This is a genomic window from Aliarcobacter lanthieri, assembly GCF_013201625.1.
Taxonomy (GTDB): domain Bacteria; phylum Campylobacterota; class Campylobacteria; order Campylobacterales; family Arcobacteraceae; genus Aliarcobacter; species Aliarcobacter lanthieri.
The window spans coordinates 1-57,671 of the sequence record NZ_CP053839.1 but is presented as its reverse complement, the minus strand read 5'-3'; the positions used below and the strand labels follow the sequence as shown (position 1 = coordinate 57,671).

Below are 57,671 nucleotides of genomic sequence, written 5' to 3'. Positions count from 1 at the left end.
TACATCTAGTCCACGTGCCGCAACATCAGTAGCAATTAAAATCTCTAACTTTGAAGATTTAAAAGCTTTTATTGCTTCTTCTCTTTGCTTTTGTTCCATATCACCATGAAGAGCTTTTGCCATAAATCCTTGAGAAACTAAAAAAGTCGATAGTCTATCAACATCTTTTTTTGTTCTACAAAAAATAATAGCTTTTTTTGGATTTTTATAGTCAAAAAGTCTAATAAGAGCATCATCTCTTTCTCTTTCATCTACAACATAAAAAGTTTGTGTAATATTTGAATTTGTAACATCAGCTTTTGTGATAGTTACAAATTCTGGTTCATTCAAAATTGTTTTTGCTAAATTTTTAATAGCAGTTGGCATAGTTGCCGAGAATAAAAGTGTTTGTCTTTGTTTTGGAAGATAAGTAAATATTTCTTTAATATCATCTAAAAATCCCATATCAAGCATTTCATCTGCTTCATCTAAAATAACAAACTTTGGTTTTATTTTTATTTGTTCATTTCTTAGTAAGTCAAGAAATCTTCCTGGAGTTGCAACAATAACACTTGCACTTTCTATAAGTTTTAGTTGTCTAGTGTATGATTGTCCACCATAAACTGTTGCAGTATTTAGATTTAAAAACTTTCCAAATCTATAAATTTCATCAGAAACTTGCATTGCAAGTTCTCTTGTAGGAACAATGATTAATGCTTCTGCATTTTTACCAGATAATTGATTTAGAGTTGGTAGTCCAAAAGCTGCTGTTTTACCTGTTCCTGTATGAGCTTGTCCAACAATATCTTTTCCATTTAATATATGTGGAATTGCTTCCATTTGTATTGGGCTTGGTTCTTTAAATCCAGCTTCTTCAATCGATTTTTGAAGTTGCTCTTTAAAATTAAAATCTTTAAAAGTCATATTTTACCTTGAATATTATTTTAAATATACACTATTATATAGCTCATAAATGTATAATTAAAAATCATGCAAGTAAGATAGTCTAAAATTTGATATACCAATCAAAGTAGATATATAAATGTGTATAAATCGGGGCGGATTATATCTAAGTTTGTATTAAGTTTCGCTTTAAGAAAAAGGGTTTTCAACCCAAATTCTTAAATACTATCTAAACCTCTATAGTTCTCTAGATATTTTGTGTCGTAGTTATTTGAAATAAAGTCTTTATTTATCATCATTCTTTTATGAAAAGGAATATTTGTTTTTATTCCTTCAACTTCAAATTCACTTAAGGCTCTTTTCATAATATTTATAGCTTTGTCTCTATCTCTACCCCAAACAATTAGTTTTCCAATCATTGAGTCATAATGAGGTGGTACAACGTAATTAGTATAAATATGAGAATCTACTCTTACATTTCTTCCACCAGGAACCATCCATTGAGTTATTTTACCAGGGCATGGGAAAAATGTATTTGGATCTTCTGCTGTAATTCTACACTCAATAGCATGTCCTCTAAATTTAATACTTTCTTGTGGTGGTAACTTTTCACCTTCTGCTACTTTTATCATCCATTCTATAATATCAAGGCCTGAAACCATTTCAGAAACTGGATGTTCTACTTGAAGTCTTGTATTCATTTCCATAAAATAGATATTTTGTTTATCATCTGCTAAGAATTCAAAAGTTCCAGCACCTTCATATTTTAAATATTTTGTAGCTTTTACTGCAACTTCATGAAGTTTTGCTCTTGTTTCATCATTTAATAATATAGCTGGTGATTCTTCTATAACTTTTTGATGTCTTCTTTGTAAAGAGCAATCTCTTTCTCCAACATGAATAGCATTTCCATGACTATCACCAATAACTTGAACTTCAATATGTCTTGGATTATTGATAAATCTTTCTAAATACATAGTACCATCACCAAAAGCAGCAAGTGCTTCACTTGAAGCAGCCATAAAGTTTTGATCAAACTCACTTTCAGTTTTTATAAGTCTCATTCCTCTTCCACCACCACCAGAAGCGGCTTTTGCCATAATAGGATAACCAATTTCTAGTGCTATTCTTCTTCCTTCTTCCAAAGTTTTAATAGCACCTTTACTTCCAGGCACAACTGGAACACCAGCTTTTACCATTTCTTCTTTTGCTTTTGATTTATCAGACATTTTTTCCATAACTTCAACAGAAGGTCCAATAAATTTAATATTATGAAGTTTACAAATTTCTACAAAATCTTGATTTTCAGATAAAAATCCATATCCAGGGAAAATTGCATCACAACCAGTCATCTCAGCAGCAGTAATAAGTGCAGGAATATTTAAGTATGATTCACTTGATTTTGCTCCACCTATACATATTGCTTCATCTGCATGTTTTAAATAAGAAGCATTTTTATCTCCTGCACTATAAACTACAACAGATTTTTTGCCCATCTCTTTAATAGTTCTTATTGCTCTTTGAACTATTTCTCCTCTATTGGCTATTAATATTTTTTTTATTTCTGCCATATCAAACTCTTATATTTTTTCAACAACAAAAATTGGCATATCAAATTCAACAGGTGAACCATTTTGAACTAAAATTTCAATAATTTTACAATCATATTCTGCTTCAACTTCATTCATAATTTTCATAGCTTCTAAAATACAAAGTGTTTGACCTTTTTTTACTATATCTCCAACACTTACAAAATCAGGAGATTCAGGAGATGGTGCACCATAATATGTTCCAACCATTGGAGCATTAATAGTCAATCCATCTTTAGCACTTGATTTATTTTCTTCAGATGAAACTACATTAGAGTTTTGTTGAACTGGTGTTGTAGTAGGAGCTGCAACTGTTGCTTGTACATAAGGAGTTGTAGATACAGTTGTAACACCACTTTCAAATCCTCTTTGCATTGAAATTTCAAAATCAGCTTCTTTGATTCTAAGTTTATTTAATTCACTTTTATCAAAAACTCTAATTAGCTCTTTTATATCTTTAAAATCCATTTCTTCCCTTTATTTTTATAAAATTTCTCTCATAATATCAAAATTTTTCTAATATTTATATTTTTATTATTAAAAATAAGCTCTATTTAAGATTGTAATAAAAAATCTGTTATAATAAAAAAAAATTATTTTAGGATTATTCTGATGTTAAATGATAAAAGTTTTATAAATATTGCTAAAGAGATAGCAAAAGCTTCAAAATGTGTATCAAAACAAGTAGGAGCAGTTATCGTAAAAGATGGGAGAATCCTATCAACTGGATATAATGGAACTCCAGCAGGATATATAAACTGTAGTGAACATTGGAATAATGAATATACAAAAGATCATCATGAATGGTCAAAAACTTATGAAATCCATGCTGAGATGAATGCAATTATTTGGGCAGCAAGAAAAGGGATAGCAATAGAAGGTGGAACTATTTATGTAACACTTGAACCTTGCAGTGAATGTTCAAAAAACTTAATTGCTAGTGGAATAAAAAGAATTGTTTATGAAAAATCTTATGAACATACAAACTCTAAAATTATCTCAAAATTTCTAAAAGACAATGGTGTTGAAATAGAGCAAATAGAAAATATTTGTGAATAAAAATTAAAAAAAGCAAAATATCATAAATTTTTCATATTTTAATTATAAAATTAGTTAAAAAAAAGGAGAAAATATGAGAATTGGTCTATTTATTCCCTGTTTTATGAATGAACTATATCCGAATGTTTGTAAAGCAACATATAAATTACTAAAAAATCAAGGTTTAGATATAGATTATCCATTAGAACAAACTTGCTGTGGACAAGCTATGGCAAATTCTGGCTGTTCTAAAGATATAAAAACCTTAGCATTAAATTTTGTAAACACCTTTAAAGACTATGATTATATTGTTGCACCAAGTGCTTCATGTGTAACTATGGTTAAAGAACATTATGCAGAATTCTTTGATAATGACAAAGATTACAATAAAATTAAAGCATCAATATATGAGATTTGTGAATTTTTACATGATGTAATAAAACTAGAAAATTTAAATTTTGAACATACATTCTCATATAAAATTGGGCTACACAATTCATGTCATGGTCATAGAGTTCTAAAACTAGCAACAGCAAGTGAGTTAAATATCCCATATAATTCAAAATTAAAAAATCTTTTAAATAAAGTAAATGGTATTGAACTAATAACTTTAAGAAGAGAAGATGAATGTTGTGGTTTTGGCGGAACATTTAGTGTTCAAGAAGAAGCTATTTCAGTTGCTATGGGAAAAGATAGAGTAAAAGATCATCTTGATTCAAATGCTCAGATTATAACTGGAGCTGATATGTCATGTTTAATGCATATGGATGGGATAATTAATAGAGATAAAACTCCAATTAAAGTTATGCATATAACTGAAATTCTTGTAGGAGATAGACCATGAGTAGCCATAGTATAAATGCTGCAAAATTTGTTGCAAATGATGAAAGAATGCATTGGCATGATGGTGCTTTATGGTTTGTAAGAGAGAAAAGAGATAAAGCTAGTAAATCTATACCTGAATGGGAAAATTTACGAGAATATGCAGACCAAATAAAAACTCATACAATGGCTAATTTAGATAAATATCTTTTAGAGTTTGAAAAAAATGCAACAAAAAAAGGGATTACTGTACATTTTGCTTTTGATGCACAAGAGCATAATGAAATTGTTTATAAAATTTTAAAAGAACATGATGTAAAAAAACTTGTAAAATCAAAATCTATGCTTACAGAAGAGTGCCACCTAAATCCATTTTTAGAAAACCATGGAATTGAAGTAATAGATACAGATTTGGGAGAGAGAATTGTTCAATTAAGAAAAGAACCTCCATCACATATTGTTCTTCCTGCAATCCATCTAAAGAAATCTGATGTATCAGATACTTTTCATGAAAAGTTAGGAACTGAACAAGGAAATTATGACCCAACTTATCTTACACGTGCTGCACGTGCTGCTTTAAGAGAAGATTTTTTAACAGCAGATGCTGGATTAACTGGAGTTAATTTTGCTATTGCACAAACTGGTGGAGTTGTTGTTTGTACAAATGAAGGAAATGCAGATATGGGAGCAAGTGTTCCAAAACTTCATATTGCTTCAATGGGTATTGAAAAAATAATTCCAAGACTTGAAGATTTAAGTGTATTCACAAGACTACTTGCTAGAAGTGCTACAGGACAACCTGTTACTTCATATACTTCACATTTTCATGCTCCTGTTGAAAATGGGCAAATGCATATAATTATTGTTGATAATAAAAGAAGTCAATTTCTAAGTTCAATAAAAAATAAAAAAGCATTAAACTGTATTAGATGTGGGGCTTGTATGAATACTTGTCCTGTTTACAGAAGAAGTGGAGGGCATTCTTATGAATATGTAATTCCTGGTCCTATTGGTTCAATTTTAGGAAGTGTAAAAGAGCCAAAAACTCATAATAGTTTACCTTTTGCATGTACATTATGTGGTTCTTGTTCAAATGTTTGTCCAGTAAAGATAGATTTAGATTCCCAACTTTATAGCCTAAGACAAGATTTAGGGAATATGAACTTAATTGATAGTAAAAAACAAAAAATAATGAAAGTAACAGCATGGGTTATGAGTAAGCCAGTATTATTTAATTTTGTAGGAAAAATGGCAAGATTTATAGTTCCAAAATTACCAAAATCTTTACTTTATAATAAATTAAATGTTTGGGGAAGACAAAGGGATTTACCAAAATTTCCTAAAAAAAGTTTTAAAGAAATGTTTAAAGATGGAGATTTAAATGACTAGTAAAGAAAAAATTTTAAATTCTATTAAAGAGAATAATTTAGTAAAAGATGTGAAACTTCCATCTTATGATAATTTTGGTATTAAATTTGAGGATAAATTTGAAACATTTTCTAATATGCTTGAAAGTGTAGGGGGAAAAGCATTACGAGTTTCAAAAGAAGAACTTGATGCAACAATAAAAGAGTTATATCCAGAAGAAAAAATAATTGTATCAAATATAGATTTTTGTAAATTAGGAAACTTTGACTCAAATAATTTTGAAAATGCAAAAGATTTAAAAGATGTTGATTTAGCAATTGTAAAAGGTAATTTTGCTGTTGCAGAAAATGGTGCTATATGGATGAAGAATGAAGAGAATAGACATAGAGCATTATATTTTATTGCACAAAATATAGTAATTGTAATAAATGAAGATGAAATAGTAAACAATATGCATGAAGCTTATGAGAAAATTAATTTTGAAAAATCTGGATTTGGTGTATTTATATCAGGACCTTCAAAAACAGCAGATATAGAACAATCTTTAGTAATTGGAGCACATGGACCAAAATCTGGTTATGTAATTTTTATAAAATCTTAATATAATTGCTAAATAGGAATAACAATGAGATACTTTTTACTATTTAGCATATTATTTTTTAGCTTCTTAAATGCAAGTCAAAATAAAGAGGTGTTATTAATACATTCATATCATAAAGGATATGCTTGGACTGATGATATCTCAAAAGCTATTGAAGAAACATTTTCTGAATATACAGATATTGAGCTTACAACAGTTTATATGGACACTAAAAGGATAGATGAAGCTCCTTATTTAGAAACTCTTGCAAAATTATATAAACAACAATTTGATAATAGAACATTTGATTTAATAATAATTAGTGACAATAATGCTTTTGATTTTATATCAAAATATTATGATTATTTATTTAAAGATATACCTGTATTATTCTGTGGTATAAATGACTATAGCAAAGATAGTTTAGAAAAATTAACTTTCAAAGATGTTTCAGGAGTTGCTGAAGCAGTAGATATTGAAAAGAATTTTGAACTAATTTCAAAAATACATCCAAACTTAAAAAATCTTCTAATTATAAATGATAAATCAATTACAGCTTTAGCTGTAAAAAAAGATTTAACAAAGTTTTTTGAAAAATATGAAAAAAAATTTAATATTGAATATACAGATAATCTTGATATAAATGACCTAAAAACAAAAGCTTCACATCTTGAAAAAGATAATAGTGCTATTTTATTTGTTCTATTATTTAAAGATACCACAGGAAAAATATTTACATATAAACAAAGTTTTGAGGCAATTAGAAAAGTCAGTCAAGCTCCTATTTACGGTTTATGGGATTTTTATTTAAATAGTGGAATGGTTGGAGGATTATTAACTTCAGCAGTAGCTCAAGGGAAAACTGTATCTAAAATGGCATTAGAAGTATTAAATGGAAAAGATATAAAAGATATACCTGTTGTTGAAAAATCACCAAATCTTTATATATTTAACTATAACGAATTAAAAAGATTTAATATTACTATTCCAAAATATATTGATAATCCTATAATTATAAATGAACCTAAATCAATATATAAAGAGCATAAGAATTTCTTTCTAATTACAATTTTAACAATTTCTTTACTAAGTATTATTGTTATTATACTACGAATTAATATTCAAAGAAGAGCTAAACTTGAAAGAGAACTTTCAAATAGAATAGAGTTTGATAAAGTTCTTCTTGATACGATTCCTAATGCAATTTATTATAAAAATATAGATGGAAACTTTTTAGGTTGCAATACTTCTTTTGCAACATTAGTAAGTTCTACTCGAGAAGAGATAATAGGTAAAACTGCTTTTGATTTCTTTCCAGAAAAAATTGCTATTCAAAATACAAATATAGATCAAGAGATATTAAGAACACTTAGTACAAATAGTTCTGAATTTACTTTTTATACTCCATCAAATGAGATGAAACATATTGTTCTAAATAAAGCTGTATATAAAAATATGGATGGAAATATTGGAGGAATCGTTTGTATTATGGATGATATGACAGAAAGAATACAACAAAAACAATTCTTAATTCAACAAAGTAAATTAGCAGAAATGGGAGATATGATAGCAGCAATTGCTCATCAATGGAATGAACCTCTAGTTGAATTATCAGCACTTGTACAAGATATTCAGACATCATATATTTTAGATGAATTAAAAAAAAGTGATGTTGAAGATTTTGTTAATGACTCTATGATACAAATAAAATATATGTCTCAAACATTAAGTGACTTTAGGAATTTTTTAAAACCATCAACAAAGAAAGTACTTTTTTCACTTTCAAAAGCATTGAATGAGATAAATGAGATAATAGGAAAACAAATATTTTATTCAAATATAAATATGTCTTTTAACTATAAAAATAAGAATGAAGAAATATTAATATATGGATATGAAAATGAATTTAAACAAGTTTTATTAAATATTATAAATAATGCAAAGAATAAAATTATTGAAAAAAATCTTCCTCTAAATAAAAAAGGAGAGATAAATATAAATATTGAGAGATGTGAAAAATATAATAAAATAGAAATTATTGATGATGCTGGCAATATTGATGATAAAATTATAAGTTATATTTTTGAACCATTTTTTACAACAAAAGAAGAGGGAATGGGACTTGGTCTTTATATGGCAAAGATAATCATAGAAGATAAAATGAAAGGTACAATCAGTGTTAAAAATGATAAAAATTGTGCTATTTTTACAATAAAACTTCCATTTAAAAAGGTTTAAAATGAAAATATTACTTTTAGAAGATAATAAAAAACTAAATGAAACAATAACTAAAAGATTAAAAATAAAGAATTATAATGTAGTATCTTTTAGTGATGGAGCAGAAGCTTATGAAAAGATAACTGAAGGTTTTTCCTGTTTTATTTTGGATATTAATGTTCCTAATATTGATGGCATAAATATCTTAAAAAAGATTAGAGAACTTTATGAAATGATCCCAGTTATTATCATAAGTGCAAGTGTTGAATTAGATATTATAAAACAATCTTATGATTTTGGCTGTAATGATTATTTAAAAAAACCTTTTTTTATAGATGAACTAGAAATAAAAATAGAAAAACTTTGTAAAATAAAAGATGAAAAAATTTATTTTGATGATAATTCATATTTTGATTTTAGATCTGCAACAATAAACATAAATAAGCAAGAAATTAGATTAACTAAAAAAGAAAAACTGCTACTAAATCTATTTCTTCATAAACAAAATCAAGTTATTACATATGAAGCTATAGAAAACTATGTTTGGGAAGGAAATTTTGTATCTTTAGATTCTATTAGAAGCCTAATTAGGAGATTAAGAAAAATTCTAGATAAAGAATTTATTCAAACTGTTATTGATACAGGTTACATTTTTAAGAGTATTTAATTATTAATTTCTTTTTATAATATTAAAATCATATAAATCTCATACCATTTGATTAATATTTTTAAATATTTTAATTGAGGAGGTTTATATGCAAACTTGGCAACAAGTATATGCACCAATTGGAGATAGCATAGTTTTATCAGCTCTAGTAGCTTTAATTCCTATTGTATTTTTCTTTTTGGCACTTGCAGTATTTAGAATGAAAGGACATTATGCAGCAATCATTACATTAGCATTATCTATGATTGTAGCAGTTGTTGGATTTGAAATGCCAGTAAATATGGTATTTTCATCAGCTAGTTATGGATTCTTATTTGGTTTATGGCCTATTGCTTGGATTATCGTAGCATCAGTTTTTTTATACAAATTAACAGTAAAAAGTGGTCAATTTGAAATTATTAGGAATTCTATTATTAAAATAACAGAAGACCAAAGAATTCAAGTTATTCTAATTGGTTTCTCATTTGGAGCTTTCTTAGAAGGTGCTGCTGGTTTTGGTGCACCTGTTGCTATTACAGCTGCAATCTTAGTTGGTCTTGGATTTAAACCATTATATGCAGCTGGATTATGTCTTATTGCAAATACAGCACCTGTTGCCTTTGGAGCACTTGGAGTTCCAATAATTGTTGCAGGACAAGTTACAGGAATAGATGCATTTACAATTGGAGCAATGGCAGGAAGACAGTTACCTTTACTATCTTTAATAATTCCTCTATGGTTAGTTGCAATGATGGATGGATGGAGAGGTATAAAAGAAGTATGGCCAGCAGCTTTAGTTGCAGGAGCAAGTTTTGCTATTTCTCAATATCTTACTTCTAACTTTATTGGTCCTGAATTACCAGATGTTACTTCAGCAATCGCTTCTATTGTTATTACAACAATTTTCTTAAAATATTGGAAACCAAAAAATATTTTAAAAACAGTAGATACAAGTGAAGTTGTTGAATCATCTTATTCAACTTATCAAGTAGTTAAAGCTTGGTCACCATTTATTATTCTTTCTATAATAGTAACAATATGGACTACAACATGGTTTAAAGGTTTCTTTGCAAAAGGACAACTGTTAGCAGATACTATTTTCAAATTTGAGTTTTCAACTATTCATAATATGATTTTTAAAATGCCACCAATAGTTAGTGAACCTAAAGCTTTTGATGTTATATATACATTCAATCCTATTTCTGCAACGGGTACTGCTATTTTCTTAACAGCTGTTATAACTTTATTTATTTTTAGATTAAATATATCAATAGCTATAAAAACAATGATAGAAACTCTGTTTGAGCTAAAATGGGCAATTGTATCAATTGGTATGGTTCTTGCTTTTGCTTTTGTTATGAACTATTCAGGTATGTCTTCAACTATGGCACTTGTTCTTGCAAATACTGGTTTCTTATTCCCATTTTTCTCACCATTTTTAGGATGGCTTGGAGTATTCTTAACTGGTTCAGATACTTCATCAAATGCTCTTTTCTGTGGCTTACAACAACAAACAGCACAACAATTAGGACTTAATGAAACACTAATGGTTGCAGCAAATACAACTGGAGGAGTAACAGGAAAAATGATTTCACCACAATCAATCTCTATTGCTTGTGCATCTACAGGTATTGTTGGAAAAGAGTCAGATTTATTTAGATTTACAGTTAAACATAGTTTAATACTTGTTGTTATTATGGGACTTATTACAATGACTCAGGCTTATGTTCTTACATGGATGATTCCATAATAATATTAATTTTATTTAGGCATTTCGCCTAAATAAAACCTTTCTTTTATAAATATCATATTATTATCATTTAGTGAAGTTAAAATTTATATCTTATAAATATTAGGAGAACTAAAATGTTAGAAGGTAAATATAAACAATTCTTTGATGAAATATCAACAAAAATCTCAGTAGAAAAAATCTTTACAGATAAATTACATACTTTAGCCTATGGAACTGATGCATCTTTTTATAGATTAATTCCAAAAATAGTAATAAAAACTGATAATGCAAAAGAAGTTGAAGAGATAATAAAATTAGCAAATACAATGAATTTAAGTATAACTTTTAGGGCAGGGGGTACTTCACTTTCAGGGCAAGCAATTAGTGATTCTATCTTGATTATTACTTCAAGAAATTTTTCAAATTTTAAAATATCTCCTGATGCTAGTTTTATATCACTTGAACCTGCTTTAACTGGTGCTCAAGCAAATGGATTACTTGCACGTTACGCAAAAAAAATAGGTCCAGACCCAGCAAGTATTAATGCAGCTATGATTGGTGGAATTGCTGCTAATAATGCTTCAGGAATGTGCTGTGGAATATCTCAAAACTCTTACAAAACTTTAAAATCTATGAAACTAATTTTTGCAGATGGAACAAAACTTGATACAGCTTGTGAAAATAGTAAAAATGAATTTAGAAAAACTCATAAAGATTTTTTAGAAAATTTAAAAAGTTTTTCAAATGAGACAAAATCAAATGAAGAATTAAGAGAAAAAATTGAGAAAAAATTTAAAATAAAGAATACATGTGGTTACTCACTAAATTCTTTAATAGATTTTGAAGATGAGTTTGAAATACTTCAACACTTAATTATTGGAAGTGAAGGAACTTTAGCTTTTATTGAAGAAGTAACTTATTATACAGTTGAAGATTTAAAAGACAAAGCAAGTGCATTAATATATTTTAAAGATATGGAAGAAGCCTGTAATGCTGTAACTAAGCTAAAATTAGCAAAAGATTCAAAACAAATTATTATTGATGCAGTTGAACTTATGGATAGAGCAGCTTTAAGAAGTATTGAAAATGATTCATCAATGCCAAAATATATAAAAGATTTTGGTGATGAGGTAACAGCACTTTTAATAGAAACAAGAGCAATAAACAATAATAATCTAGATATTCAAATAGAGCAAATTGAAAAAATCTTAGAGGATTTTAATGTTGTAAGAGATATATATTTTACTAAAGATGCTAAAGAATATAACCTTTATTGGAAGATTAGAAAAGATTTATTCCCAGCAGTTGGAGCAGTAAGAGTTATAGGAACAACAGTAATTATAGAAGATGTAGCTTACCCAATAGAATCTTTAGCTGTTGCTACACTTGAACTTCAAGGGTTATTTCAAAAATATGGATATACAGAAGCAATTATTTTTGGTCATGCTTTAGAAGGAAACTTTCACTTTGTATTTACTCAAGATTTTTCTGATAAAAAAGAGATAGAAAGATATGATAATTTAATGAATGAAGTTGTTAATTCAGTTGCAGTTAAATATCAAGGTAGTTTAAAAGCTGAACATGGAACAGGAAGAAATATGGCTGCATTTGTTGAAGTTGAATGGGGAAATGTTGCTTATAATATAATGAAAAGAATCAAAAATTTATTTGATCCAAAAGGTTTATTAAACCCTGGAGTTATAATAAATGACGATAAAGAAGCACACTTAAAAAATCTAAAAACTCTTCCAGCAACCAATGAAATTGTTGATAAGTGCATCGAGTGTGGGTTTTGTGAACCTACTTGTCCATCAAATGAAATTACATTAACTCCAAGACAAAGAATCGTAATAAATAGAGAAATTTCAAGACTTGAAAATCTAGGACAAAAAGAAGAAGCCCAAGAGTATAAAGAATTATATCAATATGATGGTATAGAAACATGTGCAACATGTAGTTTATGTTCAACAGCCTGTCCAGTAAAAATTGATACAGGAAATTTAACTAAGCATTTAAGAGCAGAACAATTATCTTCAAAAGATAAAAGTATTGCAAATTTTGTAGCAAATAACTTTAGTATGACTTTATCAGGAGTTCGATTTGGACTTAAAAGTTCAAATATTATGCATAAAGTTTTAGGAACTTCTAATATGCAAAAATTTACTCAAACATTAAGAAGTTTTACTAAAAATAAAACTCCAAAGTGGTCAGTAACTATGCCAAAGGCTATAAACATAAATATTAATTTTGAACAAAAACAAAAAGATAAAAAAGTTGTATATTTCCCATCATGTTTAAATAGGGCAATGGGGCTAAATTCTGTTTCAAAAGAGGAAAAAGAACTTTTTGATATTACAGTTGAATTATTACAAAAAGCTGGTTACCAAATAATTTTTCCAAATAATTTAGCAAATCTTTGCTGTGGTATGCCATTTAGTTCAAAAGGATTTAATGATGCTTCACATACAAAATCAAGTGAATTAGAAGAAGCACTTTTAAATGCAAGTGAATTTGGAGAGTATCCAATTTTATGTGATACAAGTCCATGTACTAAAAAGATGATAGAGAATTTTTCACATAAATTATCAATTTATGAACCAATTGATTTTACTTTAACTTTTTTAACTAAATATTTGGAATTTACACCAATTAATGAACCAATTACAATTCATACAACATGTAGTTCAAGAAAAATGAATTTAGAAGAAAAATTTAAAGAAGTTGCTTATTTATGTTCAAAAAATGTAATTATTCCAAGTGATGTAAAATGTTGTGGTTTTGCAGGGGATAGAGGATTTAATTTTCCAGAATTAAATGATTCAGCTTTAAGATATTTAAAAGAGCAAACAAATGGAGCTAAAATGGCATTTTCAACTTCTAAAACTTGTGAAATAGGTTTAAGTAGCCATTCTGGACTTGATTATAACTCAATTTTTTATTTAGTAAATCAGGTTACAAAATCTAAAAGTTTATAAGCTTTATTTATTTAAAACTTGATATTTACATTTTTTTTGGTAAAATATCTGCTTTATAAAAAAAAGGAATAAAAAAGATGAAAAAACTTTTATTATCATTACTTTTAGGGTCAACTATTAGTTTCTCTTCAATGATAAATGGTGTAGCTATATTAGTAAATGAAGAACCTATTACAATTTATGACATAGAAAGAACTATGGTTGTAAATAAAATTCCAAAAAATGAAGCAGTTGCTTATCTAGTTGACAAAATATTATATGATCAATTAGTTAAAGAAAATGCAATAACAGCAGATATTTTTGAAATCAATGAATATATTGAAAAACTTGCAAATGCAAATGGTATGGATGTTTTTGCTTTTAAAGGAATTGTTAAACAAGAGTATCCAGATTATGAAGTTTTTGAAAATGAAGCAAAAAATGCAGTTATTAGACAAAAGTTAATTTCTAAAATTGTAAAAGGACAATTGGCAATAGCAAATGATGAAGATATGCAGTTATATTATGAAAAAAATATAAATAAATATCTTACAGCAAAATCTTTTGATGTAGTACAATATACTTCAACAAATAGAACTGCTTTAGAAGAAACAGTAAAAAATCCTATGAAAGTATCAAATGAGATTAGTAAAACACCTTTAAAACTTGAAAGTCAAAACCTTCAAGCACAATTACAATATGTTTTACACAATACAAAACCAAACTCATTTACACCAATATTTACTTTTAATAAACAGTATGTAACTTTATTTTTAAAACACACTGAAGGAACAATGGCTTTACCATTTGAAAGTGTAAAACCTAGAGTGTTCAATGACATTATGTCTCAAAGAGAACAATCATTTTTAAAAGAGCATTTTGAAAAACAAAAATTAACAGCAGATATAAAAGTTATAAGATAAGGATTTAAGATATGTCAAGTATGTTTGAAGTAATTATAGGATTAGAAGTTCATGCCCAACTAAATACAAAAAGTAAACTATTTTGCTCTTGTGCAACAAGTTTTGGAGAAGAGCCAAATACAAATGTTTGCCCAACTTGTTTAGGATTACCTGGAGCATTACCAGTTTTAAATAAAGAAGCAGTACATAAAGCTATTATGTTAGGAACTGCTTTAAAATCAGAAATAAATAAAAAGTCTATTTTCAATAGAAAAAATTACTTCTATCCAGATTTACCAAGTGGTTACCAAATATCACAATTTGAAGTTCCAGTTGTTGGGCTTGGAGAATTGACTATTGATTTTCCAGATGGAAGCCAAAAAACTATAGGAGTTACAAGAGCTCACTTAGAAAATGATGCAGGGAAAAATATACATAGTGGAAATGTTTCACAAGTTGATTTAAATAGAGCAGGAACTCCTCTTTTAGAAATAGTTTCAGAACCAGATATGAGAAGTGCTGAAGAAGCTATACTTTATCTTAAAAAACTTCATTCAATTGTTAGATACTTAGGTATTAGTGATGCAAATATGCAAGAAGGAAGCTTTAGATGTGATGTGAATGTATCTATTCGTCCAAAAGGTGATACAAAGTTTTACACAAGATGTGAAATAAAAAACATGAACTCTTTTAGATTTATTGAAAAAGCTATACATTATGAAGTAAATAGACATATAGAAGCATGGGAAGATGGTATTCACTCTACAGAAATTGTACAAGAAACTAGACTTTTTGATACAACTACAGGAGAGACAAGAAGTATGAGGGGTAAAGAAGATGCTGCTGATTATAGATATTTCCCAGATCCAGATTTATTACCTTTAGTTATTTCTGATGAAATGATTGAAAAATACTCAAAGATTCCAGAACTTCCAGATGAGAAAAAAGAGAGATTTGTAAAAGAGTATGGAATTAAAGAATACGATGCTTCTGTTATTACATCTAGTTTAGAAATGGCAAACTATTTTGATGAGATGATGAAAGAAGGTATTAGTGCAAAAAATGCTACAACTTGGCTAACAGTTGAGCTTCAAGGAAGACTAAAAGAGGGGGTTACAATTGAGCAATCTCCAATTTGTGCAAAAACATTAGCAATATTAGTAAAACGAATTGAAGATAGTACAATTTCTGGAAAAGCAGCAAAAGAAGTTTTAGACTATTTAATTGAAAACTCTTCTAGTGAAGTTGATACTGCAATAGAAAAACTTGGACTTAAACAAGTAAGTGATGATGGAGCATTATTAGCTATCATTGATGAGATTTTAAATACAAATGCTGATAAAGTAGCTGAATATAAAGCTGGAAAAGAGAAAATGTTTGCATTCTTTGTAGGTCAAACTATGAAGGCATCTAAAGGAAGTGCAAATCCACAAAAAGTAAATGAACTAATAAAAGAGAGATTATCTTAAAGATAATTTTCTCTATCTTACTTTAAAAATAAATACTTACAATTATTAGATTTCTTACTTTCTTTAATTAAAGACTTATTAAATATAGTTTTTGATAACATCTTAAAATAAAATATAAAAAGAGGTTTCTTATGGGTAAAATTGCAGTTATAGGTGCTGGAAAATGGGGACAAGCTCTTCACTTTGCATTGAGTCAAAAACAAGAATGTTTTATAACTTCAAGAACAAAAAAAGATATAAGAAACTTTGTTGATTTAGAATTTGCTCTAAACTGTGAATATTTAGTAATTGCAATACCAACTCAAGAGATAAAAAACTGGTTAAAAGAAAATTTTATATTTAAAGAACAGAAAATCTTAGTAGCTTCAAAAGGTATAGAAGCTACAACTGGTGAGTTTTTAAATGAGATATACTCATCTTTTGTACCAAATGAAAACATAGGCTTTATATCAGGTCCTTCTTTTGCAGCAGAAGTTATAAAAGGTCTTCCTTGTGCTCTAGTAATAAATTCTACATCAAAAAAGATATATGAAGAATTTAGTAAATTCTTCCCAACTTTTATAAAACCTTATTATAGTTCAGATGTAATTGGAGCTGAAATAGCTGGAGCTTATAAAAATGTTTTAGCAATTGCAAGTGGAATTTGTGAAGGATTAAATCTTGGAAAAAATGCTCAAGCATCACTAATTGCAAGGGGCTTAGTAGAAATGCAAAGATTTGGTAAAAATTTTGGAGCAAAGAAATCCTCTTTTTTAGGTCTTAGTGGAGCTGGAGATCTTTTTTTAACTGCAAACTCTACAATGAGCCGAAATTTCAGAGTAGGGCTTGGACTAGCAACAAATAAAAAACTAAATACTATTTTAGATGAGTTAGGAGAAGTTGCTGAGGGAGTAAAAACAGCAGATGCTATTTTTAAACTGTCAAAAGAGTATAAAATATATACTCCAATAGCAAACGAGGTAAAACTTATTTTAGATGGTAAAAATCCACAAGATAGCTTAAAAGACTTATTAAAAAACTAAACTATCTTTTTTTATGATTATCTCCCCATAAATAAAGTTGCTTAATAATAGGTTTTAAACTTTTTCCATATTCAGTCAATGAATACTCAACTTTTGGTGGAACAATAGGATAAACTTCTCTATGAACTATACCATCACTTTCCAACTCTCTTAATTTCTGGATTAACATCTTTTGCGTAGCTTTTGGTAATAATTTTTGTAATTCATTAAATCTCTTTTTTTCATCTTTTAAATACCAAATTATTAGAATTTTCCATTTCCCTGTTAATACATCTATTGCTGTTTCAACAGGACATTTAAATTGTTCATTTATATTAATTTCATCATTATTTTTAATCATAATTAACTCCTAGTATCTTTTTAGCAAGTACCTTTCTTAAAAGATAGTTCTTGCCCTTTTAAAAGATTTTAGCTAAAGTTTTAAATAAATAAGATAAAGGAGAGAAGATGAAAGCTTTTGTTGTAGAAAGAAATCATAATGATGAAATAATATCTAGTGTAAAAGATGTACCAAAACCAATTTGTAATGAAAATGAGATATTGATTCAAGTTGAATATTCATCTTTAAACTATAAAGATGCACTTAGTTCAATAGGCCACTCTGGAGTAACAAGAAATTTACCACATATTACAGGAGTTGATGTAGCTGGAGTTATAGTTGAATCAAAATCTCCTATTTTTAAATTAGGACAAAATGTTGTAGTAACTGGTTATGATTTAGGTATGAATACAGATGGAGGACATGCTGAATTTGTTAAAGTTCCTTCATCATGGGCAATAAGAACACCTGATGCTATCTCTAATAAAGATATAATGATTTATGGTACAGCAGGTCTTACAGCGGCTTTAAGCATAAATGAATTACTAAATAATGGTTTAGAAGAGCACTCAAATATTTTAGTTACTGGCTCAACAGGAGGTGTAGGTTCTATTACAGTTGCAATTTTAAGTAAACTAGGCTTTAAAGTATCTACACTTACTACAAAAAAAGATAAAGAAACTTTTTTAAAAAGTATTGGTAGTAGAGAAGTGATATTTTTAGAAGACTTTATGCAAAATTCTCAAAAACCAATGCTAAAAGAAAGATTTGATGCTGTTATAGATACTGTTGGTGGTGATATTTTAGTACAAGCAATAAAGCAAGTAAAATATGACGGTGTGGTTACTTGTTGTGGACTTACTTCTTCATACGAATTAAATACAAATGTTTATCCTTTTATATTAAGAGGTGTTAGACTTATTGGAATAGATAGTGTTGAGTGTAAAATTGAGAAAAAACAAAAAGCTTGGGAAAAATTGGCTGGTAAATGGAAGATAGATTGCTTAGATACCATTACAAAAGAGATAAATCTAAATGAAATAAAAGAAGCTTATGAAAAACTTTTAAATGGAAAAGCTACAGGTAGATATCTTGTAAAACTATAATACCAATTTTGTGATGAGTTCTAAAATAATTCTAAAATTAGGGCTCTAGCAAAAATACAATAACTAAATTATTTAATTTCTTCTTCTAAACTATTTTCTGCATCTAATAATTGCTGACTGTAATTAGTTTCTTTACCTGTTCTTAAAATTTTTGCCTGTTCAATCCACTGATTATTTCTTACATAATTTGGAAGGTTTAAAAAGTTTTCTATCCATTCAGAATTTTTATTTGTCCAATTAGCAATTTGATTAAAGTGATAAATACCTAGTTTATATAATTCTGCTTCTAATTCTTCATCTATACCTTTAATCTTTTTTAGATTATCTTTGTGGCTTGATGAACTTAAAACCATAGGTTTATAATCTAATGAAGCACTCTTATTAAAAATTGGATTTATCTTAAATCTTTTATCTGATGAAGTACAACAAACAGGATTTACCTTATTTATTGTTTTAAACCTATCCCTTTTCCCTTTTCCAATTAAATATCCTACAAGTATCCCTAAAACAAATGCTAATGCTAAATTTCCTACAATATATTGAGCAATTTCCCCTAACATCTTATTCCCCTATTATGAATTCTACTCTTCTGTTAATTTCTGATAAACCATCTTTGTCATCTTTTGCGATTGGTTTTTCATTTCCATATCCAACTGCTGTAATCCTACTAGATTCAACGCCAAAACTCTCTAATAATGATTTTACACTATTAGCTCTATCTTGAGATATTTGTTTATTTAACTCTTTATTTCCACGAGAATCTGTATGCCCACCAATTTCTATTTTATAACTATCATATCTATTTAAAATATCTGCTATTTTTTTAACAGAATCTTTTGAATCTGGAGTTAATTCAACACTCCTTCTTTCAAAAATAATTTTATTTTCAATTATAGTATTATTTATAAGTAATTGTATCTCATCTTTTGTTAAAATATCAATTTTATTATCTAAATTTGTATTATCAATAACTTCATTTTCTATTAAAATTGGTTCATTAATATCAACAATAGTAGGGAAAGATGTAATATTAGATATTTTTGTAAGTATAAGTTCTTTATAGGTTATATCTTTCAGTGTACCATAAATTTTAAGAGTATTATTTTCAAAAATAATTTTTGCTCCATCATCAAAAAAATCTTTTAAATAATCTATTAATTCATATATATTTTCTAAGAGTTTTTTATCCAATTTACTATTTTGAACAAATTTTATATCAGATACTTTATTTATTTTTAATAAATCAATAACTTGTTCTACAATATTCTGATTTGAAAAAACACCACTTAAAACTAATAATCCATCTATTTTAGTTATAGTAAAGTCTGAGTTTGAATATTCAACTTTATTAAAAAAATCAAATAATCCTTTAGAATCGTCAAGAGGGAACTCTTTTTTACTATCATTAAAATACTCTTCATAACTAAAAGTATATATAGATACTATATTCAATACTATGAACAGTATTAATAAAATAAAAAGTTTTGTAAAAATAGACATAATGTTCCCTTATTAATTTTTATTAAAAATCGTCAAAATCTATGCTACCTTTTGAGTAGTTTACTACATTCCCTTCAAAAAAGTTTGTTCTTTGATCATTAAATGAAGCATAACCATCAACCCATGGAATTGGATGTTTAACATTATATTCTGGTTTGTACCCTACTGCTTCAAGTCTTTTATCTGCTAAATACTCTATATATTGTCTAATTATACCATCTGTAAACCCTAGAATTTGTCCCTGAGTTATATATCCTCCCCAAGATGATTCAAGTGCTACAGCTTTTCTAAACATATCCCTTACAGTAGTCTCTAGTTCATCAGTAAAAAGTTCAGGTCTTTCTTTTCTAACACTATTTATCATATTTTGGAAAAGAAGTAAATGAGTTACTTCATCTCTTTGAATAAATCTAATCATTTGAGAACTCCCAAGCATTTTTCCACTTTTACCAAGAGCATAAATAGCTGCAAAACCAGCATAAAAATATAAACCTTCTAAAATTTGATTTGCAAAAAGAGCTAAAACTATTTTTGTATCATCAATCTCTCCTGAAAGATTGTCATAAACTTCTGCAATATATGTGTTTTTCTCTCTTAGTTTAGAATCTGTTTTCCACATATCATAAATCAAATCAGTGTTATCAGATATACTCTCAACCATAACTGCATATGATTTACTATGATTTGCTTCCTCATAAGCTTGTCTAGATAAACATGCATTAATTTCAGGAGCAGTTATATATGGATTTATATTATCCATAAGATTATTTGTTTGTAAACTATCCATAAAAATCAATTGAGAAAGAACCAAATCATACATTCTTTTTTCAGCTGGAGTTAAAAACTTATAATCTTTTGCATCACCTGTCATTTGTACTTCTCGTGGGAACCAAGTATTAGCTTCCATTGTATCCCAAAGATTTAAAGCCCATTGGTATTTCATTCTGGTAAAGTTAATCATTCCATCACTATTTCCACCAAAAACTCTTCTATCATTTAAGCTTTCTTTTGAATCAGGATTATAAATAGTTTTTCTTTCCATTAAAACTCCTTTTTAAAATCTAAAATTATTGACAACCTGCACACTCCATACTTCTATCTTCTACATCGTTTTTAGCCTCTGGAGATTGACTTCTTAGATAATAAGTTGATTTTAGTCCTAATTTCCAAGCTAAAGTATAAATTTCATGTAAATATTTACCACTTGCTTTATCTAAGCTCATAAAAATATTTGTACTTTGTCCTTGATCAATCCATTTTTGTCTAATCGCTGCTGCTTTTATAACTTGTAGTTGGTCTATTTCAAAAGCTGGTGTATAGTAACTCCAAGTTTCTGGATTCAACTTTGGTACAACAACAGGAATTAAACCAGATAAATTCTCTTCAAACCATTTTCTTTTATAAACAGGTTCTATTGCTTGAGTTGTTCCTACTAAAATTGAAATTGATGAAGTTGGAGCAATGGCCATTAAGTAACCATTTCTCATTCCATCTTTTTTTACTTTTTCTCTTAAAATATTCCAATCATAAGATGTATCAAATAAATCTCTATCTATAAGAGCATTTACACTTTGAGGAGTATGGTCATGAGGCATTATACCTTTACTCCAATTTGAACCATTAAATGTAGGGTAACTCCCTTTTTCTATTGCTAAATCAGAACTAGAAAGAATAGCATTATATGAAATTGCTTCCATTATTTTATCAATTCTTTTAAAGTGTTCATTTGAACCCCAAGATAATTTTTGTTGAGCTAACATTTCAGCCTCACCCATAACTCCAAGACCAATACTTCTTGATTTCAAGTTTGTAGCTTTTACTTTTCTTAATGGATAGAAATTTAAATCAATAACATTATCAAGCATTCTAATAGCTATTGGTACAACTCTTTTTATATCTTCATCTGTATTTATTCTTGATAAATTAATAGAAGCCAAATTACAAACTGCTGTATCTCCATCAATTTTATCTTTTTCAACAATAAATATTTTTTTACCATTTATACTATCAAGAGCTGTTACTTTATTCGCTTTTTTAGTGATATTACCATCAACAACTACTAAGTCCTCTTCCTCATAAGTTTTAATAGTTCCATCTTCAAATTCTATTCTTATTTTATAATGATTTGGATTTGTATTTTGGAAAATTTCTGTACAAAGATTTGAACTTCTAATATGTCCTGCATGTGGATTTGGATTTGCTCTATTTGCAGTATCTTTAAAGCATAAGAATGGACTTCCAACTTCAAAATAAGAAGTTAAAATTTTTTTCCATAAATCTTTTGCTTTCATTCTATCTTTTGTTATAGAATCATTATTTTCATAAGCGATATACTTAGTTTTAAACTCTTCTCCATAACATTCACTTAAATCTTTTACTTCAACTGGATCAAATAAAGTCCAATAAGAATCTTCTAAAACTCTTTCCATAAATAAATCTGTTATCCATAGAGCAGGAAATAAATCATGAGCTCTTCTTCTTTCTTCTCCAGAGTTTTTCTTTAAATCTACAAAATCTATAATATCCATATGCCATGGTTCCATATAAACAGCAATAGCACCTTTTCTAGTACCTAGTTGATCAACAGCAATAGCAATATCATTTGTAATCTTTAAAAATGGAACTGTTCCTCCTGCTGCACTTTTATGCCCATCTATAGCTCCACCAAGACTTCTTATTTGATTCCAATCCCAACCAATACCACCACCATATTTAGATAGTAGTGCCATTTCTTTGTAACCATCAAAAATACCTTCAATATTGTCTGGACTACTTCCAATATAACAAGAGCTCAATTGGTGTCTATTTGTTCTAGCATTACTTAAAGTTGGTGTTGCAAGCATAACTTCAAACTTAGATATAACATCATAAAATTCTTTTGCTTTTTCTTGTTTATTTGTCTCATTTTGAGCTAAGAACATAGCAATAGCCATAAACATTTGCTGTGGTAACTCTATTGGTTCACCTTTACTGTTTTTCAATAAATATCTATCATATAAAGTTTTTATACCTAAATAGTTAAATAAAAAATCTCTTTTAGGATCTAAATAAGAGTTTAAATCATCTAAATCATATCCATTTGATAAATTTGGAATTATTCTTCCAGCTTCTATTCCATATTGTATATAATCTTTTAAATGTCTGTACGCCTCACCTTTTATACCATGTGTTGCTATTCCTACTCTATGATATAAATCATACAAGAATAGTCTTGCAGCAACAAATGTCCAGTTTGGAACATCAATATCTATCTTTTCAACAGCTGTTTTTATTAGAGCATCTTGAATATCACTTGAATTCATACCATCAATAAATTTAATTCGAGCATCTAATTCTAATTCACTCTGACTAACACCCTCTAGCCCTTCTGTTGCATCAATAGACATTTTCTGAATTTTTGTAATATCTAAAATCTCTCTTCTACCATTTCTTTTTTGAATCATTATTGCCATAAAAATTAACCTCTAAATTATTTAAAAACTCTATTATATATTGCATCCACATTTTTCGTGTAATAATCAAAATTAAAACACTCTCTTATTTGTTCTTCACTTAAACTATTTCTTAATTCTTCATCTGCAAGTAAATATTGGAGATATAAAGATTCTCCTTTATCATTTGTAGTAGATTTTCCTTTTTGTATCTCTTCCCAAACTTTCATCGCATTTCTTTGAACTATTCTATATGCATCTTCTCTACTTACACCTTTTAATGGTAATTCTAATAAAACTCTTTGTGAGAAAACTAATCCACCAGTTAAATTTAAATTTTTCATCATATTTTCAGGCATTACAGTTAAATTTGCTATTACACTATTCATTCTATGAAGCATAAAATCTGTTGTTATAAATGCATCAGGTAACCAAAATCTTTCTGTTGAAGAATGGCTTATATCTCTTTCATGCCAAAGAGCAACATTTTCCATAGCTGGAATACAATATGCTCTTATCATTCTTGCAAGTCCAGTTATATTTTCAGTTAAGATTGGATTTCTTTTATGAGGCATTGCCGAACTTCCTTTTTGTCCAGCTGCAAAATACTCTTCTGCTTCATAAACTTCTGTTCTTTGTAAATGTCTTACTTGAACTGCGAATTTTTCAATACTAGAAGCAAGTAAAGCTAAAGAAGTAGCAAGTCTTGCATATCTATCTCTATGAATAACTTGATTTGAACAAGGCTCTGGCTTAAGACCTAATTCAACCATTGCATACTCTTCAAGTTCTAATGGTGCATGAGCAAAATTCCCCATAGCACCAGAGATTTGTCCAACTGCAATAACTTCCATAGTATCTTCAAGATTTTTAAGATGTCTATTTACTTCATCATACCAAACAGCTAAAGTTAAACCAAAAGTTATAGGTTCACCATGTATTCCATGACTTCTACCAACCATTAAAGTGTATTTATGCTCCATAGCTCTTTTTTTAATAGATTCCATAAGCATTTTTACATCTTTAATAATAATTTCTAAAGAATCTTTCATTTGTAAAGCAACTCCAGTATCAACCGCATCTGAACTTGTCATTCCATAGTGAAACCATCTTGATTCTTCACCTAAAGATTCTGAAACACTTGTATTAAAAGCTATTAAATCATGTTTTGTAATAGCTTCAATTTCTTCAATTCTCTCTACACTGAATTTTGCATTTTCTACAATTTTTTTGCAATCATCATCAGGAATAAGCCCTAGTTTATTCCAAGCTTTAACAGCTGCTTTTTCAACTTCTAACCAAGCTGCATATCTTGCTTCTTGTGTCCATTTTGAACTCATCTCTTCTCTTGCATATCTTTCAACCATGCTAATTCCCTTATAATCATATTTGTATTAAATTTATAATAAAATTCTTCATATTTTAAACCTGAACTATATCTAATCGGAACAAAATATAAGATAAAATTTAAAGAAAAAATAGGAAAAAAACTTGGCATTTACTCTAAGAAAACATAGTGCAATAAAAGGCAAGAAAATACAGCTCTTTCTCATACAAGACCTAAAGATAGAGCCCAAAGTAGGACAAAGGTTAACATCAAAAGGAAGAATCTTTGATGAGAATATGAATCAAATAAATGCAGGAGAAGAAATACCAACAGAACATATTTTTATAGCTGTTTTTGAAGGTCAAACAAGAGGCTTAAATCCTCTTATAGAATTTACTGATTTTGCAATATTTGATAAGCCAACACACCTAATGGTTCATCCAATTTCAAAAAATACTCCATACTCTTTACTTGATGAGATAAGATATCATTTTGGAGAAGATGCAAACTTAATTCATAGAATAGATGCTGAAACATCAGGTCTTGTAATTGTAGGAAAAAATAAAAAAAGTGAAATAGAATTAAAAGATATGTTTCAAGAAAAAAAGTATCATAAATCTTATCTTGCTATTGTATGTGGAAAAATAGATAAAGAAATAATGATAGATAAGAATATAGATAAAGAAGGACTCTTAATAGGAGTAAAAATGAAAACATGTGAGAAAAATGAAGGAGGAAAAGAATCCTTTACTATTATAAAGCCCTTAAAATATAATCAAGAAAAAGATTTAACACTTATTGAAGCAATACCACTTACAGGAAGACAACATCAAATAAGAATTCATCTTCATTCTATTGGTCATACAATATTAGGTGATCCAATTTATGGGATTGATGATATAAATGCAGAAAATTATTTAAATAAAACTTTAAGTAAAGAAGATAGATTTATAATTACAAAATCTCATAGACTATGGCTTCACGCAAACTATTTAGAGTTTACATACAAAAACAATATCTACAAAATCTTTTCAAAAAATCAAGATTTATATAAAGAGTTTTTCTAAAATAAAAAAAGGTAAGGGGGGGAAAAACCTTACCTTTAAAATCTTTTCAAAAAGGAATTAATTTGTAATTCCATCTGAAATTGGTTGCTCAACTTTTACTCTTAAACTTTCATCTCCACTATTTGTATAAATATCATATCCTTCATCAGCTCCTATTCCAGCTGTTTTAGTCCATTTGTTTTCTTTACCATCTTCACCAATACTATCTTTGAATGAAACTTTATCACCTTCTCCACCTTTGATAATAATCTCTTTTTCTTTACCAAGGATATCTTCAAGTTTAATATTTGAAAGCTTATTAGCTCCATTATCTTTTCCTAAATCTATCTCTTTGATATTATCAGATATTTTATCAATATTATCAAAGTTAATATTCACATCTTTTCCTAAAGTAAGGATACCATCTTTAACTGCATTTTGTTTATAACTTAAATCAAATTCTCCTGATACTTTACTAGATATATCTTCACCATCTTTTGTCCAAGCTTCTACTTTTACACCGCTTACAGATTTATCATGAGTGATTTGAATATTATTTATATCTTTATATTCAACTCCTTCTATAGTCCATTTTCCATTTTCAAATTTAGCTTGTGAACTTAAATCAGTAATATTACCATCTTTATCTACAACTCTAAATTGTGCTGAACTATTTAAACCTTCAAGAGTAAAATACATTGTTTCACTTCCATCAATATCTTTCATATTTGCATTTAAATTTAAACTTGTCCATTCTAAACCATTTGCATTAATTCCCGTTTTCGTTGGATCTATAGTAACACCATCTGCAACTTCTTTAATATATACAGAGTTATCTCTAATCTCTATTGTTCCTTTAGAATCTCCATCTCTTACATTAATTGTAGCATCAAATTTAACTTCTCCACCAAGATGTTCATTTCCTTTAAAGAATATTTCTGGAAGTGTCCCATCTTTATTTACAGGAACCAACCAAGAACCATCTCCTAAATTCATAGCCATAGACTTTCCACCATTATAATAAACAGCTACTCCTGGAGCAACTTTTATCAGTATACTTTCAAACTTTTCTGAAGGATCATGGTCTTTTACTACTAATTTAGCACTTGCCATTTCTTTATCTTCAATACCATCTTTTGCTCTTTCAACTTCTATTTTAGAAGAAGCAACAGGTTTAACAACAATAGTAATTTCTTTTTCTGCTGTTAAAGAATTTGTAGCTCCTGTTTCTTTATTTTCAACAACTACTTTTATATCTACTGTTCCATGTCTATTCTCACCAGATTTATATGTAAAGTTTAGTTTATCTTTAGGGTCTATACCATCTGGTAATTTATACCCTTTACCTTCAACATAATCTAATTCTATACCATCTAATAACAATTTACCTTTTGCAGTTTCTCCTGCTTCAAAATGTTCATTTACAACAATATAGTATTCATTTATATTTGTAAATTCTCTATCAGCATTATTTGATATTTCAACATTAAATGAGAATTCTCCATTTTCATTAATATTTGTATCTGTTTCTGGAGTTATATTAACTGTCATTTCATCTGTTACTGGAATTACTGGAATTTTTGTGCTAATTTCTTGTCCATTTATTTCTACTTTTATAGAAATTCCATCTACATCTTGATTACTATTAAAATCTTCATTTGGAACTACTTTTAAGTTTGCTAAAACCGATTCAATATCAGCTCTATTACCTTTGATTGTGTAGCTTCCATCTGCATTTTTATAACTATCTAAACCTTTGATTGTAGCATTTGGACCAACATCAATCTTAAAGTTTATTTCAGTTCTTCCATCACGTCCATCTTCTGCAACTATTTTAAATACATCTAAGAAATTAAATTCTGTATCTTCTGTTGCTTTGAAATCTCTAGATTCATCAAGAACAATATTTAATTTTGGACCTTCTCCAATTACACCACCAGTTCCATGAGTTTTATCGAGTGTTATTATAGTACTTGTTGATTCTTCTTTTGAACCTTCTGCATCTTTTGTATATGCAGTAATTGTTATATCTCTATGTTCAAAATTTGCACCACTAGTTACGTTAAATGTAATATTTTTAAAATCACTATCATTTAATTTATAATTACCATCTTTTGGAATAATAGTATAAATACCATTATGCTCACTTACAGTAATTTCTGCATCTGTTTCAGCATCTCCAAAACTTATTGTAACACCTTTTGGAATACCACTTATTACGATTTTTGTGATATTTTCACTTCCATCTTTATCAGCTGAAGTTACTTTTACAGGAATTTCTATCGTTTTTTCCTGTCCACTTGGTACTTTTATAGTAGTTTCAGTATTTTCTTTAACTTCAATAGTTGGTTTATCTGTAACTGGTTTAACAGTCAATGTATGAGTAAAGTCTTTTGTTTCTTCAGTCTTATAATTTATATTTTTTCCTTCATATTGACTATCTTTTGCAACAAAACTCCCAGTTATTTTAAAATCTCCATGTTTATTTTCAGGAGCTTGTACATATACTTTTCCTAAATCATCTAAAGGAATATTTGCTTTACCATTTGTAAATGTAATAGCTTCGAAAGTATCACCATTTTTAATAAATAATTTATATTCACCTGAAGTTGGCTCATTTATAGTTACACTTACTAAAGTTTCATCTATATCACCATTTTGGTGTTCTATTCCTAAATCAAGTTTATAATAACTATTTCCATCTATTACTTGCTCACTATCTTCATTTGTTATAGTATTTGATTTAAATCCTGCATCAACAGTTGGTTTTACAAATATGTTGATACTATCTGTTTCTTTTTTACTATCATGAGTTTTACTTGGATTTCCTGCTTCACCTTTTTCTGTTGTAATATATGTGATATCAAAATTTAATTCTCCACTATAGTTTGGTGGAGTTATAATTTTAATATTTGGGATATCACTAGCTTTAAATATATACTGTCCATTTATATCTGTAGCACCTTCTAAAATAACACCATCTGGAAGATTTTTAATAACTATTGTTAAATCTTCACTCTCTTTATCATAAGATTCAAGTTTTGTAGAATCTTTAAAAATAGAATCCAATTTAATCTCTTCATCTTCATTTGCAACAGCATTATACTCTTTTGGTGTTCCATCTGCTAAATCTACAACAACCTCATTATAATCATTCCCTACAACACTATCTGCTACATCTTTTACAACAACTGTAATCACTTTATCTTTTGCTGTTGTATTTTCTGATATTACAGGTTTCCCATCAATAATTGCCGTATCAACTGTTTTTGCATCAACTTTTAAATCAAAATCTCCATGTGCATTGTGTGGTGGAATAAATTTTGGTGGAGTTGAATTATCATATCTCTCAATAGTTATACTTCCTTTATCTGCTACTATAGATGTTCCAGTATAATCTTCTAATGTACCATTATTCCATACATTTATTGTAGGAGTTCCATCTTTTGCATATGTTACAAGAATATCTTTACCTGTAATTGTATCTTTTACAAAAATTGCTCCACCATTTGGAATATCTTTTATAGTTACAGTAAATGTTTCACTTCCATCTTTATCAGTTGAAGTAACTATTATAGGTAATACAATACCTTTTTCTGGGTTTGTAATAGTTCCATCTTTAGCTTTTGTATTTCCACCAGCTCTCCCTGCATCTTCGAGTCCTATAGGTTGCCCAACTTTTATTGTTGCTTCATTTGCAACAGGATATACATTTACTTTAAAATCAACTTCAGCAGTTTTTTCTTCTCCCCAATTAGCTTTGTCTTCATTAGTTTTTCCATCTGATTTAAAACCTTTATCTATTACACTTAGTGTAATCTTTCCTTCTACTGTTCCAGAATAACTTCCAGGAAATTCCATAGAGAAACTAGGATCATCAGATTTATTATTTGCATCATTAAATATTATTATAGCAATACCTTTACTATTTGCTATTGCTTCTTGTCCACCTAAAGTCACAATTGTTCCTTCAGGAATACCAGAAATTGTATATACTCTATGTTCTGAACCATCTAAATCTGGTTTAGGATCTCCTTCTGTTCCACTTGTTTTTGTAAGAAGTGATTTTAAATCTATAGTAGGATCTCCTTCTTTTATATCATTAAATGTATAAGTTTTACCATTATTTGATATTTTTCCTAGACTATCATTATCCCAACTTAAATTAATATCATCAGTTACTGGTTTAATAATAACTGTCATATCTTTACTATCTGTTTTACCTTGACCATTTGCTTGAGAGTTTGATAAAGGTTTACCATCATCATCAACTTCATAAGTTTTTGTTGAGATAGTTATATTAATGTCTATATCATTATCTTCAGCATGATTTATTTTGATTGACTCATATTGTTCTTTTGTCATATAAATAGTTTTTGGTTCATCTAATTTAACATCAGAATGATGGAAATCTTCATTTAATGTTCCATCTTCATTTACAATAACTATTTTAACAACTTGATCTTTAGTATTGATAACAACTTCTGTACCATCTTCATATGTTAATGGGTTTCCATCTTTATCTAAAAGTTTTGCACCTTCTACAAGTTTTCCATTTGTAAATTTAAGTGTTAAGTCTCCAACTCTTTCACCATGATCACCTTTTGCACCACCATTTTTATCTTCATTGTCTTTTATATTTGGTAATTTTAATCCTAAAGACACACTGTCTTTACCTTCTGCAGTATTTTTATTATCTTCAAAAGTTTCTACATTTTTTGCATTAATATCTGTACCATCTACTACTGGTTTAACTTGAATATTGATTTTACCTTCAGCATAATCTCCATCTGTATCTGAAACCTTATAAGTAAAATTTGGTAAAGATTTATCATCATTAGATTCATATTTACTATAATCTTTTACTGGTTCAAATTTTAAAGTTCCATTTCCATTATTTGTAAGTGTTCCAATTTTTTGACCATTTTCTAAAATATCAATAGAATCGTCTTTTGATAATGTTTGATATGTTACTCCTCCATCATTACTAATTTCAATTTGTCCTTTTGTAGATGGATCTTTTGGATCCTTTTGGAAACCTTCATCACTTAAAACAATAGTTAAAATTCCATCTTCATTTACTATTTCAGTTCTTTCTCCTGAATCTGGAGAAGAATCATTTACTGTAACTTTAAAGCCTTGATCAGGGCTTGTTACTATTTGCCCATTTTTACTTGTTGTAGTTATATTAAATTGGAAATTTAAATCTATATTATCCTTATCATTAAACTCTGTTTTACCTTCAGGAGTAGAAACATTTCCAGATTTTGGATGATCAATATTCTCATATTGTTTATATGTATATTTGCCATCTTTACTCAAAATAATCTCAAAGACTTTAGTATTTCCTGCTTTTCCAATGATTGTATTACCATTTACTTCATATTTTATATCTACACCATTTGATTTAAGTTCATAAGGAGCTCCATCAACAGTAACTGTTGGTTCTCCTACAAAATTAACTTCAAATGTACCAACTTCTTTTTCATAATTAGGAGGAACTATAAAGCCTAAGCTTTGTGTATCACTTATATCAGATTTTTTGTTTGTTGAGTTTGTTCCATCATTTTTATTTGTATAGAAATTGTCTTCATCAACATAAGCATTTTTAGGGTCTGTTAATGTAATTCCATCAAGAATAGTATCAGTAACTTTATTATCTGTAGAGTGAATATCTACTTTTTCAAATACTTGTTGAGAACCTGTTTCTTTTACCTCTACAATTTTTACTTCATAAACTTCTGTTCCTTCAGTATCAAAATCAACTTTTGATTTATTTATAACTTCTGATAATGTTTTACCTGCTGGAATAACTACTGTTATTTGTTGTGTTTCATAATCACCACTTTCAGATTTACCTTCTCTAAAAGTGTATTCTAATGTTACAGTAATTTCTCCATTTTCTGGAATTCGTACTTCTTTTCCATTATTATCTACAAGTTTTACTGTATGTTTTAAATCTCCACCTTCAATAGTTTTAGCATTTCCTATAATTTTTACATATACAGTATCTTCCGGTCCATATCCTCCATCTTCTAGTCCTGGATTAATTGGATCTGAATTATCTTTGATAGTTGTTGTTACTGAATCTTTATCTGTTACTACATTCTCATATATAGCCCCTGTACTTGGATGTTCATATGTCTTATCTGTAATCTTTATTCCATATTGCTCATCATTATCTGCCATATAATCATCTATTGTCTCTACTTTTATAGCTTTCCCTAATTCTACAACCTCTTTTTTAGACACATAATCTTGTGTTCCATCATTTGTTGTTGCTTGTGTTGCTCCTGTTGCTGTTTTATCAAATGTTTCAACTTCTACTGTTCCACCTTGTTCTTTTAATACTGTACTATCATTAAACTCTTTAGTCTCTGGTTCAAATGCTAATACTACATAATATGCATCATCTCCTTCTGCTACTTCATTTACTGTTAAATACTCTCCATTCGCACCTTTTAATGGATTCCCATCTTTATCTGCTGCAAATATCTTTAATATTACTTTCTCCATATCAACTTCAACAGTACTATCTTCATTTGGTTTATCTGTTGTATTATCTTTGATAGTTGTTGTTACTGAATCTTTATCTGTTACTACATTCTCATATATAGCCCCTGTACTTGGATGTTCATATGTCTTATCTGTAATCTTTATTCCATATTGCTCATCATTATCTGCCATATAATCATCTATTGTCTCTACTTTTATAGCTTTCCCTAATTCTACAACCTCTTTTTTAGACACATAATCTTGTGTTCCATCATTTGTTGTTGCTTGTGTTGCTCCTGTTGCTGTTTTATCAAATGTTTCAACTTCTACTGTTCCACCTTGTTCTTTTAATACTGTACTATCATTAAACTCTTTAGTCTCTGGTTCAAATGCTAATACTACATAATATGCATCATCTCCTTCTGCTACTTCATTTACTGTTAAATACTCTCCATTCGCACCTTTTAATGGATTCCCATCTTTATCTGCTGCAAATATCTTTAATATTACTTTCTCCATATCAACTTCAACAGTACTATCTTCATTTGGTTTATCTGTTGTATTATCTTTGATAGTTGTTGTTACTGAATCTTTATCTGTTACTACATTCTCATATATAGCCCCTGTACTTGGATGTTCATATGTCTTATCTGTAATCTTTATTCCATATTGCTCATCATTATCTGCCATATAATCATCTATTGTCTCTACTTTTATAGCTTTCCCTAATTCTACAACCTCTTTTTTAGACACATAATCTTGTGTTCCATCATTTGTTGTTGCTTGTGTTGCTCCTGTTGCTGTTTTATCAAATGTTTCAACTTCTACTGTTCCACCTTGTTCTTTTAATACTGTACTATCATTAAACTCTTTAGTCTCTGGTTCAAATGCTAATACTACATAATATGCATCATCTCCTTCTGCTACTTCATTTACTGTTAAATACTCTCCATTCGCACCTTTTAATGGATTCCCATCTTTATCTGCTGCAAATATCTTTAATATTACTTTCTCCATATCAACTTCAACAGTACTATCTTCATTTGGTTTATCTGTTGTATTATCTTTGATAGTTGTTGTTACTGAATCTTTATCTGTTACTACATTCTCATATATAGCCCCTGTACTTGGATGTTCATATGTCTTATCTGTAATCTTTATTCCATATTGCTCATCATTATCTGCCATATAATCATCTATTGTCTCTACTTTTATAGCTTTCCCTAATTCTACAACCTCTTTTTTAGACACATAATCTTGTGTTCCATCATTTGTTGTTGCTTGTGTTGCTCCTGTTGCTGTTTTATCAAATGTTTCAACTTCTACTGTTCCACCTTGTTCTTTTAATACTGTACTATCATTAAACTCTTTAGTCTCTGGTTCAAATGCTAATACTACATAATATGCATCATCTCCTTCTGCTACTTCATTTACTGTTAAATACTCTCCATTCGCACCTTTTAATGGATTCCCATCTTTATCTGCTGCAAATATCTTTAATATTACTTTCTCCATATCAACTTCAACAGTACTATCTTCATTTGGTTTATCTGTTGTATTATCTTTGATAGTTGTTGTTACTGAATCTTTATCTGTTACTACATTCTCATATATAGCCCCTGTACTTGGATGTTCATATGTCTTATCTGTAATCTTTATTCCATATTGCTCATCATTATCTGCCATATAATCATCTATTGTCTCTACTTTTATAGCTTTCCCTAATTCTACAACCTCTTTTTTAGACACATAATCTTGTGTTCCATCATTTGTTGTTGCTTGTGTTGCTCCTGTTGCTGTTTTATCAAATGTTTCAACTTCTACTGTTCCACCTTGTTCTTTTAATACTGTACTATCATTAAACTCTTTAGTCTCTGGTTCAAATGCTAATACTACATAATATGCATCATCTCCTTCTGCTACTTCATTTACTGTTAAATACTCTCCATTCGCACCTTTTAATGGATTCCCATCTTTATCTGCTGCAAATATCTTTAATATTACTTTCTCCATATCAACTTCAACAGTACTATCTTCATTTGGTTTATCTGTTGTATTATCTCTAATTACAGTATCTACTTCTTTACCATTTCCATTAATATCTCCAATTTGTACTTTCTCAAATTGTCCTTTATCATCTACATTCTCGATAGATACATTATATATCTCTCCATCATCTGCTAAATAATCATCTATTGTTTTTACTTCAAACTCTGCTGATGACTCATTTGCTTTTATTACTACTGTAATCTTTTCTCCATTATATTTATTTGTATCCATTCCATCATCTGTAGTTTTATCTTTATATACTACTGTTACTGTTGTATCTTTTGTTGGAATTACTATATTCCCATCTTTATCTACTAGTTTTACTACATATGTTGCTGTATCTCCCTCATTTACTGTTGTTGTTCCCTCTATTATTGCATATACAGTATCCTCTGGTCCATACCCTCCATCTTCTAATCCTGGATTATCTGGATTTGAATTATCTAAAATTGTTGTATCTACATTGGTTTTATCACCATTTACATCTCCATTTCTCATATCAAAATGTGTTGAGTTATTTCCTGTGATTGCAACGTTATAAATTTCTCCATCATCTGCTAAATAATCATCTATTGTTTTTATATTAAATATAGTTTCGCTAGTACCAGCTTTAATTACTACTTCAATTACACTATTATGATTATATTCTGTATCACCATTTTGTGTTGTCTTATTTGTATATGTTACATAAATTATTGTATCTTGTGTTGCTATTACTGGATTTCCTGCGGCATCTACTAGTTTTACTACATATTGTGCCTCATCACCCTCTCTTACAATCTCCATTCCTTCTATGATAGTGTAAACAGGTGGTAATATAAAAATATCATCTGGTGCATTTTCTATTTGGTTATCAAGTCCACCAGTCCATGAAGCTTGTCTTAGATCACTTATAACATCAGTAGAATCTCCATCTCTTGCACTAAATTTAGATCTTAATGCTCCACCATCTTCAGCTTCTTCATTTCCAGCATTTGTTTCTTGCTCAGTTACATCACCAGCAGCTGTTTCTATATCATCTATACTATTTTGTGCTTTATTCCATGCACTTAAAATTTCATCTATAGATTGTTTATTAAAAGTTACTTCTTCATTTCCAAAAGTTACTGTAGATAAAGAAGTGTCAAATAGTTGATCATTATCTTGATTTACAACTACTACATCATTTCCTTCTAATTCAATATCTATTTTTGCAGATGCTGTATTTAATTTATCTCCAAAAACTACATCATTTTTTACTATTTCATCACCTATTTTAAGTTCTTTTGTATTTCCCATAGAATCTTTTAGATAAAAAGTTCCTTCAGTCATTGATTTCACTATTCCTAATACTTCCATAAGTATCTCCTTAAAAATAATATATCTAATTATATAATAATAAATGAATCATGTCATCACCCAAAGGGGTGATATTTTCTAAAAATTAGTTTAAATTTTCTCTTTTTCAAATTTTTTAGAGATGATTAGTAATAATACACCTCCTAAAACAATAAGAGCTGTAAGATATAATGCATAATCATAGTTACCATATTTTTCAATAAAATATACACTATAAAGAGGAGCAATAACTTGTCCTATACCATAAGAAGTTGTTAATGCTCCCATAAGAACTACTGGGTTTCCTTTTGATAATTGCCCACCTAAATTCATAAAAAGTGCCACCAGTCCAATAAAAGTACCTCCATATAATACTCCACTAAGTAAGTTTAAATACATATTTGTTGTGAAGGCTGGAATTAAAATACCAACTGCTTGAAGAATAAAAGCTATAATGATAATATTCACACTTCCATATTTATGAGCTAATCTCATCCAAATAATACAAGAAGGAATTCCTGCAATACCAACTAAAGTCCAAGTTAAACTTCCATACCCCTCTAATCCTTCAAGATTATTTATAATATCTGGTAAAAATGTAGCTTGAACTACAAATCCAACTCCTTCAGCAAAATATGCCATAATTAAAAGTATTACAAAAGGAGTAAAGATAGTAAAATCAAACTTTTGTTTTATTTGCGATTGTTTTACTTCTTTATCAAAAGATAAAATATACATTGCATAAAAAGATAAAACAATAGCATATATACAAAGTACACTCCAAGCATCTTCCCAAGTATAACCTAAACTCAAGATATATCTTGCTATTAAATCTGTAGTTAAAATAGAAAATCCTATTCCACTAAAGTGAATACCCATAGCTTTGGTTTTACTTTCAATTTTTAGTTTTTGCATAACAATTGCAGAACCAACAACAAGGCACATAGCTCCCGCAAATCCACCTAAAACTCTTGAAATCATCCAAAGAGTTTCATCTTTACTAAAAGCTAAAACAAAAGTTGTAACTATTGCTAAAATAACTCCAAATCTATAAAAATAAACTTTTATATTTATATCTTTTATAAAAACAGAAAAGATAGACCCTGCTAGATATCCAGCAAAATTTAGAGAAGCTAAAATCCCTACAAACTTAATAGTTAAATAATCATCTATCATAGGAGGAATAAGACCTGTAAATGCAAATCGTGCTACACCAATACCAATTATAATTGAAAAAATTCCAGCAATTAATATTGCTAAATTATCATTCCTATCAAATAATCTTTTTAACATAAAACTCTCTTCCTTAGTTTTCTGGTATCATATCACTAAAGATTATTTTATGTCAAATAATCAATAACGATAGGTGATATAAGGATAAATGATATGGATTTAAATCTATTAAAAGTTTTTGTAAGTGTTGCAAAGAATAAAAGTATTTCTTTAGCTTCAAATGAATTAAAATGTGCTCAATCAAATGTTACATCAAGAGTAAAACAACTTGAAAAGATTTTAGGATTAGAACTTTTTTATAGAGTTCCAAAAGGTGTTATTTTAACTTCAAATGGAGAAAAGTTTTATCCTCAAGCCTTAGAAATAATTCATAAAATGGAAAGTTCAATTGCAAGTTTATCTAAAGATATGCAATTAAGTTCATTGAAAATAGGTTCAACTGATTGCAATGCAGTTGTAAGAATTTCTACTTTTTTACTAAAACTTCACAAAGATTTCCCAAAAATGCAATTGGAACTTTTTACTGGAACAACAAAAGATATTATGCAATTAATATTAGATTATAAAGTTGATATAGCTTTTATAAGCGGAGAACCAATAAATGAGAATTTAATAATATTAAAAAAATTTGAAGAAGAAATTGCAATTTTAGAACCATATGAAAAAGATACCCCAAATGTAACTTTAAGTTTTAAAGATGGTTGTGTTTATGATGAATTCTTAAGGAATTATTATAAACAAAATAATATATATGTTGAAAAAACTCTCTCTTTTGGAAATTTAGAAACTATTTTATCTTGTATAAAAGTAGGAATGGGTAAAACACTTCTTCCTACAAGTATAGTTAAAAAAATGGGATATGATAAAGACATAAAAATTACTATTTTACCAAAGGATGAGGCAAATATTCCAACTTGTATGATTTGTAGAAAAGATAACATACCAAAAATTAGTGATTATTTAAAGAAATTGGATATAAATTAATAAGTGATGAGTATAGTGTTTTAGTTAAACTTCTGCTGTAAGTTTTATACTCATCAGTTATTAATTTTTTATTTATTGGATTATATCAGAAAAAGTTTTTATTTACATATATTTTAAAATCTTATATTTAAAAATTTGCAAAAAAGTAACAATTATGTATAAAAACTATAAAATTAGCCCTATAATAATTGTTAAAATACCTAAAATAATTAAAGAAATTGAACTTGAAATTGATTTTTTCTTTGCAAACCAGCTTGTATATAAAGCTTTTAAAATATTATTACTTCCAGCAGCAATAATAATTGCTCCAGCAATTGATAAATTATCAATATTATAGTTTCCAGCTAAAAGAGATAAAATAAATGGATCAATATCAGTAAATCCTATTATTATTGATAAAATATTAAGTCCAGTTGTTCCAAAATTATCAACTACAATATTTGTAATAAACATTGTTACAACAAATAAAAATGCAAATACAAATGCTGTACCTAATTCTAATGGATTTGAATCTTCCAAATCTATATTGTTTTTTGTATAATTTATACCTTTTTTATAAAAAAATATAATTAAAATAAGACAAATAAGAGTAAATCCTAAAAAAGGATAAAAAACTATCTTAAATACTTCTATGTTAAGAATAGCTGCTATAACACTAAGTCTAATATACATCATTAAAGTTGCACTTAGAATAGAAGCTGTAAACATATCACTATTTTCTAAGCATTGAGATTTTTTTGATAAAACAACTGTTGTTGCTGTTGAGGAATAAAGTCCTCCTAAAATTCCAGTTAAAAGTAAACCTTTTGAAGGAAAAATATATTTTTGTACAATATAACTTAAATATGAAATAGTAGATATTACAACGACTGTAAGCCAAATTTTATATAAAGAAATTCCAAGATAAGGAATCGTTGTATCATTTGGTAATAGTGGTAATACAACTGCTGAAAGTAAAATAATCTTTCCCAAAGTCTCTAATTCATAAATATTTATTTTTAATTTAAAGTTAAAAAGCTTATTTTTTGCATTTAATAAAAATATTATCACTACAAAAATTAAAGACGCTAACCAAAATTGAAAAATATCTATTAAAGGGCCAAAACTATAGACAATTAAAGAAACCAGAAAAAGTATAATACTATTTTTATTATTTTCAAGAAGTTTGTTAAATAAAATAGAATAAAGAAATGTAATAGCTAAAAATCCCACTATAAAAATAGAAAAATAATTTGGTTCAAGTAGATAAAATATAAATCCTAGAATCCCTATAAAGGTAAATGTTCTTGTTGTTCCAAAAAATGTTTTTATTTCATTTTCATGGAATTTCAGCATATATGCTTTTACTTCTAAACCTATTAAAAAACTAAATACTGTTGTTGCAACAAAGTCTATTAAAAGCTCGTTTATTTCCATTTATGTATCCTTAGTAAAACTTTGTAATAATAACATATAAATTTTGATTTAAATCAATATTTATTAAGAGATATAACGATAAGATATATTTACGTTATATATTTTTAAATATAACAAAGGATTAGATATGTCAATATCATCAAATTTGACTTTAGAGCTTTTAAATCAACCTTTTTTACTTGAAAAAAGAATTGAATTGCTTCTTGCTATTAAGAAAACTGGTTCAATAAATAAAGCAGCGAAAGAAGTTCCTATGAGCTATAAAGCTGCTTGGGAAGCAGTTGAAGCTATGAATAACTTATCAACTACACCTATAGTTATAAGAGAAATTGGCGGAGTAGGTGGAGGTGGTACAACTCTTACAAAGTATGGAGAAAATCTTTTAACAACATACTTTTTGTTAAAAGAGGAGCAAAGAAAGTTTATTGAAAATCTAAATCGAATTACTGATTTGAATACTGGGTCTTTAAAAATAATAAGGAGGTTATCGATGCAAATTAGTGCAAGAAATCAGATCATTGGAATAGTTGAAAAAATTTCACTTGGTGCAGTTAATGCTGAAGTTGAAATAAAACTAAAAAGTGGAAATACAATAGTTTCTATTATTACAAATAGTTCTGTTGAAAATCTTGGATTAGCTATTGGTGATGAAGTTATTGCTGTTATTAAATCTAGCAATGTTTTATTATCAACGCAAAGTAACTTGAAACTTAGTGCAAGAAATTGTTTAAAAGGTACTATTGAAGAGATAAGCCTAGGTGCAGTTAATGCAGAAGTTGTAATAAATATTGGAAATGAAGACAAAGTAGTTGCAGTTGTAACTGTAAATTCTGTACAAAATATGAATCTAAAAGTTGGAACAGAAATTGATGCAGTTATAAAAGCGTCTGATATTATGATAGGAAAATAAGGAAAAAATATGAAGAAAATAATTTTAGGTTTAGCATTATTATGTTCATCAATATTTGCTGGAACAGTTAATATTGCAGTTGCAGCAAATGTTAGTTATGCAATAAATGATTTAATTGCAGAATTTAATAAAACAAATCCTGATACAAAAATTGAAGTAGTACTTGGTGCTAGTGGAAAATTTACAGCTCAAATTCAAAATGGTGCACCATTCGATATTTTTATGAGTGCTGATATGAAATTCCCTGAAACTTTATATAAAGAAAAATTAACTGCTACTGAACCTGTTGTTTATGCACAAGGAAGTTTAGCAATGTTAAGTGCAAAAGAGATGGATTTTTCTAAAGGTATCGAAGTAGTAATCAATGATAATATTAAAAGAGTTGCAATAGCTAACCCAAAAACTGCTCCTTATGGAACTGCTGCAGTTGAAGCACTTAAAAATGCAAATATTTTAGACAAAGTAGAAAATAAATTTGTTTATGCTGAGTCTATTTCTCAAGCTGTAACTTATGCTTTAACGGCTGCTGATGTTGGATTCATTGCTAAATCTTTATTATATGAAGATAAAATGGCTAAATATAAAGAAAATGTTCATTGGGTAAGTGTTGATCCAAAATTATATACTCCTATTGATCAAGGTATTGTAGTTTTAAATAAAGCAAAAGACAATGCAGAAGCTAAGGCTTTTTATGAATTTATATTAAGTGATAAAGCAAAAGAGATATTTAAAAACTTTGGATATTTAGTAAAATGAGTTTTATTGCAAGAGTAAAAAGTATTCAAAATAAAGATAGTTTGAATATCGTAGAATTTGATTTTCAAAATATCACTTTTAAAATGATGAGTTTAGATTTAAGTAGTAATTTAAAAATAGGAACAAAAGTTGAACTTATTGTAAAACCTACAAATATTGCAATATCTAAAAACTATATAGAGAATATTAGTTTATCAAATCAAGCTCTTGCAAAAATCACTGATATAAAAAATGGTGAACTTCTAAGTAGTATCAAACTGAATTTAGCTGATACTACTTTTGAAAGTATTATTACAAAAGAGTCTTCAATAAGACTAAACTTAAAAAAAGATGATGAAGTAAATATCTTAATAAAAGCCAGTGATATATCTATAAATAAGGTTTTAAATGATTGATTATTTACTAAATGTTGATTATGCACCATTTATGCTATCTTTTAAGTTAGCATTTATTACAACTTTGATTTTGTTTGTGTTATGTATGCCACTTGCTTGGTATTTATCACAAACAAAGTCAAAATTCAAACCATTTCTAGAATCTCTTTGTACAATGCCTTTAGTTGTACCACCAACAGTTTTAGGTTTTTATTTACTTTGGGGATTATCTCATAATTCTCCAATAGGGCAATTTTTTGAAAACTATTTTGGAATAAAACTTGTATTTAATTTTTATGGAATAATTATTGCAAGTTGTATTTATAGTCTTCCTTTTATGGTTCAACCTCTTCAAAGTGGATTTGAAAGCTTAAATAAAAATATGCTTGAAGCTAGTTATATAAGTGGGAAAAGTAAATTTACAACTGTTTTAAGAGTTGCATTACCAAATATAAAACCATCACTTTTAACAGCACTCATCATAACTTTTGCACATACAGTTGGTGAATTTGGAGTTGTTTTAATGATAGGTGGAAGTATTCCAAATGAAACAAGAGTTGCAGCAATAGCTATTTATGAATTTGTAGAAGTATTAGACTATAAAGATGCTCATATTTATAGTTTAATTATGATTGTAATGAGTTTTATAACTCTACTTGCAGTTTATATATTCAATGGTAATCAAAAAAAAGATAGGTTTTTTTAGATGATAAAACTAGATATAAAAAAAGAACTTCATGGAAGTTCTGGAAAAATGCTTTTAGAAGTAAATTTAAAAATAAATAGTGGAGAATTTATTGCTTTAAGTGGGGTGAGTGGTTCTGGAAAAACAACAATCTTAAGAACTTTAGCTGGACTTGAAGAAGCAAATGGAGAAATAGTTGTAGATGATGAAATTTGGTTAAATGACAAAATTTCAAAACCTATTCAAAAAAGAGATATAGGATTTGTTTTTCAAGATTATGCACTCTTTCCAAATCTTTCTGTTATGGGGAATTTAATTTACGTTACAAAAGATAGAGAATTGGCGAAACATCTTTTAAATCTTACAGATATGTATGAACTAAAAAATAGATATCCAAATAGTCTAAGTGGTGGGCAAAAACAACGTGTTAGTTTATGTCGAGCTTTGATGAAAAGACCAAAATTGCTACTTTTAGATGAACCTCTTTCAGCACTTGATCCAAATATGAGAGTAAAACTCCAAAATGATATTTTAACTTTACATAAAGAGTTCAATACAACCTCTATAATGGTAAGCCATGATCCAAGTGAGATGTATAAACTAGCTTCAAGAGTTTTAGTTATGAGTAATGGACAAATAATTGAAGATGGAAAACCAAAAGATATTTTATTGAAAACAAAAGGTAGCCAAAAATTTAGTTTTGAAGGTGAACTTTTAGATATAACAAAAGTAGATGTTATAAATGTGGCAATAATAGCTATAGGACAACAAATCGTAGAAGTTGTAATAAGTGAAGAAGAAGCACAAAATTTAAAAATTGGTCAAATAGTAAATGTAAGCACAAAAGCATTTACTCCAAATTTACAAGGAGTATAATTTTTTTTTAAAAGTCGTTATATATAAAAATAAATAAAGGAAAAAAAATGACAAAAAAATTGAGTTTTGTTTTAGCAACAACACTTTTTTCGTGTACACTATTAGCTAGTGAGACAACGTATTTAGGTGAGGTAAATATAATCGCAGGAGATAATTCTGATAGTAAATTTAAGAGTAATCAAATTTCTAGTGAAGATATGCAACTTCAAGAAAAGAATACAGTAGTTGATGCATTAAATACTATTAGCGGTATAAATATATATGGGTATGGAGCAAGAGGTGAACAAACAATATCTATTAGAGGTTTTAGTGCAAGACATGCACCTATATTTATAGATGGTATTGCAATAAATGTTCCAAGTGAAGGTTATGTAGATTTATCAAATTATACAACATTTAATTTAGAAAAGATTCAAGTAAGTAAGGGTTTAACTTCTACACTTTTAGGAGTAAATACGTTTGCTGGTGCAATTAACTTAGTTACAAAAAAACCAACAAAAGAGTTTGAAGGTACAATATCAGCTGGAGCATTCAGTGGAGATGGTAAAAAAGGATACATAAATTTAGGAACAAATCAAGGTAAATACTATATCCAAGCAAGTGGTTCATATATGGATAAAGATAACTATCCAATGTCAAGTGATTTTAAATCAACAAAATATCAAGACAATGATAAAAGATCAAATTCATATAAAGAGGATAAAAGTATAAATCTTAAAGTGGGATATACTCCAAATGATACAGATGAGTATGCATTTAACTATATAAATCAGAAAACAAATAAAGGAATGCCTCTTAATGTTTATACTGATGGTAAAAAAGGTAATCCTTTTAGACAATGGGACTATTCAGATAAAGAGAGTTTTTATTTTCTTTCAAATACAAATTTTGATTTAGGATATTTAAAAAGTAGAGTATTTTATGATAAATATGAAGACAATATGCTTTTCTTTACTGATGAGAAATTCAATAAACAAAAATTTGATCCAACACCTTATGATGCAACAACAAGAGGAGTGTCTTTAGAATTAGGTCAATATGATACACAAAGAAATAGTTTGAAATTAGCTTTCCATGCAAAACAAGATAAACAAAAAGACAATGATAGTGGAAAAACTTATGTTAAGAAAATAGATTATTTATCAATCGGATTAGAAGATACTTTCAGAATTACTGATGATTTTAGAGTAATTGCTGGAATTAGTTATGATAAAGATAAAGTGAAAGAAGCAAACAATAAAAAGCCTGATGCGAACTATAGTAGAGAGTTTGAACATACTAATTCTGATTCGTTCAATCCTATGATTAAAGTTGAGTATGATATAGATGAAACTTTTGGACTTTATGCAGGAGTTGCTAAAAAAACAAGATTTGCTAGTCTAAAAGAAAGATACTCTTATAAATTTGGTAGTTATATCCCAAATCCAGAATTAAAACCTGAAAAAACTATCAATTATGAAATAGGAGCAAATAAGATTTTTGAAAATCAAGGTATAAAATCTGTATTATTCTACTCTGATGTAAAAGATTTTATACAAGATGAGCTTATAGATGAAGTAAATGATATTTCTCAAAATAAAAATATTGGTAAAGTTAAACATATGGGTTATGAATTAGAATATTTCTATTCATTTGATGAAACTTTAGATTTTGATGCAAATTATACAAGACTTTTAGCAGAAGATAAAGATAAAAAACAAGATATAACTGATGCACCAAAACATAAAATTGCTTTAGGTGTAACATATAGACCAATAAAAGGTTTAACAACAAATGTAAATATGCAATACTCTTCAAGTAGACATACAGATTCAAATGATAGGAATAAAGATATAAGTGGTGCAGCTATTTGGAATGCAAAAATTGCTTATGAACTTGTAAAAGGATTGACTCTTGATGTAGGAGCTTCAAATATATTTGATAAAAACTACGAATATACATATGGTTATCCAGAAGCTGGAAGAGTTATATACTCAAATTTAACATATAAATTCTAATGAAAACTGCACTTTTTGCACTTTTTGAGAATTGGGAAAATGATTACCAAAAAGCTATAACAGACCAAATTGATTTGGTTTGTTATGCTGAAAGTTTGGGTATTGATGAAGCTTGGCTAACAGAACACCATTTTAATAACTTTAGTGTAACTCCATCTCCTATTCAAACAGCATCATATCTATTAGGTAAAACAAAAAATATAAAAATAGGAACAGCTGGAATTTTACTTCCATACTATAACCCTATAAAACTAGCAGAAGATATTGCTACTATAAAAGCTTTTGATGATAATAGATTCTTATATGGTATTGCAAAAGGTGCATTTGCTATATATGATAAAACTTTTAATGCAGATGGTCATACAAATAGAGAAGTTATGTTTGAAGCTAATGAACTTATACATAAGCTTTTACTTGAAGAGCAAGTAAGCTTCAAAGGTAAATTCTTTTCTTGTGAAGATATATCAATTCGACCAAAAATTAAATATAAATTTACGACTTTCTTGGCTTCAGAATCTATTGAAGCTATAGAAAAGTGTGCGAAAGATGATTTTGGACTTATTGGGAGTTTAGCTTTAAGTAAAGAAAAAATGAGAGAAATTTTTTCAAATTTCCAAAATTTTAACCCAAACAAAAAGCTATCATTTAGAGTAGCAAGAGGTATAAATATTGGTTTTGATAAAGAAGAAATAGAAGAAGAAACAAAAAAAAGTGCTGATATATTTATAAATTCTATGAGACTTTCAAAAGATACAAATCCAACTTTGGTAAAACTTCTAACATCTGAGTATATTGATATTAGAAATAAACTTTTTTGTAAAAATAGAATTTTAGAAAACTCTATTTACGGAACTCCAAAAGATTGTATTGAGCAAATAAAAGCTTTAAAAAATGAGTTTGATATAGAAGCAATACTTCTAAAACCACTCACAACTTCTACAAAAAGAGCAAAAGAAGTTTTAAATTTATATATAAAAGAGGTAAAACCATATGTTTAAAATAGTTTTTTTAATTTTATCTTTATTTTTCTATACAAATGCAAGTACATATAAAGATATGTTTGAACAAAATATAGAGATAAAAAAAGTAGATAAAATTTATGCTTCATCACCTATAATTTTATATTCACTTTATGCTATTGATAAAAGTAAGATTGCTGGATTAAATTTTCCTTTTAATGATATAGAAGCAAGATATATTGATGAAAGCATAAAAAATCTTCCTATTATTGGGGGTTGGTTTGGAAAAGGGAATACCCCAAATAGTGAGATGATTTTAAAGATAAATCCTGATGTAATATTACTTTCTGAGATTTCAAAAGGTCAAAATGAAAAGAAAGTAAGAGACAGTTTAGGAAATATTAATATTCCATTTTTCTACATAAAATCTTCATCTTTAGAAGATATTATAAACTCATTTTCATATTTAGGAAAATTAACATCTAATGAAAAAAGAGCAAAAGAGTTAGAAGATTATGCAAATAAAGTTTTAAATGAAGCAAAAGAAGTATCAACAAAAGTTATAAAAAAACCAAAAGTATATTATGCACAAGGAAACAATGGACTTGAAACAGAATGTGATAGTTCTGTAAGATCTGAACTTATATCATATGCAGGTGGAGAAAATGTACATAAATGTCAAAATTTAAACACTTATGGAAAACAAGCTATAAATTTTGAAAAAATTTTATCATACAATCCAGAAGTTATATTAGTTTATGAAAAAGAGTTTTATAAAAAGATTTACAATGATCCAAAATGGCAATTTATAGATGCCGTAAAAAACAAAAGGGTATATTTTTTACCAAAAGGACCATTTTCTTGGTTTGATAGACCACCATCTTTTATGAAAATATTAGGTCTTAAGTGGTTACTTCATATCTTACATAATGATATTTATCAAATTGATATAAATAAAGATGCAAAAGAGTTTTATTCACTATTTTTAGGTTTAGAGTTAAGCGATATTGAATTAAATCATATTATGGGAAAAGATATTGAATAAATATCTATTTTTGATTATTGCTTTAGTGGTTTTGATAAATAGTTCTCTATTTATTGGCAACTATGAAATTTCATTTGATAACTATTTAAATTTTCTAAAAGCACTATTTGGTTTTGAATCAAATCTATCAAAAGAGCAATATGACTTATTAAAAAGTATTATCTTTGATATTAGATTACCACGAATTATAGCTGCAGCAATGATTGGTGCTTCACTCGCAATTTCAGGAGCTTCTTTTCAAGCTATGTTTGTAAATCCACTTGTTTCTCCTGGAATTTTGGGAGTTTTAAGTGGTGCTTCTTTTGGAGCAGCTTTAGGAATGGTTTTAGGTTGGTCTTGGTTTTTTATAAATATTTCAACCTTTATCTTTGGTTTTTTAGCAGTAATTTTTGCACTTTTTATATCTTATATTTATTCAAGTGCAAAAAATATGATTATTTTAGTTCTTGGTGGAATTATAAGTAGTTCTTTATTCTCTGCTCTTCTTTCAATATTAAAATATAGTGCTGATCCTTATGATACTCTTCCTGCGATTACTTATTGGCTAATGGGAAGTTTATCTTTTAGTACTTCTAGTATAATTTGGAATTTAACTATTCCTATGCTTTTAGGAGTATTTATTTTAATTTTTCTATCAAAATATCTAAATGCCTTAAGTCTTGGAGATGAAGAAGCAAAAGCTTTAGGGGTTGATACAAAAAAGATTAAAATTGTTGTTATTTTAGTGGCTACTTTTATAAGTGCATTGAGTGTTATACTAGCAGGAATTATTGGTTGGATTGGACTTATAATTCCACATATTGTAAGATTTTTATTTGGAGCAGACAATAAAATAGTTCTTCCATTAAGTGCTATAGTAGGAGCTATTTTCTTACTTATTGTTGATAATACCTCAAGAATAATTTTTAGCTTTGAAATTCCAATAGGTATAGTTACATCAATTATTGGAATACCAATATTTATATTAGTTTTGAAAAATGCAAAAAAAGGGTTTTAATGCTATTAATTGATGCAAAAAATATATCTTTTTCATATCAAAATAAAGAAGTGTTAAATAATATAAATTTTGAACTTCATCAAGGAGATATTTTATCTCTTATAGGAAAGAATGGTTGTGGTAAAACAACTTTATTAAAAATACTTTTAGGAATTTATAAAAGTTCTGGAAATATAAAAATATTATCAAAAAATATAAATGAGTACAAAAATAAAGAGTTAGCAAAACTTATATCTTATGTTCCACAAACACATCAAATACCTTTTGATTATACAGTTTTTGATGTAGTTTTAATGGGAAGATTGGCTTATACTAATCTATTTTCAAACTATTCAAAAAATGATATTGAAATAACTATAAAAAACTTAGAAAAAGTTGGCATTTTACACTTAAAAGATAAAATCTATTCACAAATTAGTGGAGGAGAAAGACAGTTAGCATTTATTGCTCGTGCCTTAACACAAAATGCAAAAATCATATTTATGGACGAACCTGTAACTGGATTAGATTATGGAAACCAATTAAAACTTTTGAAGTTTTTAAAAGAGTTATCAAAGGAGGGATATACTTTTGTAAAAACTACTCACTATCCAGATCATGCTTTATATGCTTCAAATAAAGTTATGATGTTAAAAGATGGAATAGTTTTAGATTATGGGCTAGTTGATGATAAACTTACAGTTGAGAATATAAACCAACTTTATGATGTAAATGTTGAAATAATTAAAAGAGCTAATGGTTACAAATTCTGTATACCAAAAATTTAAGGAGAATAAATGGCACTTGTAAAAACAAATTTAGATGAATTGGATTTTTCAAAATTATATAAAAAACAGATGAAAAAATCTACTTTTAAAAGTAAAAGTAGTGGTGACTGGGATAAAAAAGCAAAATATTTTAGTCAGAATGTTGTAAATAGTCCTTATACAAAAGAGTTTATAGGTAAAGTTGATACAAGCGATTGTGAAACATTACTTGATGTTGGAAGTGGACCAGCAACCATCTCTTTGGCTCTTGCAAAAAAGCTAAAAAATGTTTATGCTCTTGATTATTCACCAGAGATGCTAAACTATGCAAATGAAAATGCAAAAGAGAGAAATATAGAAAATCTTACAACAATTCATAAATCTTGGTATGATAATTGGGAAGATGTACCAAATACTGATATAGTAGTTGCAAGTAGATCAATGGAAGTAAAAGATATAAAAAAAGCTTTACAAAAGCTAAATGGAAAAGCAAATAAAAGAGTTTATATTACTACAAAAGTGGGTGGAAGTTTTATAGATAAAGAGATACTAGAGCAAATCAAAAGAGATATTATTCCAAGACCAGATTATATATATTTACTAAATACTTTACATAGTATGGGAATTTTTGCAAAAGTTGATTTTATTAAAACAAACTCTTCAAAATTTGATACACAAAATGAAGATGAATTTATTCAAAGTTTAAAATGGAGTTTAGGTAATATGTCAAAAAAAGAGGAAAAAATCCTAAGAGAATATTTTAATACTACATATAAAAATAAGAAAATAAAAGAGTCTATAACTTGGGCATTTATTTCATGGGAGAAAGAAGTATGAAAAAAATATTTTTAGTTTTACTAGTTTCGTTATCGCTATTTGCAAATGAAAATTACAAAGTATCATTAAGCGTTGAAGTTTCTGGTTTAGTTTTAAATAAACTATCATTAAATGTAGAAGAGCTTGAAAAAATGAGTTATTTTAAAAGTGGTTCAACTCCTGTTATTTGTATGAGTGGAGAAACAAAAGACAATGTAGAAAACTATGAAGGTGTTTTGCTAAAAGATATTTTAGATAAAGCTGTTGTTGATATAACTAGCAAAAAAGATTTTAATAAAATATATATTAAAGTTATTGCAAGTGATGGCTATGATGCAATTTTCTCATATAATGAAGTTTTTAATACAAAACTAGGAGATAATATAATAGTTTTTTATAAGAAAAATGGCGAATATCTTAAAGATTATCAAGGCAAAATCGCACTAATAAGTATTGATGATATAAGAAATGGCCCAAGACATATAAAATGGCTTGAGAAAATAATTGTTGGTAAAATCTAAATTAAACCATCAAAGCTATAAATAGGTATCTTCCTAGCTTTGATATTACTACTAAAGCTAAAAAGAGTTTAAAGTTATATCTTAAAATTCCAGCTACAAAAGTAATGGGATCACCTATGATTGGTAACCATGCAAAAAGTATACAAATTACTCCATATTTATCAAAATATTTTTTACTAAGATTTATATATTTTTCATTTACAAACTTTTTCTTTACTAGATACTCCTCACCTTTTAAACCCAAATAGTAGTTTAAAACTGAACCTAAACTATTTCCTAAAGTAGCAAAGAACAAAAGTAAAAAAAGATTATATCCTTCTAAAATATTATAAATTAGTAAAGCTTCACTTCCAAGTGGAAGCAAAGTTGCAGACAAAAATGCTGAAAAAAATAGTATTAAATATGTCATTATTCTCTTTTATTATATATTAAAGATATATTAGCTAGAATTCACACTCTTAAAAGTAGCATTGAGAACATAAAAGTGTTTTGAATGCTCCTTTTTAGACCCTTTCAAGTGTTATTAAAGACAACGCCCCAGGATAGGAATATAGCAAGGCACCTTTTTTAGTGTTGTGTTTGGGTATCTGGAAAGGAGTACTTTTTGTACTTCTAAATCAAATCTTCAAAATTATCATTTAAAATCAAAAGTTTTTTATCATTTTTGTTATAAATGAATCTTTCATCTTTATTTTGTATAGCCTTAAATATAATATTTTTTATTTCAACTTCTGTTTTATTTGCTCTTTTTAAAATAGCAAAGAACTCTTTTATTGTTATAAACTCACTTTTATTATCAACTTTTTTTTCAATCTGTGGTTTATATATAGCTCTCATTTCATTAAAAGCACTTTGTAAAAGCTTTATTTCACTATTAAAAACTTCTATTATTCTTTTTTGATTTTTTTCTAATCTTTCTATTTCAGAAACATATTGATTTCTCATCCATTTTATAGACTTTTTTAAAATAGTTATTTGTTCATCTTTAGCTTCTATTAATTTATCAAAATTAGAATTTTCTTGAGTATTTTGTAAAATATTATTTTGTATTAAATTTTCATTTATATATACAAATGTTTTTCCATCTTGTTTTATTGATCTTAATTGATTTTTTTTAATACGGTAGTGAATGCCTTGTAAAGATAATCCTAAAATTTCTGCTGCTTCAGTTGTACTAACCAATCTTTCCAAGGCATTTCTCTTATACTTTAGAACTATCTATTTCAATAACTGTATGAACATTACCTCTTGGTTTAAAATCTGCTATAACTTTAAGCCATTTTGGTTCTAGTTTAGAAAAAAGTGTATCAAAAATCTCATTTGCTGAATTTTCATGAGAAATATATCTATTCATAAACGAATTTATATAAATTTTTAAAGCTTTTAATTCAATAACTTTTTTATTTGGGATATATTGTATTTTTATAGTTGCAAAATCTGGGTAACCACTTCTTGGACATTTTGCCATAAATTCTGGTAACTCAATATCTATTGTATAATTTTTATTATGTTCATTTGGCCAAAAATTCTCAGTATTATTTATATCAAACTCTAAAATCTCTTTTTCACCATATTTTATTTCCATTAGTAACCTTTTTTCAAATAATTATCAAATATTTTATCCAAATATCTCTTATAAAGCTAATTTATATAAATCAAGTATAAAATATTGGTATATTTATTATAGGATTAAATTATGAACTCACAAATATTTGATATTTTAATAATTGGAGCAGGAGTAGCAGGTGTTAGCTGTGCGATTGAAGCAAAAATAAAAAATATTGATAATATTTTAATTTTAGAAAAAAGTGATAACTTTTTTGATACTGTAAGAAAATTTTATAAAGATGGTAAAAGAGTAGATAGAAATTGGAAAAACCATATTGTTGATATTATTGGAAATATAGATTTTTTTGATACAACAAAAGACGAAACGCTAAATTACTTTGAAAATCTTTTAAAAAAATACAATATAAATCCTTTGTATAATAATGAAGTAGAAAAAGTAATAAAAAATAGCGAAAATATATTTGAAGTTTATTCAAAAACACAAAAATATTTAGCAAAAAATGTAATTATATCTATTGGAAAAATGGGAAAACCAAATAAACCTGATTATAAAATACCTTTAGAGATACAAAAGATAGTAAATTTTAACCTTGATTCCTGTACACAAAACGAAAATATTTTAGTTATTGGTGGTGGAAATAGTGCAGCTGAGTATGCCTATAGCCTTGTTGATGATAAAAACATTGTAACTTTAGCTTATAGACAAAATAAATTTACAAGATTAAATGAAACAAATGAAAATATATTAAAAGAATATGAAAGAACAAAAGGTTTAAATATAAAATTAGGATGTGATATTCTAAGTTTAGAAGAGTCTAAAACAAAAGTTTTAGTAAACTTTAGTAATGGTGAAAATATTGTTTTTGATAGACTTATTTATGCTATAGGTGGTACAACTCCAACTGACTTTTTAAAATATAGTGGAGTAAACTTTGATGAATATCATAAAGCTATTTTTGACGAAAATTTTGAAACAAATGTAAAAGGTCTATTTTTAGCTGGAGATTTAGCAGCACATAACGAAGGCTCGATAGCTATTGCTTTAAATCATGGTTTTAATATAATAGATTATATTTCAAAATATAATTTGTAGGGCTTAAATACCCTACAAATTATACATCAAGATGTTCTACATCTTTTGCGTGAGATTCTATATAGTTTCTTCTTGGTTCTACTTCATCACCCATAAATAAAGTGAATGTATCACTAGCAGCTTCTGCATCTTCTATTTTTACTCTTAAAAGTCTTCTATTTTCAGGAGTCATAGTAGTTTCCCAAAGCTGTTCTGGATTCATCTCTCCAAGACCTTTATATCTTTGAATATATGCACCTTTTTTGGCTAAAGCTTCTATCTCTTCAAGAAGTTCTATTAAATCACGTCCATCAAAAAGTGTTAAATCTCTATCTTTTAATTTAGTGTAGATAAATGTAGATTCACTAAAGTATGGAGATGCAAAAAGTTCATCATCTATTATAAGTTCTTCTAATCCTTCATTTGTTTGAACAAAAAGTTGAATTCTATCATCTAAAACCGTTTTAGAAAGTATGTTATACCCTCTTACTTCTAAGAACTCTTTTACTTTTTCATATAATAAACTATATTCTAAATTTACTAAATCACTATTTTCAATTAAATGTTTTAAAACTTCAATCAAAGAATATCTTTTTGCAAGTTGTTCAAGCATAGCTCTATATCTTGCTACTTGTTTAAATAAATCAAGTAAATCATTGTATCCCATTCCTTCAAATTCAAATGATTCTAAACCATTCTCAATTAAATATGAAGATAAAGCTCCATTATCTTTTAAATAAATCTCATTTTTACCTTTTTTATATCTATAAAGTGGTGGTTGAGCAATATATAGATACCCTTTTTCAACTATTGGTCTTAAAAATCTAAAGAAGAATGTTAAAAGTAAAGTTTGAATATGGCTACCATCAACATCGGCATCTGTCATAATAATTATTTTATGGTATCTGATTTTTTCTTCATCAAAATCTTCACCAATTCCACAACCTAAAGCTGTAATTATATTTCTAATTTCATCTGATTTTAAAATTTTATCAAGTCTTGATTTTTCAACATTTAAAATTTTTCCTTTTAACGGTAAAATAGCTTGATAAACTCTATCTCTTCCTTGTTTTGCTGAACCTCCAGCAGAATCTCCCTCAACTAAGTAAAGTTCTTTTATAGCTGGATCTTTACTTTGACAATCTGCAAGTTTTCCAGGAAGTGTTCCAACACTCATAGAATCTTTTTTTCTAGTTAATTCTCTTGCCTTTTTAGCAGCTTCTCTTCCTCTTGCTGCCATCAATGCTTTTTCCATTATAGCTTTTGCATGAACTGGATTTTCTTCAAAATATTTATCTAAATTATCACCAGTTAATTTTTGAGCAATAGGTCTTACATAAGAACTACCTAATTTTCCTTTTGTTTGCCCTTCAAATTGTGGTTCTGGAACTTTTACAGAAACAACTGCTATAAGTCCTTCTCTTACATCATCTCCAGTAATTTTTGTATCTTTCTCTCTTGCTGCTGCATTTTCACTTAAGTATTTTGAAATACTTCTTGTAAGTCCTGCTTTAAATCCAGCTTCATGTGTTCCACCATCAATAGTTCTAATATTATTTACAAAAGATAGAGTTTTTTCAATATATGTGTCGTTATACATTAAAGCAATATCAACTTCTACACCATCAACTTTATCACTAAAAGCTACAACTTCACATAAAGCTGTTTCTTTATTCATATCTTCAACAAATTGTCTTATTCCACCTTCAAAATGATAAACTTCTTTTAATTTTGCAGCTTCATCTTCAAGTGTAATAGATATTATTGGATTTAAGTAAGCAACTTCTTTAAATCTCTTTTTTAATATATTAAATTCATATTTTGTAACTTCAAATATAGTATCATCAACTAAAAATTCAATAACTGTTCCGGTTTTTCTTGGACTATCTCCAATTATTTCTAATGTTCCTTGAGGAATTCCTTCTCTAAATTCTTGATAGTGAATTTTTCCTTCTCTATAAATTGTCATTTTAAGATGTTTTGATAGAGCATTTACAACTGAAACCCCAACTCCGTGAAGTCCACCAGAAACTTTGTATGTATCTTTATCAAATTTTCCACCAGCATGAAGTACAGTTAAAGCAACAGTTGCAGCACTAATTCCTTCTGTTGGGTGAATTGCAGTTGGAATACCTCTCCCATCATCTTCTATTCTTGCCCAACCATCTTTCGTAAGAGTAATTTTTATATTTCTACAAAATCCCGCCATAGCTTCATCAATAGAGTTATCAACAACTTCATATATTAAGTGATGAAGACCATTTACATTTGTGTCTCCAATATACATACCGGGTCTTTTTCTAACAGCTTCAAGACCTTTTAAAACTTTAATATTACTAGCACCATATTCTGACATTATCTTTCCTTTTATTTTTCTAAAACTATTGGCATTACAACTGTAATGAATTTATTATCTTCTAAGTAAAATGGTAAATTTGATTCATTAAATCCAATTTTAATTTTTTCACTATTTGTCATACTTAAAAAATCAAGTAAATACTTTGCATTAACAGCTAAATAAAAATCATTTGGAATATTTAGCTCTATATCAACTTGAGTATTTGCAACACTATCCTCATCTAAAGACTCAAAGATAATTGAGTTCTGTTTAAATGTAATTTTAATATTTGAAAATAGTGAAGTTACAAGTTTTATAGACTCTACAAATATATTTTTTGGAATATATAAAGTATTTTTTAAAGTTTGAGGAATAATTCTTTCATAATCTGGAAATTTTCCATTTATAAGTTTTGTGAAAAATTTTGTATTTTCATTTGCAATTACTAAATTTGTATTATCATAAGAGATTTTTGCATTATCTAAAAATAGTTTTTGTATTTCAATAATAGCTTTTTTAGGAATAATTAATTGTGCTTCTTCATTTGCCATATTTTCTAAGTATGATAAAGCAAGTCTTCTAGTATCTGTTGATACAAAATTTATTTTTTGACTTTTTATATCTAATAATGCTCCATTTAGTTCAAATTTAGGATTATTATTATCTATTGCTGGAGATATTTTTTTAATAGCATTTATGAAATTTATAGTTGTAATAGACAAATCTTTTAAATTTTCATATTTATTTATAGTTGGAAATTCATTTGCATCATATGTTGGAAGTTTAAAAGTTGATTTACCTTGTTTTATAACTAAATTATTTGAAGATTTTTCTAATAAAATATCTTCATTTTTTAATCTTTTTATAATTCCTAATAAATTAGAACCATTTACTGTTGTTTTTCCATCTATAGCTTCAGTTACATTTTCTATTGTAGTTTCTAAACCTATTTCATAATCAGTTGCTTTTATTATCAAATTGCTATTTTGTGTTTCTAAATATATATGTGATGTTATTGCACTAGAATCTTTTTTTTCTAGAAATGGTTGCATTGAACTTACAACATTTTCAAAAGCGGATTTGTTTATTACCAACTTCATTTTTTCTCCTATTTTTTTATTTAATTTTAGTAAAAGTAGTAGTATATGTGAAAAGATGAAAATATCAGATTAGACTCTATAAAATCGATATTTGAGATAGTGAGTAAATCTTAATATATATTCACATCTTTTCACACTTTACTTTAAAACTTTTACTCCTTATTTATTAATTTATTTTTTAAATTCTGAATTATTAGCTTAAAATTTTCATCTTTTTGCATTAATTCATTTGTTTTTTTAATATTATGCGAAATTGAACTATGATCTTTCATTTCTAAAAATTTTGCAATATCTGGCATTGAATTATGTGTTAATTCTCTTGCTAAATAAATTACAACTCTTCTTGCATTTGCAACTGATGTTGTTCTTTTTTTAGATTTTATATCGCTTGGTTTAATATTTAATTCATTTGCAACAATATTTATAATATCAGGAAGTTTTATATTTTCTTTATTTTCTTTTATTTGATCTTTTAAAAGATTTTGAACCATTGCAAGGTTTATTTCTTGATTAAGTAAAGATGCACTTGCATTTATACGTATTAAAACACCTTCTATTTCTCTAATAGAACTATCTAAAGTTGTAGCTATAAATGTAATTATCTCACGGCTAAGGTTTATTCCATTTAGTTCAGATTTTTTTTCAATAATTGCAATTTTTGTTTCAAGTCTTGGAATTTGTATATCTGTTGTTAATCCCCACTCAAATCTTGATTTTAATCTATCTACAAGACCTGCAATTTGAGATGGAAGTCTATCACTTGTCATAACTATTTGTTTTTTTGCATTGTGTAGTTCATTGAAAGTGTGAAAAAATTCTTCTTGAGTTTGTTCTTTTCCACTTAAAAATTGAATATCATCTATAAGTAAAACATCACAATTTCGATATTTTTCTCTAAAATGTTCCATATTTTTATTTTTTATTGAAAAGGTAAAATCATTCATAAATTGTTCTATTGTTACATAAATAACTGTTTTATCATTTTCTAAAGCATGATTTCCAATAGCTTGTAAAATATGTGTTTTTCCTAAACCTGTTCCACCATAAATAAAAAGTGGATTATACTGAATACCTGGTTTCTTAGCAACAGCTAAAGAAGCATTATAAGCCATTTGATTTGATGGACCTACAACAAAAGAATCAAATGTATAAGATGGATTTAGTATAGTACTTTCAGGAGTTTGGTTTTGAATTTGAAGATTTTGAATATCTTTTTTTGTCTTTTTTTCACCAACAATTTTTATATCTATTTCTGGTTTTGAACCATCAAAGATTTCAAAGCAATGTTGAATAATATTTGTATATTTATTTTTTATCCATGAAGCTATATATTTATTTGCTACTTCAAATGTAGCAATGTTTTCTTCAGGTAATACTTTTTTAAGTACTAACTGTTTTAAATATCTATCAAAGTCAATTTTACTTGCTTCTTTTTGAATAATTGTTAAAAACTCTTTATTTGTCAT

The 57,671-nt window shown here is 27.6% G+C and carries 45 protein-coding genes and 1 other RNA gene (1 of these 46 running past the window's edge); 28 read left to right on the top strand and 18 right to left on the bottom strand.

What is annotated here, in order from left to right; genetic code table 11:
• The 3 genes from ALANTH_RS00230 to accB all read right to left on the bottom strand — a co-directional run.
• On the bottom strand, nt 1-903 hold the 5' portion of the coding sequence (locus tag ALANTH_RS00230; protein ID WP_026807118.1) for a DEAD/DEAH box helicase. It extends 606 nt beyond the left edge of the window; only the first 903 of its 1,509 coding nucleotides appear in the window; its start codon is at nt 901-903; its stop codon lies beyond the left edge, outside the window.
• A gap of 197 nt (nt 904-1,100) precedes the next feature.
• Nucleotides 1,101-2,453, bottom strand: coding sequence for an acetyl-CoA carboxylase biotin carboxylase subunit (locus tag ALANTH_RS00225; RefSeq protein ID WP_026802869.1), 1,353 nt, complete (start codon nt 2,451-2,453; stop codon nt 1,101-1,103).
• A gap of 9 nt (nt 2,454-2,462) precedes the next feature.
• Nucleotides 2,463-2,939 (bottom strand): acetyl-CoA carboxylase biotin carboxyl carrier protein, encoded by a 477-nt coding sequence (gene accB, locus ALANTH_RS00220; RefSeq protein ID WP_026807117.1) that lies wholly within the window; start codon nt 2,937-2,939, stop codon nt 2,463-2,465.
• A 144-nt stretch (nt 2,940-3,083) separates the two neighbouring features.
• Here accB and ALANTH_RS00215 point away from each other — a divergent pair, with 144 nt between their 5' ends.
• The 11 genes from ALANTH_RS00215 to ALANTH_RS00165 all read left to right on the top strand — a co-directional run bounded on the left by ALANTH_RS00215 (nt 3,084) and on the right by ALANTH_RS00165 (nt 17,221).
• Nucleotides 3,084-3,530, top strand: a complete 447-nt coding sequence (locus ALANTH_RS00215; protein ID WP_026807116.1) for a deoxycytidylate deaminase — start codon at nt 3,084-3,086, stop codon at nt 3,528-3,530.
• A 73-nt stretch (nt 3,531-3,603) separates the two neighbouring features.
• A complete protein-coding gene (locus ALANTH_RS00210) occupies nt 3,604-4,353 on the top strand; it encodes a (Fe-S)-binding protein (RefSeq protein ID WP_026802866.1) in 750 nt (249 codons plus the stop codon).
• Nucleotides 4,350-5,720 carry a lactate utilization protein B gene (locus ALANTH_RS00205; RefSeq protein WP_026807115.1) on the top strand — a complete coding sequence of 457 codons (1,371 nt, stop codon included), beginning with the start codon at nt 4,350-4,352 and terminating at the stop codon, nt 5,718-5,720. The genes ALANTH_RS00210 and ALANTH_RS00205 overlap by 4 nt, the downstream gene beginning before the upstream one ends.
• Entirely contained in the window at nt 5,713-6,300 is a 588-nt protein-coding gene (locus ALANTH_RS00200; protein WP_026807114.1) for a LutC/YkgG family protein, read from the top strand. Before ALANTH_RS00205 ends, ALANTH_RS00200 begins: the two co-directional genes overlap by 8 nt.
• 24 nt (nt 6,301-6,324) lie before the next feature.
• A complete protein-coding gene (locus ALANTH_RS00195; protein WP_026807113.1) occupies nt 6,325-8,517 on the top strand; it encodes a sensor histidine kinase in 2,193 nt (730 codons plus the stop codon).
• A 1-nt stretch (nt 8,518) separates the two neighbouring features.
• Nucleotides 8,519-9,163, top strand: coding sequence for a response regulator transcription factor (locus tag ALANTH_RS00190; RefSeq protein WP_026807112.1), 645 nt, complete (start codon nt 8,519-8,521; stop codon nt 9,161-9,163).
• An 88-nt stretch (nt 9,164-9,251) separates the two neighbouring features.
• The gene (locus tag ALANTH_RS00185; RefSeq protein ID WP_026807111.1) at nt 9,252-10,892 is read left to right on the top strand and encodes a lactate permease LctP family transporter; all 1,641 of its coding nucleotides are present in this window, start codon (nt 9,252-9,254) and stop codon (nt 10,890-10,892) included.
• 116 nt (nt 10,893-11,008) lie between these two features.
• Nucleotides 11,009-13,849 (top strand): FAD-binding and (Fe-S)-binding domain-containing protein, encoded by a 2,841-nt coding sequence (locus ALANTH_RS00180; protein ID WP_026807110.1) that lies wholly within the window; start codon nt 11,009-11,011, stop codon nt 13,847-13,849.
• A 77-nt stretch (nt 13,850-13,926) separates the two neighbouring features.
• Nucleotides 13,927-14,751: a peptidylprolyl isomerase gene (locus tag ALANTH_RS00175; RefSeq protein ID WP_026807109.1), complete on the top strand. Its 825-nt coding sequence runs from the start codon at nt 13,927-13,929 to the stop codon at nt 14,749-14,751.
• A 20-nt stretch (nt 14,752-14,771) separates the two neighbouring features.
• A complete protein-coding gene (gene gatB / locus ALANTH_RS00170; protein ID WP_026807108.1) occupies nt 14,772-16,199 on the top strand; it encodes an Asp-tRNA(Asn)/Glu-tRNA(Gln) amidotransferase subunit GatB in 1,428 nt (475 codons plus the stop codon).
• Between the two features lie 131 nt (nt 16,200-16,330).
• Entirely contained in the window at nt 16,331-17,221 is an 891-nt protein-coding gene (locus tag ALANTH_RS00165) for an NAD(P)H-dependent glycerol-3-phosphate dehydrogenase (RefSeq protein ID WP_026802857.1), read from the top strand.
• Between the two features lies 1 nt (nt 17,222).
• Here ALANTH_RS00165 and ALANTH_RS00160 read toward each other — a convergent pair whose 3' ends face one another.
• Nucleotides 17,223-17,561, bottom strand: coding sequence for a winged helix-turn-helix transcriptional regulator (locus ALANTH_RS00160; RefSeq protein ID WP_029888263.1), 339 nt, complete (start codon nt 17,559-17,561; stop codon nt 17,223-17,225).
• Between the two features lie 107 nt (nt 17,562-17,668).
• On the opposite strand from ALANTH_RS00160, the gene ALANTH_RS00155 reads away from it, so the two are divergent.
• A complete protein-coding gene (locus tag ALANTH_RS00155; protein WP_026807107.1) occupies nt 17,669-18,646 on the top strand; it encodes a YhdH/YhfP family quinone oxidoreductase in 978 nt (325 codons plus the stop codon).
• Between the two features lie 68 nt (nt 18,647-18,714).
• Here the strand turns inward: ALANTH_RS00155 and ALANTH_RS00150 are convergent, their stop codons facing one another.
• From ALANTH_RS00150 to purB, 5 genes are read right to left on the bottom strand one after another with little or no spacing between them, the layout of a single operon-like run.
• Nucleotides 18,715-19,206, bottom strand: coding sequence for a hypothetical protein (locus tag ALANTH_RS00150; RefSeq protein WP_026807106.1), 492 nt, complete (start codon nt 19,204-19,206; stop codon nt 18,715-18,717).
• 1 nt (nt 19,207) lies between these two features.
• The gene (locus tag ALANTH_RS00145; protein ID WP_026807105.1) at nt 19,208-20,146 is read right to left on the bottom strand and encodes an OmpA family protein; all 939 of its coding nucleotides are present in this window, start codon (nt 20,144-20,146) and stop codon (nt 19,208-19,210) included.
• Between the two features lie 22 nt (nt 20,147-20,168).
• Nucleotides 20,169-21,188 carry a ribonucleotide-diphosphate reductase subunit beta gene (locus tag ALANTH_RS00140; protein ID WP_026802852.1) on the bottom strand — a complete coding sequence of 340 codons (1,020 nt, stop codon included), beginning with the start codon at nt 21,186-21,188 and terminating at the stop codon, nt 20,169-20,171.
• Between the two features lie 25 nt (nt 21,189-21,213).
• Nucleotides 21,214-23,598, bottom strand: a complete 2,385-nt coding sequence (locus ALANTH_RS00135; protein WP_026802851.1) for a ribonucleoside-diphosphate reductase subunit alpha — start codon at nt 23,596-23,598, stop codon at nt 21,214-21,216.
• 17 nt (nt 23,599-23,615) lie between these two features.
• Nucleotides 23,616-24,944: an adenylosuccinate lyase gene (gene purB / locus ALANTH_RS00130; RefSeq protein ID WP_026802850.1), complete on the bottom strand. Its 1,329-nt coding sequence runs from the start codon at nt 24,942-24,944 to the stop codon at nt 23,616-23,618.
• A 256-nt stretch (nt 24,945-25,200) separates the two neighbouring features.
• On the opposite strand from purB, the gene ALANTH_RS00125 reads away from it, so the two are divergent.
• On the top strand, nt 25,201-25,971 hold the full coding sequence (locus ALANTH_RS00125) for an RluA family pseudouridine synthase (protein WP_228282872.1): 771 nt from the start codon (nt 25,201-25,203) through the stop codon (nt 25,969-25,971).
• Between the two features lie 57 nt (nt 25,972-26,028).
• On the opposite strand, the gene ALANTH_RS00120 is transcribed toward ALANTH_RS00125, so the two are convergent.
• Together ALANTH_RS00120 and ALANTH_RS00115 are read right to left on the bottom strand one after the other, a co-directional pair.
• Entirely contained in the window at nt 26,029-35,832 is a 9,804-nt protein-coding gene (locus tag ALANTH_RS00120; RefSeq protein ID WP_172658483.1) for a hypothetical protein, read from the bottom strand.
• A gap of 90 nt (nt 35,833-35,922) precedes the next feature.
• The gene (locus ALANTH_RS00115) at nt 35,923-37,104 is read right to left on the bottom strand and encodes a YbfB/YjiJ family MFS transporter (RefSeq protein ID WP_026807103.1); all 1,182 of its coding nucleotides are present in this window, start codon (nt 37,102-37,104) and stop codon (nt 35,923-35,925) included.
• A 93-nt stretch (nt 37,105-37,197) separates the two neighbouring features.
• Here ALANTH_RS00115 and ALANTH_RS00110 point away from each other — a divergent pair, with 93 nt between their 5' ends.
• Nucleotides 37,198-38,028: a LysR family transcriptional regulator gene (locus ALANTH_RS00110; RefSeq protein ID WP_026807102.1), complete on the top strand. Its 831-nt coding sequence runs from the start codon at nt 37,198-37,200 to the stop codon at nt 38,026-38,028.
• 165 nt (nt 38,029-38,193) lie between these two features.
• On the opposite strand, the gene ALANTH_RS00105 is transcribed toward ALANTH_RS00110, so the two are convergent.
• Nucleotides 38,194-39,444 (bottom strand): MgtC/SapB family protein, encoded by a 1,251-nt coding sequence (locus ALANTH_RS00105; protein WP_026807101.1) that lies wholly within the window; start codon nt 39,442-39,444, stop codon nt 38,194-38,196.
• Nucleotides 39,445-39,571: 127 nt separating this feature from the next.
• Here ALANTH_RS00105 and ALANTH_RS00100 point away from each other — a divergent pair, with 127 nt between their 5' ends.
• Genes ALANTH_RS00100 through ALANTH_RS00045 form a run of 12 tightly spaced genes read left to right on the top strand, consistent with a single transcriptional unit; the run spans nt 39,572 to nt 50,126 of the window.
• Nucleotides 39,572-40,354, top strand: coding sequence for a TOBE domain-containing protein (locus ALANTH_RS00100; RefSeq protein WP_026807100.1), 783 nt, complete (start codon nt 39,572-39,574; stop codon nt 40,352-40,354).
• A gap of 9 nt (nt 40,355-40,363) precedes the next feature.
• On the top strand, nt 40,364-41,110 hold the full coding sequence (gene modA / locus ALANTH_RS00095; RefSeq protein ID WP_026807099.1) for a molybdate ABC transporter substrate-binding protein: 747 nt from the start codon (nt 40,364-40,366) through the stop codon (nt 41,108-41,110).
• A complete protein-coding gene (locus ALANTH_RS00090; RefSeq protein ID WP_026807098.1) occupies nt 41,107-41,505 on the top strand; it encodes a TOBE domain-containing protein in 399 nt (132 codons plus the stop codon). The genes modA and ALANTH_RS00090 overlap by 4 nt, the downstream gene beginning before the upstream one ends.
• Nucleotides 41,498-42,190 carry a molybdate ABC transporter permease subunit gene (gene modB, locus ALANTH_RS00085; protein ID WP_026802841.1) on the top strand — a complete coding sequence of 231 codons (693 nt, stop codon included), beginning with the start codon at nt 41,498-41,500 and terminating at the stop codon, nt 42,188-42,190. The genes ALANTH_RS00090 and modB overlap by 8 nt, the downstream gene beginning before the upstream one ends.
• Nucleotides 42,191-43,045: an ABC transporter ATP-binding protein gene (locus tag ALANTH_RS00080; RefSeq protein ID WP_026802840.1), complete on the top strand. Its 855-nt coding sequence runs from the start codon at nt 42,191-42,193 to the stop codon at nt 43,043-43,045.
• A gap of 47 nt (nt 43,046-43,092) precedes the next feature.
• Complete coding sequence (locus ALANTH_RS00075; RefSeq protein ID WP_026807097.1) at nt 43,093-45,042, top strand: TonB-dependent receptor plug domain-containing protein; 1,950 nt, start codon at nt 43,093-43,095, stop codon at nt 45,040-45,042.
• Nucleotides 45,042-46,040 carry an LLM class flavin-dependent oxidoreductase gene (locus ALANTH_RS00070; RefSeq protein ID WP_026807096.1) on the top strand — a complete coding sequence of 333 codons (999 nt, stop codon included), beginning with the start codon at nt 45,042-45,044 and terminating at the stop codon, nt 46,038-46,040. The genes ALANTH_RS00075 and ALANTH_RS00070 overlap by 1 nt, the downstream gene beginning before the upstream one ends.
• On the top strand, nt 46,033-47,046 hold the full coding sequence (locus tag ALANTH_RS00065) for an ABC transporter substrate-binding protein (protein ID WP_026807095.1): 1,014 nt from the start codon (nt 46,033-46,035) through the stop codon (nt 47,044-47,046). Before ALANTH_RS00070 ends, ALANTH_RS00065 begins: the two co-directional genes overlap by 8 nt.
• Nucleotides 47,039-48,043 carry a FecCD family ABC transporter permease gene (locus ALANTH_RS00060; protein WP_026802837.1) on the top strand — a complete coding sequence of 335 codons (1,005 nt, stop codon included), beginning with the start codon at nt 47,039-47,041 and terminating at the stop codon, nt 48,041-48,043. Before ALANTH_RS00065 ends, ALANTH_RS00060 begins: the two co-directional genes overlap by 8 nt.
• Nucleotides 48,043-48,810: an ABC transporter ATP-binding protein gene (locus tag ALANTH_RS00055; RefSeq protein WP_026807094.1), complete on the top strand. Its 768-nt coding sequence runs from the start codon at nt 48,043-48,045 to the stop codon at nt 48,808-48,810. Before ALANTH_RS00060 ends, ALANTH_RS00055 begins: the two co-directional genes overlap by 1 nt.
• A gap of 9 nt (nt 48,811-48,819) precedes the next feature.
• Nucleotides 48,820-49,626, top strand: a complete 807-nt coding sequence (locus ALANTH_RS00050) for a class I SAM-dependent methyltransferase (RefSeq protein WP_026807093.1) — start codon at nt 48,820-48,822, stop codon at nt 49,624-49,626.
• A complete protein-coding gene (locus ALANTH_RS00045; RefSeq protein WP_157833599.1) occupies nt 49,623-50,126 on the top strand; it encodes a molybdopterin-dependent oxidoreductase in 504 nt (167 codons plus the stop codon). The genes ALANTH_RS00050 and ALANTH_RS00045 overlap by 4 nt, the downstream gene beginning before the upstream one ends.
• A gap of 1 nt (nt 50,127) precedes the next feature.
• Here ALANTH_RS00045 and ALANTH_RS00040 read toward each other — a convergent pair whose 3' ends face one another.
• Nucleotides 50,128-50,535: a YqaA family protein gene (locus ALANTH_RS00040; protein WP_026807092.1), complete on the bottom strand. Its 408-nt coding sequence runs from the start codon at nt 50,533-50,535 to the stop codon at nt 50,128-50,130.
• Between the two features lie 91 nt (nt 50,536-50,626).
• On the opposite strand from ALANTH_RS00040, the gene ffs reads away from it, so the two are divergent.
• Nucleotides 50,627-50,723: signal recognition particle sRNA small type (gene ffs, locus ALANTH_RS00035), an RNA gene on the top strand.
• Between the two features lie 15 nt (nt 50,724-50,738).
• On the opposite strand, the gene ALANTH_RS00030 is transcribed toward ffs, so the two are convergent.
• Entirely contained in the window at nt 50,739-51,317 is a 579-nt protein-coding gene (locus ALANTH_RS00030) for a hypothetical protein (protein ID WP_026807091.1), read from the bottom strand.
• Nucleotides 51,318-51,327: 10 nt separating this feature from the next.
• Complete coding sequence (queF, locus tag ALANTH_RS00025) at nt 51,328-51,705, bottom strand: preQ(1) synthase (protein ID WP_026802832.1); 378 nt, start codon at nt 51,703-51,705, stop codon at nt 51,328-51,330.
• A gap of 117 nt (nt 51,706-51,822) precedes the next feature.
• On the opposite strand from queF, the gene ALANTH_RS00020 reads away from it, so the two are divergent.
• Entirely contained in the window at nt 51,823-52,788 is a 966-nt protein-coding gene (locus ALANTH_RS00020; RefSeq protein ID WP_026807090.1) for an NAD(P)-binding domain-containing protein, read from the top strand.
• Between the two features lie 19 nt (nt 52,789-52,807).
• Here the strand turns inward: ALANTH_RS00020 and gyrB are convergent, their stop codons facing one another.
• The 3 genes from gyrB to dnaA form a co-directional block, all read right to left on the bottom strand.
• The gene (gene gyrB, locus ALANTH_RS00015; RefSeq protein WP_026807089.1) at nt 52,808-55,123 is read right to left on the bottom strand and encodes a DNA topoisomerase (ATP-hydrolyzing) subunit B; all 2,316 of its coding nucleotides are present in this window, start codon (nt 55,121-55,123) and stop codon (nt 52,808-52,810) included.
• A gap of 11 nt (nt 55,124-55,134) precedes the next feature.
• Complete coding sequence (gene dnaN, locus ALANTH_RS00010) at nt 55,135-56,205, bottom strand: DNA polymerase III subunit beta (protein ID WP_026802829.1); 1,071 nt, start codon at nt 56,203-56,205, stop codon at nt 55,135-55,137.
• 152 nt (nt 56,206-56,357) lie between these two features.
• Entirely contained in the window at nt 56,358-57,671 is a 1,314-nt protein-coding gene (gene dnaA / locus ALANTH_RS00005) for a chromosomal replication initiator protein DnaA (RefSeq protein WP_026802828.1), read from the bottom strand.

What these genes read in the sequence shown, in the direction of transcription:
- ALANTH_RS00200 (WP_026807114.1), top strand. Translation starts at nt 5,713, where the DNA reads ATGACTAGTAAAGAAAAAATTTTAAATTCTATTAAAGAGAATAATTTA.
- ALANTH_RS00180 (WP_026807110.1), top strand. Translation starts at nt 11,009, where the DNA reads ATGTTAGAAGGTAAATATAAACAATTCTTTGATGAAATATCAACAAAA.
- gyrB (WP_026807089.1), bottom strand. Translation starts at nt 55,123, where the DNA reads ATGTCAGAATATGGTGCTAGTAATATTAAAGTTTTAAAAGGTCTTGAA.
- ALANTH_RS00090 (WP_026807098.1), top strand. Translation starts at nt 41,107, where the DNA reads ATGAGTTTTATTGCAAGAGTAAAAAGTATTCAAAATAAAGATAGTTTG.
- ALANTH_RS00190 (WP_026807112.1), top strand. Translation starts at nt 8,519, where the DNA reads ATGAAAATATTACTTTTAGAAGATAATAAAAAACTAAATGAAACAATA.
- modB (WP_026802841.1), top strand. Translation starts at nt 41,498, where the DNA reads ATGATTGATTATTTACTAAATGTTGATTATGCACCATTTATGCTATCT.
- gatB (WP_026807108.1), top strand. Translation starts at nt 14,772, where the DNA reads ATGTTTGAAGTAATTATAGGATTAGAAGTTCATGCCCAACTAAATACA.
- accB (WP_026807117.1), bottom strand. Translation starts at nt 2,939, where the DNA reads ATGGATTTTAAAGATATAAAAGAGCTAATTAGAGTTTTTGATAAAAGT.
- ALANTH_RS00045 (WP_157833599.1), top strand. Translation starts at nt 49,623, where the DNA reads ATGAAAAAAATATTTTTAGTTTTACTAGTTTCGTTATCGCTATTTGCA.
- ALANTH_RS00075 (WP_026807097.1), top strand. Translation starts at nt 43,093, where the DNA reads ATGACAAAAAAATTGAGTTTTGTTTTAGCAACAACACTTTTTTCGTGT.
- ALANTH_RS00225 (WP_026802869.1), bottom strand. Translation starts at nt 2,453, where the DNA reads ATGGCAGAAATAAAAAAAATATTAATAGCCAATAGAGGAGAAATAGTT.
- ALANTH_RS00100 (WP_026807100.1), top strand. Translation starts at nt 39,572, where the DNA reads ATGTCAATATCATCAAATTTGACTTTAGAGCTTTTAAATCAACCTTTT.
- modA (WP_026807099.1), top strand. Translation starts at nt 40,364, where the DNA reads ATGAAGAAAATAATTTTAGGTTTAGCATTATTATGTTCATCAATATTT.
- ALANTH_RS00155 (WP_026807107.1), top strand. Translation starts at nt 17,669, where the DNA reads ATGAAAGCTTTTGTTGTAGAAAGAAATCATAATGATGAAATAATATCT.
- ALANTH_RS00055 (WP_026807094.1), top strand. Translation starts at nt 48,043, where the DNA reads ATGCTATTAATTGATGCAAAAAATATATCTTTTTCATATCAAAATAAA.
- ALANTH_RS00115 (WP_026807103.1), bottom strand. Translation starts at nt 37,104, where the DNA reads ATGTTAAAAAGATTATTTGATAGGAATGATAATTTAGCAATATTAATT.
- ALANTH_RS00195 (WP_026807113.1), top strand. Translation starts at nt 6,325, where the DNA reads ATGAGATACTTTTTACTATTTAGCATATTATTTTTTAGCTTCTTAAAT.
- dnaN (WP_026802829.1), bottom strand. Translation starts at nt 56,205, where the DNA reads ATGAAGTTGGTAATAAACAAATCCGCTTTTGAAAATGTTGTAAGTTCA.
- ALANTH_RS00210 (WP_026802866.1), top strand. Translation starts at nt 3,604, where the DNA reads ATGAGAATTGGTCTATTTATTCCCTGTTTTATGAATGAACTATATCCG.
- ALANTH_RS00185 (WP_026807111.1), top strand. Translation starts at nt 9,252, where the DNA reads ATGCAAACTTGGCAACAAGTATATGCACCAATTGGAGATAGCATAGTT.
- ALANTH_RS00070 (WP_026807096.1), top strand. Translation starts at nt 45,042, where the DNA reads ATGAAAACTGCACTTTTTGCACTTTTTGAGAATTGGGAAAATGATTAC.
- ALANTH_RS00080 (WP_026802840.1), top strand. Translation starts at nt 42,191, where the DNA reads ATGATAAAACTAGATATAAAAAAAGAACTTCATGGAAGTTCTGGAAAA.
- ALANTH_RS00205 (WP_026807115.1), top strand. Translation starts at nt 4,350, where the DNA reads ATGAGTAGCCATAGTATAAATGCTGCAAAATTTGTTGCAAATGATGAA.
- ALANTH_RS00175 (WP_026807109.1), top strand. Translation starts at nt 13,927, where the DNA reads ATGAAAAAACTTTTATTATCATTACTTTTAGGGTCAACTATTAGTTTC.
- ALANTH_RS00065 (WP_026807095.1), top strand. Translation starts at nt 46,033, where the DNA reads ATGTTTAAAATAGTTTTTTTAATTTTATCTTTATTTTTCTATACAAAT.
- ALANTH_RS00110 (WP_026807102.1), top strand. Translation starts at nt 37,198, where the DNA reads ATGGATTTAAATCTATTAAAAGTTTTTGTAAGTGTTGCAAAGAATAAA.
- ALANTH_RS00105 (WP_026807101.1), bottom strand. Translation starts at nt 39,444, where the DNA reads ATGGAAATAAACGAGCTTTTAATAGACTTTGTTGCAACAACAGTATTT.
- ALANTH_RS00165 (WP_026802857.1), top strand. Translation starts at nt 16,331, where the DNA reads ATGGGTAAAATTGCAGTTATAGGTGCTGGAAAATGGGGACAAGCTCTT.
- ALANTH_RS00125 (WP_228282872.1), top strand. Translation starts at nt 25,201, where the DNA reads ATGAATCAAATAAATGCAGGAGAAGAAATACCAACAGAACATATTTTT.
- ALANTH_RS00040 (WP_026807092.1), bottom strand. Translation starts at nt 50,535, where the DNA reads ATGACATATTTAATACTATTTTTTTCAGCATTTTTGTCTGCAACTTTG.
- ALANTH_RS00050 (WP_026807093.1), top strand. Translation starts at nt 48,820, where the DNA reads ATGGCACTTGTAAAAACAAATTTAGATGAATTGGATTTTTCAAAATTA.
- dnaA (WP_026802828.1), bottom strand. Translation starts at nt 57,671, where the DNA reads ATGACAAATAAAGAGTTTTTAACAATTATTCAAAAAGAAGCAAGTAAA.
- purB (WP_026802850.1), bottom strand. Translation starts at nt 24,944, where the DNA reads ATGGTTGAAAGATATGCAAGAGAAGAGATGAGTTCAAAATGGACACAA.
- ALANTH_RS00020 (WP_026807090.1), top strand. Translation starts at nt 51,823, where the DNA reads ATGAACTCACAAATATTTGATATTTTAATAATTGGAGCAGGAGTAGCA.
- ALANTH_RS00145 (WP_026807105.1), bottom strand. Translation starts at nt 20,146, where the DNA reads ATGTCTATTTTTACAAAACTTTTTATTTTATTAATACTGTTCATAGTA.
- ALANTH_RS00215 (WP_026807116.1), top strand. Translation starts at nt 3,084, where the DNA reads ATGTTAAATGATAAAAGTTTTATAAATATTGCTAAAGAGATAGCAAAA.
- ALANTH_RS00135 (WP_026802851.1), bottom strand. Translation starts at nt 23,598, where the DNA reads ATGGCAATAATGATTCAAAAAAGAAATGGTAGAAGAGAGATTTTAGAT.
- ALANTH_RS00160 (WP_029888263.1), bottom strand. Translation starts at nt 17,561, where the DNA reads ATGATTAAAAATAATGATGAAATTAATATAAATGAACAATTTAAATGT.
- ALANTH_RS00150 (WP_026807106.1), bottom strand. Translation starts at nt 19,206, where the DNA reads ATGTTAGGGGAAATTGCTCAATATATTGTAGGAAATTTAGCATTAGCA.
- ALANTH_RS00120 (WP_172658483.1), bottom strand. Translation starts at nt 35,832, where the DNA reads ATGGAAGTATTAGGAATAGTGAAATCAATGACTGAAGGAACTTTTTAT.
- ALANTH_RS00140 (WP_026802852.1), bottom strand. Translation starts at nt 21,188, where the DNA reads ATGGAAAGAAAAACTATTTATAATCCTGATTCAAAAGAAAGCTTAAAT.